This is a genomic window from Pseudomonas sp. xss_4, assembly GCF_043104125.1.
Lineage (GTDB): Bacteria > Pseudomonadota > Gammaproteobacteria > Pseudomonadales > Pseudomonadaceae > Aquipseudomonas > Aquipseudomonas parafulva_B.
The window spans coordinates 1-56,511 of sequence record NZ_JBICKJ010000096.1 but is presented as its reverse complement, the minus strand read 5'-3'; the positions used below and the strand labels follow the sequence as shown (position 1 = coordinate 56,511).

General features: G+C 63.2%; 48 protein-coding genes and 1 pseudogene (1 of these 49 only partly in view). 15 read left to right on the top strand and 34 right to left on the bottom strand.

Features of this window, described 5'->3' with window-relative positions:
- On the top strand, positions 1-112 hold the final stretch of the coding sequence (locus ACF8GB_RS21840) for a YceK/YidQ family lipoprotein (RefSeq protein WP_392527632.1). The gene continues 176 nt to the left of window position 1, outside the view; 112 of the gene's 288 nt are visible here — the last part of the coding sequence; its start codon lies off the left edge, out of view; it ends in the stop codon at positions 110-112.
- Positions 113-147: 35 nt separating this feature from the next.
- Here ACF8GB_RS21840 and ACF8GB_RS21835 read toward each other — a convergent pair whose 3' ends face one another.
- The 7 genes from ACF8GB_RS21835 to ACF8GB_RS21805 all read right to left on the bottom strand — a co-directional run bounded on the left by ACF8GB_RS21835 (position 148) and on the right by ACF8GB_RS21805 (position 8,047).
- Positions 148-792, bottom strand: a complete 645-nt coding sequence (locus ACF8GB_RS21835; RefSeq protein WP_058605301.1) for an oxidoreductase — start codon at positions 790-792, stop codon at positions 148-150.
- A gap of 27 nt (positions 793-819) precedes the next feature.
- A complete protein-coding gene (locus tag ACF8GB_RS21830) occupies positions 820-2,553 on the bottom strand; it encodes a C13 family peptidase (RefSeq protein ID WP_078479177.1) in 1,734 nt (577 codons plus the stop codon).
- A 165-nt stretch (positions 2,554-2,718) separates the two neighbouring features.
- A complete protein-coding gene (locus ACF8GB_RS21825; RefSeq protein ID WP_228385201.1) occupies positions 2,719-3,786 on the bottom strand; it encodes a 2,3-butanediol dehydrogenase in 1,068 nt (355 codons plus the stop codon).
- Between the two features lie 49 nt (positions 3,787-3,835).
- Entirely contained in the window at positions 3,836-4,942 is a 1,107-nt protein-coding gene (locus ACF8GB_RS21820) for an acetoin dehydrogenase dihydrolipoyllysine-residue acetyltransferase subunit (protein WP_182140550.1), read from the bottom strand.
- Positions 4,939-5,961: an alpha-ketoacid dehydrogenase subunit beta gene (locus ACF8GB_RS21815; RefSeq protein WP_058639423.1), complete on the bottom strand. Its 1,023-nt coding sequence runs from the start codon at positions 5,959-5,961 to the stop codon at positions 4,939-4,941. Before ACF8GB_RS21815 ends, ACF8GB_RS21820 begins: the two co-directional genes overlap by 4 nt.
- Before the next feature lie 33 nt (positions 5,962-5,994).
- Positions 5,995-6,972 carry a thiamine pyrophosphate-dependent dehydrogenase E1 component subunit alpha gene (locus tag ACF8GB_RS21810; protein WP_145256290.1) on the bottom strand — a complete coding sequence of 326 codons (978 nt, stop codon included), beginning with the start codon at positions 6,970-6,972 and terminating at the stop codon, positions 5,995-5,997.
- A 22-nt stretch (positions 6,973-6,994) separates the two neighbouring features.
- A complete protein-coding gene (locus ACF8GB_RS21805) occupies positions 6,995-8,047 on the bottom strand; it encodes an NAD(+)/NADH kinase (RefSeq protein ID WP_058639422.1) in 1,053 nt (350 codons plus the stop codon).
- 282 nt (positions 8,048-8,329) lie between these two features.
- Here ACF8GB_RS21805 and ACF8GB_RS21800 point away from each other — a divergent pair, with 282 nt between their 5' ends.
- Entirely contained in the window at positions 8,330-10,183 is a 1,854-nt protein-coding gene (locus ACF8GB_RS21800) for a sigma-54-dependent Fis family transcriptional regulator (protein WP_058639421.1), read from the top strand.
- Between the two features lie 304 nt (positions 10,184-10,487).
- On the opposite strand, the gene accC is transcribed toward ACF8GB_RS21800, so the two are convergent.
- The 6 genes from accC to ACF8GB_RS21770 form a co-directional block, all read right to left on the bottom strand.
- Positions 10,488-11,843 (bottom strand): acetyl-CoA carboxylase biotin carboxylase subunit, encoded by a 1,356-nt coding sequence (gene accC / locus ACF8GB_RS21795; RefSeq protein ID WP_058639420.1) that lies wholly within the window; start codon positions 11,841-11,843, stop codon positions 10,488-10,490.
- 17 nt (positions 11,844-11,860) lie between these two features.
- A complete protein-coding gene (accB, locus tag ACF8GB_RS21790) occupies positions 11,861-12,319 on the bottom strand; it encodes an acetyl-CoA carboxylase biotin carboxyl carrier protein (RefSeq protein ID WP_023535179.1) in 459 nt (152 codons plus the stop codon).
- 96 nt (positions 12,320-12,415) lie between these two features.
- Positions 12,416-12,871: a type II 3-dehydroquinate dehydratase gene (gene aroQ, locus ACF8GB_RS21785; RefSeq protein ID WP_003255330.1), complete on the bottom strand. Its 456-nt coding sequence runs from the start codon at positions 12,869-12,871 to the stop codon at positions 12,416-12,418.
- Positions 12,872-13,050: 179 nt separating this feature from the next.
- Positions 13,051-14,814 carry a protein-disulfide reductase DsbD gene (locus tag ACF8GB_RS21780; protein WP_392527631.1) on the bottom strand — a complete coding sequence of 588 codons (1,764 nt, stop codon included), beginning with the start codon at positions 14,812-14,814 and terminating at the stop codon, positions 13,051-13,053.
- 129 nt (positions 14,815-14,943) lie between these two features.
- Positions 14,944-16,791, bottom strand: coding sequence for a methyl-accepting chemotaxis protein (locus tag ACF8GB_RS21775; protein ID WP_392527644.1), 1,848 nt, complete (start codon positions 16,789-16,791; stop codon positions 14,944-14,946).
- A gap of 237 nt (positions 16,792-17,028) precedes the next feature.
- The gene (locus tag ACF8GB_RS21770) at positions 17,029-18,387 is read right to left on the bottom strand and encodes a diguanylate cyclase (RefSeq protein WP_078479170.1); all 1,359 of its coding nucleotides are present in this window, start codon (positions 18,385-18,387) and stop codon (positions 17,029-17,031) included.
- 248 nt (positions 18,388-18,635) lie between these two features.
- On the opposite strand from ACF8GB_RS21770, the gene ACF8GB_RS21765 reads away from it, so the two are divergent.
- From ACF8GB_RS21765 to speA, 4 genes are all read left to right on the top strand, one after another.
- A complete protein-coding gene (locus ACF8GB_RS21765) occupies positions 18,636-19,703 on the top strand; it encodes a DUF2333 family protein (protein WP_058639416.1) in 1,068 nt (355 codons plus the stop codon).
- Position 19,704: 1 nt separating this feature from the next.
- Positions 19,705-20,241, top strand: coding sequence for an NUDIX hydrolase (locus tag ACF8GB_RS21760; protein ID WP_182140554.1), 537 nt, complete (start codon positions 19,705-19,707; stop codon positions 20,239-20,241).
- A gap of 203 nt (positions 20,242-20,444) precedes the next feature.
- Positions 20,445-20,816, top strand: coding sequence for a translation initiation factor Sui1 (locus ACF8GB_RS21755; protein WP_392527630.1), 372 nt, complete (start codon positions 20,445-20,447; stop codon positions 20,814-20,816).
- Positions 20,817-20,966: 150 nt separating this feature from the next.
- Entirely contained in the window at positions 20,967-22,880 is a 1,914-nt protein-coding gene (gene speA, locus ACF8GB_RS21750) for an arginine decarboxylase (protein ID WP_058605287.1), read from the top strand.
- 99 nt (positions 22,881-22,979) lie between these two features.
- Here the strand turns inward: speA and ACF8GB_RS21745 are convergent, their stop codons facing one another.
- A complete protein-coding gene (locus tag ACF8GB_RS21745; RefSeq protein WP_058639413.1) occupies positions 22,980-24,317 on the bottom strand; it encodes an MATE family efflux transporter in 1,338 nt (445 codons plus the stop codon).
- Positions 24,318-24,521: 204 nt separating this feature from the next.
- On the opposite strand from ACF8GB_RS21745, the gene ACF8GB_RS21740 reads away from it, so the two are divergent.
- Entirely contained in the window at positions 24,522-29,423 is a 4,902-nt protein-coding gene (locus ACF8GB_RS21740; RefSeq protein ID WP_392527629.1) for an alpha-2-macroglobulin, read from the top strand.
- A gap of 53 nt (positions 29,424-29,476) precedes the next feature.
- Here the strand turns inward: ACF8GB_RS21740 and ACF8GB_RS21735 are convergent, their stop codons facing one another.
- Positions 29,477-29,770, bottom strand: a complete 294-nt coding sequence (locus tag ACF8GB_RS21735; RefSeq protein WP_023535173.1) for a hypothetical protein — start codon at positions 29,768-29,770, stop codon at positions 29,477-29,479.
- 77 nt (positions 29,771-29,847) lie between these two features.
- Here ACF8GB_RS21735 and pbpC point away from each other — a divergent pair, with 77 nt between their 5' ends.
- Positions 29,848-32,205 (top strand): peptidoglycan glycosyltransferase PbpC, encoded by a 2,358-nt coding sequence (gene pbpC, locus ACF8GB_RS21730; protein ID WP_392527628.1) that lies wholly within the window; start codon positions 29,848-29,850, stop codon positions 32,203-32,205.
- Between the two features lie 36 nt (positions 32,206-32,241).
- Here the strand turns inward: pbpC and ACF8GB_RS21725 are convergent, their stop codons facing one another.
- The 8 genes from ACF8GB_RS21725 to ACF8GB_RS21690 form a co-directional block, all read right to left on the bottom strand.
- The gene (locus tag ACF8GB_RS21725; protein WP_081321333.1) at positions 32,242-32,997 is read right to left on the bottom strand and encodes a response regulator transcription factor; all 756 of its coding nucleotides are present in this window, start codon (positions 32,995-32,997) and stop codon (positions 32,242-32,244) included.
- A gap of 140 nt (positions 32,998-33,137) precedes the next feature.
- Complete coding sequence (locus tag ACF8GB_RS21720; RefSeq protein WP_058605282.1) at positions 33,138-33,608, bottom strand: A24 family peptidase; 471 nt, start codon at positions 33,606-33,608, stop codon at positions 33,138-33,140.
- Positions 33,609-33,764: 156 nt separating this feature from the next.
- Positions 33,765-34,334: a DUF4136 domain-containing protein gene (locus ACF8GB_RS21715; RefSeq protein ID WP_058605281.1), complete on the bottom strand. Its 570-nt coding sequence runs from the start codon at positions 34,332-34,334 to the stop codon at positions 33,765-33,767.
- Positions 34,335-34,353: 19 nt separating this feature from the next.
- A complete protein-coding gene (locus ACF8GB_RS21710) occupies positions 34,354-34,983 on the bottom strand; it encodes a DUF4136 domain-containing protein (protein WP_196121724.1) in 630 nt (209 codons plus the stop codon).
- 19 nt (positions 34,984-35,002) lie between these two features.
- Positions 35,003-35,752, bottom strand: a complete 750-nt coding sequence (locus tag ACF8GB_RS21705) for a methyltransferase domain-containing protein (RefSeq protein WP_058638401.1) — start codon at positions 35,750-35,752, stop codon at positions 35,003-35,005.
- Entirely contained in the window at positions 35,749-36,054 is a 306-nt protein-coding gene (locus tag ACF8GB_RS21700; RefSeq protein ID WP_023535180.1) for a MazG-like family protein, read from the bottom strand. The genes ACF8GB_RS21705 and ACF8GB_RS21700 overlap by 4 nt, the downstream gene beginning before the upstream one ends.
- A gap of 81 nt (positions 36,055-36,135) precedes the next feature.
- Positions 36,136-36,993, bottom strand: coding sequence for a MaoC/PaaZ C-terminal domain-containing protein (locus ACF8GB_RS21695; RefSeq protein ID WP_058638400.1), 858 nt, complete (start codon positions 36,991-36,993; stop codon positions 36,136-36,138).
- 2 nt (positions 36,994-36,995) lie between these two features.
- Entirely contained in the window at positions 36,996-38,348 is a 1,353-nt protein-coding gene (locus ACF8GB_RS21690) for a 3-oxoacyl-ACP reductase (protein WP_326383792.1), read from the bottom strand.
- A 116-nt stretch (positions 38,349-38,464) separates the two neighbouring features.
- Here ACF8GB_RS21690 and ACF8GB_RS21685 point away from each other — a divergent pair, with 116 nt between their 5' ends.
- Together ACF8GB_RS21685 and ACF8GB_RS21680 are read left to right on the top strand one after the other, a co-directional pair.
- A complete protein-coding gene (locus ACF8GB_RS21685) occupies positions 38,465-39,742 on the top strand; it encodes an acetyl-CoA C-acetyltransferase (RefSeq protein ID WP_058638402.1) in 1,278 nt (425 codons plus the stop codon).
- Positions 39,743-39,849: 107 nt separating this feature from the next.
- Positions 39,850-40,629 (top strand): helix-turn-helix transcriptional regulator, encoded by a 780-nt coding sequence (locus ACF8GB_RS21680; RefSeq protein ID WP_058638398.1) that lies wholly within the window; start codon positions 39,850-39,852, stop codon positions 40,627-40,629.
- Between the two features lie 69 nt (positions 40,630-40,698).
- On the opposite strand, the gene ACF8GB_RS21675 is transcribed toward ACF8GB_RS21680, so the two are convergent.
- From ACF8GB_RS21675 to ACF8GB_RS21655, 5 genes and pseudogenes are all read right to left on the bottom strand, one after another.
- A complete protein-coding gene (locus ACF8GB_RS21675; RefSeq protein ID WP_392527643.1) occupies positions 40,699-41,427 on the bottom strand; it encodes a methyl-accepting chemotaxis protein in 729 nt (242 codons plus the stop codon).
- Positions 41,428-41,556: 129 nt separating this feature from the next.
- A pseudogene (locus tag ACF8GB_RS21670) lies at positions 41,557-42,444 on the bottom strand (sensor histidine kinase); the annotation flags it as partial.
- Between the two features lie 375 nt (positions 42,445-42,819).
- Positions 42,820-43,230, bottom strand: coding sequence for a Cu(I)-responsive transcriptional regulator (cueR, locus tag ACF8GB_RS21665; RefSeq protein WP_196121721.1), 411 nt, complete (start codon positions 43,228-43,230; stop codon positions 42,820-42,822).
- Positions 43,227-45,623, bottom strand: coding sequence for a heavy metal translocating P-type ATPase (locus ACF8GB_RS21660; protein ID WP_392527627.1), 2,397 nt, complete (start codon positions 45,621-45,623; stop codon positions 43,227-43,229). The genes cueR and ACF8GB_RS21660 overlap by 4 nt, the downstream gene beginning before the upstream one ends.
- Positions 45,624-45,674: 51 nt before the next feature.
- Positions 45,675-46,061, bottom strand: a complete 387-nt coding sequence (locus tag ACF8GB_RS21655) for a hypothetical protein (protein ID WP_058638394.1) — start codon at positions 46,059-46,061, stop codon at positions 45,675-45,677.
- A gap of 137 nt (positions 46,062-46,198) precedes the next feature.
- Here ACF8GB_RS21655 and ACF8GB_RS21650 point away from each other — a divergent pair, with 137 nt between their 5' ends.
- The 3 genes from ACF8GB_RS21650 to ACF8GB_RS21640 all read left to right on the top strand — a co-directional run bounded on the left by ACF8GB_RS21650 (position 46,199) and on the right by ACF8GB_RS21640 (position 48,735).
- A complete protein-coding gene (locus ACF8GB_RS21650) occupies positions 46,199-46,396 on the top strand; it encodes a heavy-metal-associated domain-containing protein (RefSeq protein WP_058638393.1) in 198 nt (65 codons plus the stop codon).
- Positions 46,397-46,495: 99 nt separating this feature from the next.
- Positions 46,496-47,677: a multidrug effflux MFS transporter gene (locus tag ACF8GB_RS21645; protein ID WP_392527626.1), complete on the top strand. Its 1,182-nt coding sequence runs from the start codon at positions 46,496-46,498 to the stop codon at positions 47,675-47,677.
- Between the two features lie 344 nt (positions 47,678-48,021).
- Positions 48,022-48,735: a helix-turn-helix transcriptional regulator gene (locus ACF8GB_RS21640; RefSeq protein WP_058605269.1), complete on the top strand. Its 714-nt coding sequence runs from the start codon at positions 48,022-48,024 to the stop codon at positions 48,733-48,735.
- Between the two features lie 5 nt (positions 48,736-48,740).
- On the opposite strand, the gene ACF8GB_RS21635 is transcribed toward ACF8GB_RS21640, so the two are convergent.
- The 5 genes from ACF8GB_RS21635 to ACF8GB_RS21615 form a co-directional block, all read right to left on the bottom strand.
- A complete protein-coding gene (locus tag ACF8GB_RS21635; RefSeq protein ID WP_058638390.1) occupies positions 48,741-49,688 on the bottom strand; it encodes an adenosine deaminase in 948 nt (315 codons plus the stop codon).
- An 85-nt stretch (positions 49,689-49,773) separates the two neighbouring features.
- A complete protein-coding gene (locus ACF8GB_RS21630) occupies positions 49,774-50,460 on the bottom strand; it encodes an SDR family oxidoreductase (RefSeq protein WP_392475758.1) in 687 nt (228 codons plus the stop codon).
- 384 nt (positions 50,461-50,844) lie between these two features.
- On the bottom strand, positions 50,845-51,429 hold the full coding sequence (locus ACF8GB_RS21625; protein WP_145256332.1) for a YigZ family protein: 585 nt from the start codon (positions 51,427-51,429) through the stop codon (positions 50,845-50,847).
- 9 nt (positions 51,430-51,438) lie between these two features.
- On the bottom strand, positions 51,439-52,101 hold the full coding sequence (locus ACF8GB_RS21620) for a TetR/AcrR family transcriptional regulator (protein WP_023535181.1): 663 nt from the start codon (positions 52,099-52,101) through the stop codon (positions 51,439-51,441).
- A 90-nt stretch (positions 52,102-52,191) separates the two neighbouring features.
- The gene (locus ACF8GB_RS21615) at positions 52,192-53,112 is read right to left on the bottom strand and encodes a LysR family transcriptional regulator (protein ID WP_178091277.1); all 921 of its coding nucleotides are present in this window, start codon (positions 53,110-53,112) and stop codon (positions 52,192-52,194) included.
- A gap of 115 nt (positions 53,113-53,227) precedes the next feature.
- Here ACF8GB_RS21615 and ACF8GB_RS21610 point away from each other — a divergent pair, with 115 nt between their 5' ends.
- Together ACF8GB_RS21610 and ACF8GB_RS21605 are read left to right on the top strand one after the other, a co-directional pair.
- Complete coding sequence (locus ACF8GB_RS21610; protein ID WP_058638387.1) at positions 53,228-54,574, top strand: aspartate aminotransferase family protein; 1,347 nt, start codon at positions 53,228-53,230, stop codon at positions 54,572-54,574.
- A 69-nt stretch (positions 54,575-54,643) separates the two neighbouring features.
- On the top strand, positions 54,644-56,137 hold the full coding sequence (locus tag ACF8GB_RS21605; protein WP_392527625.1) for a CoA-acylating methylmalonate-semialdehyde dehydrogenase: 1,494 nt from the start codon (positions 54,644-54,646) through the stop codon (positions 56,135-56,137).
- 66 nt (positions 56,138-56,203) lie between these two features.
- On the opposite strand, the gene ACF8GB_RS21600 is transcribed toward ACF8GB_RS21605, so the two are convergent.
- On the bottom strand, positions 56,204-56,511 hold a 308-nt coding region (locus tag ACF8GB_RS21600), incomplete at its 5' end, for a hypothetical protein (protein WP_392527624.1).

Below are 56,511 nucleotides of genomic sequence, written 5' to 3'. Positions count from 1 at the left end.
CCGGTTCGCCTCCCTCGATCTGCCGGTCAGTTTTCTTCTCGATACCTTGTTACTGCCGTTGACCCTGCCAGCTGCCGCCGGCATTTACTATCACGGCAGCGGCGGCTTTTGAGTGCTGCATGCAGCCGCTAGCAACCCGGCAGCGGCTCAGTTTTTCCCCAGCTTGCGCAACTCGTCCGACTCCACGATCCGGATGCCGTCCTCTTCCTCCAGCGCCAGGCGCCACAGCGCTCGTGCCAATGTGCAGGCCTCAATACCCCGGTACTTGCCAGGCATCAGCTTGGAAAAGGGAGCGGCCAGGGTTTCGGTGAGCCTTGGCTCGGTGCGTTCTCCCAGCAACAGCGACGGGCGGACGATGGTCAGTTGAGGCCAGTCCTGGGCTTTGAGGGCTTCTTCCATCTCGCCTTTGACGCGGTTGTAGAAGATCGAGGATGTCGGGTCGGCGCCCACGGCACTGATCACCAGCAAGTGCCTGGCCCCCATCTCACGGGCTCGCTTGCTGAAGGCCACTACCATGTCCAGGTCCACGGCTTTGAATGCGGACTCCGAGCCTGCCTGCTTCAATGTCGTGCCCAGGCAGCAATACGCGATGTCTACGCGGCCCTCCAGCTGGGGCAAAAATACAGCCGGATCGCCTACGGGGTTATCCAGATGGGGATGTTCTGCCAAAGGGCGGCGTGTAGGCGCCAGCACGCGGGTGATGGTGGGCTCATTGAGCAGGCGGTCGAGCAGGTGCTCGCCAGTCAGGCCGGTCGCTCCGGCAAGCAGGACATGCTGAGGCGTCAAGTACATGATGTCTCTCCCTTGTTACACACAAGCTTAGTGGCTGCGCGGCGTTTTTGCCTGTGCCCCTACCGCTGCCTGTGTCGTATTGCGCAAGGCTTCTTCGGCCTGGTTCCGGCGTAGGCGCTGCCAGTGCTCCAGCACGTTTGGCGGTGCCCACAGCTGCGGCTCGGACGCTTCGAAGCCTTCGTTTCGTTCACGTTCGGCAACATGGGTACGCGCCAGTTCAAACGCCTGTTTCAGGTCGTCCGTCTGATTCAGGGCCTGGGCGAAAAGGGCGTCGCCAAAGTAGGTGAAGTCGGCTTCTTCCGAGCAACCGAAGGACACCCGGTCGGCTCGGGCGGCTGTCATGAGCAGCGTGCGCGAATCTTTCAGGGCATCGATGTAGCCACCGGAATAACACGCGGAAATGACGATGACCTTGTCTCGATTTTTCAAGGGGGCCAATGCATCGGCCAACTCGTCGGCGGAAATATCGGCCAACTGCAGGCGTGGTTGATCGAGGACCAGTTGGTGGTCCTGGCTACCGTGGCTGGTGAGGTAGATGAACAGCAGGTCTTCCGGGCCGCTGCGCTCGGCCAGGGTGCTGGCGGCTCGGGTGATGCTCTGCCGCGTGGCCATGGGGCGCGTCGCCATGAAGTCACGATGGTTGACCAGCGTGACCTGGCCTTTGGCACCGAAGCGTACCTTCAGCAGGTTGCTCACGTAATCGGCTTCGCGCAGAAAAACGCTCTGCTGCCCGTCGCCCCCCACCACCAGGCTGTACAGCTCGATTGCCGGCTGGGACCGGGGCACGGTGGCCAAGGCTTCCTTGAGCAAGCGCCCTTGATTGAGCAGTGCCATATCGAGCGGGTCCGGCAGCAAGGTGCCACGCTCATCGCGAACCCGAACGCCATTGGCCCAGGTACCGCTTTGTACCTTGCCGTCAGCCAGTGTCAGGCGCCCTTGCCCGTGGTAGGCATCATCGAGCATATGGCCCACGTACTGACTGCCATCAGCCAGTTGCAGGCTGCCCTGGCCCGACATGCGCCAGTCGAGGAAAGTCCCCTTGTAATGGCTGCCGTCGCTGCCCAGCATTTCGCCTTCGCCGTTGAGCGAACCGTCCTTGAACTGGCCGATCCACACATCGCCTTCGGCGTTTTCGTAGCGCCCGCGGCCTTCGAGGCGGTTGTCCTTGAACTCGCCGATGTACTGCTCGCCTTCGACACTGTCGTAGGTGCCAGTGCCTTGCAGTTGGCCGTCCACGAACCTGCCGCTGAACTGATTACCGCTAGCATCGCTGCGCACGCCGGCGCCGTTGGGCTTGCCCTTGGCGAACAGGCCCCGGTAGCGACTGCCGTCGGCCAACTCCAGTTCGCCTGCCCCTTCGTAGAGGTCGTCCTTGAACTGCCCGCGGTAGGTTTGCCCAGTCTGCTTGAGGGTGCCTTCGCCATCGCGCCGGCCATGGCGGAAGGTGCCCGCATAGTGGCTACCTGGTGTGGTCAGGTCCCCAAGCCCTTCGAACAGGCCGGCGACGAACTGGCCGCGGTAGACTTCGCCGTTCTGCCCGTGCCATTCCCCCTGGCCGTGCCATTGGCCATCCTTGAAACCGCCGGCATACCAGCTGCCATTGGGGTAGTCGATACGGCCCTGGCCCTGCAGCAAGCCGTCGACGACCTGGCCTCGGTAGCGACCGCCGTCTGGCAGACGGGCATCGGGTGGGCTCAGGGATTCGCCATCACCACAGGCAGCGAGCAACAGGAGCAGGGTCAGGGGAAGCAGTGGACGCATGGCGAGGACCGGGCAGTGAGTGCGCCGATTATGACTCAGATCGAGCGCCTGAAACAGCGAGTGGCGGGTGGGGCGAGGGGGCTTTGCGCCCCGTTTGCAAGCGATGGGGCCTCGGGTAGGGGCGGCCTGATCAGGCCGCCCCAGGGGAACTTCGATACCGTGCGCCTAGCGACCCAATCCCGGCGACACGATGATCTTCACGTTTTCCTCCTTGTTGTTCACCAGTTCCTCGAACCCCAGTTCGACGATCTGCTCCAGCCCGATGCGGCCGGTCACCAGCGGGCGTATATCCAACCGACCGTCGGCGATGAAGGCGATCACGTCGGCGAACTCGCCGTTATAGGCCAGCGCACCGATCACCTGCTTCTCGGTGGACACCAGTTCGAAGAAGTTGAATTCGCTCGGCTCCTCGAAAATTCCCACCATCACGCACTTGCCGGCCTTGCGAAGGGTGTCGATGGCCAGCTTGGCCGTGTGCTTGTTGCCGATGCACTCGAAGCTCACGTCAGCCCCCAGCCCGGCGGTGAGCGCACGAATCTCGGCCAACGCATCGCACTGGTTGGGGTCCAGGACCACGCTGGCGCCCACTTCCAATGCCTTGGCTTTGCGCGCCGAAGACATCTCCAGGGCGATCACCCGCGCCGCGCCTGCCGCCTTGGCGCACATGATGGTGCACAGTCCGATGGTACCGGCGCCCACCACCACCACGGTCTGGCCCAGCAGGCTGCCTGCTTTTTTGACCGCGTGCATGCCGACCGCCAGCGGTTCGATCAGGGCCCCTGCCTCGGCCGGGAAACCGGGCGGCAGCCGGTAGAGCAGATTGGCCGGCACATTGACCCGCTCGGCGAAGGCGCCATTGTTCATCAAGCCTGTGAACGCCAGGCGCTCACAGATGTTGTACATCCCGTGGGTACAGTAATAACAGGTGCCACAGTGCTGGCAGGCATCTGCCGCCACCGGATCGCCCACGGCATAGCCCTCGACGCCTGCGCCGAGCTTGGCGATCCGGCCGCAGAACTCGTGGCCGAGGATGCATTGGCCCTGAATACCGGTCAGCGGGTGTGGCGCGTCGACCGGGATGAAGACCGGTCCGGCCACGTATTCGTGCAGGTCCGAGCCGCAGATGCCGCACCAGTCCACCTGGATCTGCACCCACCCAGGTGCAGGGTCGGCCGGCAGGGGCACCTGCTCGACCCGGATGTCGTTGCGCCCGTGCCAGACCGCCGCGCGCATGTGTGGATTGCTCAAGTCGTTCATAGGAATCTCCAGAAGCCGGGAAGGGTCAATGGCTGCGCATGAAAGCGAGCAGGTGCTGGTTGACCGTGTCGGCGGCCTCCATCTGCACCATGTGGCCAGCTTCCGGCACGACGACCACCTGGGCCTCCAGACCCTGGGCATGACTGGCCGGAATGATCGCGTCCTTCTCGCCCCAGATCACCAGGGCCGGGTGCTGGCCCAGGACGCTGCGCAGGTCGTGGCGTTGCCGGTCGCCGTCGGCCAGGGCCGAGGCCAGCACCTGCAGCGCCTGGTCTACGCCCTCCAGGCGCTTGAACTTGAGCATGTCTTCGAGCAGTTGCCGCGTGACCAAGGCCGGATCGGCGAACAGTTGCACCATCTGCGGCTTGAGGGCGTTGCGGCTACTGGCCGCGACGAACCCTTGCAGGTACTGCCCATTGATGGCCTCGCCCAGACCCGCGCTGGCGATCAGGCCAAGGCTGGCCACCCGGTGCGGTGCCAGGCGCGCAAGGCCCAGGCAAACCGCGCCGCCCATGGAGTGACCGACCAGGTGAGCACGTGGAATGTCCAGGTGATCGAGCAGGGCCAGCACCGTTTCGCTCAGTTCCTCCAGGTCACCGCGCTGCAAGGCTTTGGCCGACTCGCCATGGCCCGGCAGGTCGAGGGCGATTACCCGTCGCTCGGCGGCCAGGGCAGGGTGGTTGAACAGCCAGTTGTTGAGGTCGCCGCCAAAGCCATGTACCAGCACCAAGGGCGTCCCGCCTTCGCCCAATTCGAACCAGCGCAACAAGCGCCCCTTCACCTCGGCTTTCTGCGGCGCCGGGCCTTGGGCCTGGTCGGTGCTACCGTCGGCCACGAACTCGGCCTGAAAGCGCTGTACCACAGCGTCGATGTCGGCGTCGTCGGCTTCGCCTTCTACCACCACGGCCAACAGCGCGCCCACCGGCAGGGTCTCGTCCGGCCTGGCCACCAGGCGGCGCAGCACGCCACTGAACGGCGCCTCGACGCTGCTGCTGATCTTGTCCGTCTCCACGTCCAGCACTTCGTCGCCCTTGGTGATGACGTCGCCTTCCTGCTTGAGCCAGGTGTCCACCCGGCCTTCGGTCATCGACAAGCCCCATTTGGGCATGGTCAGGGTATGGATCTGGCTCATGCGGCGCTCCTTGCAGCATCGATAACGGTGCGCACGGCTGTTTCGATTTTGGCAGCGTCGGGGATATACAGGTCTTCCAGAGCGTCGGAAAACGGAACGGGCGTATGCGGCGCCGTCACCATTTCGATGGGCCCTTTCAGCGCACCGAATGCCTTCTGCGCAACCAGGGCGCTGATGTCCGTGGCCATCGAGCACCGGGGGTTGGCTTCGTCGATCACCACCAGGCGCCCGGTCTTTTCGACACTTTCAAGGATGCTGTCTTCGTCCAGCGGGCTGGTGGTGCGCAGGTCCAGGACTTCGCAGTCGATGCCCTGGCGGGCCAGGTTGTTGGCGGCTTCCATGGCCACATGCACCATGCGGCCATACGTCACCAGGGTGACATCGCTGCCATCGCGCAGGTAATTGGCTTCGCCGAACGGCACCGTGTACACCTCCTCCGGTACTTCGCCCTGCATGCCGTACAGCAGCTTGTGCTCGCAGAAGATCACCGGGTCGTTGTCGCGGATGGCCTGGATCAGCAGGCCCTTGGCGTCGTAAGGCGAGGACGGGCACACCACCTTCAGGCCCGGGATGTGCGTCCACAGCGAGGTGAGCATCTGCGAATGCTGGGCCGCGGCACGCAGCCCGGCGCCGTACATGGTGCGCATGACCAGCGGGGTCACGGCCTTGCCGCCGAACATGTAACGAAACTTGGCCGCCTGATTGAGGATCTGGTCCAGGCAGCAGCCGGCGAAGTCGACGAACATCAGTTCGCAGACTGGGCGCAGGCCCTGGGTGGCCGCACCGACGGCGGCGCCTACGTAGCCGATCTCCGAGAGCGGCGCATCCAGTACGCGGCCTGGAAACTGGTGATACAGGCCCTTGGTCACGCCCAGCACGCCACCCCAGGCATCGTCTTCGCCAGGCGCGCCTGCACCGCCGGCCACATCCTCACCAATGATGAACACGGTATCGTCACGGCGCATTTCCTGGGCCAGGGCTTCGTTGATGGCCTGCTGGTAACTGATCTTTCTTGCCATGGTGGTTCTCCTGTTGTTCTTGTTTTGAGCGGCTCAGGGATAGGCGACGTAGACGTCGGTGAGCAGGTCGGCAGGTTGTGGCTTGGGGTCGGACTTGGCGCGTTGCACGGCATCCTCGATCAGGTCCTCGACGCGGGCATCGATGCTGTCCAGTTGGCCTGCTTCGAGCAGGCCCGCGCGCACGGTCTTGTCGCGGAACTGCAGCAGGCAGTCGCGGGTTTCGCGCAGGTTCTTCACTTCATCGGGGGCGCGGTAGGTTTGCGCATCGCCCTCGAAGTGGCCGTAGTAGCGGCTGAGCTTGACCTCGATCAGCGACGGCCCCTGGCCGGCACGTGCGCGCTCGATGGCGGCACCGGCGGCCTCGTGAACCGCGAAGAAATCGAAGCCGTCGATGGTGACCCCTGGCATGCCGAAGCCGGCGGCGCGGTCGGCTATGTGATCGCAGGCCACTGACCAGTTGGACGCGGTGGCTTCGGCATAACCGTTGTTCTCGGCGACGAAGATGCACGGCAGGTTCATGATCGCAGCCATGTTCATGGCTTCGAACACTGCGCCTTCATTGGAGGCGCCATCGCCGAAGAAGACCACGGACACATCGTCGCGACCCTTGAGCTTGGCTGCCAGCGCAGCGCCTGCCACCAAAGGTGCGCCAGCGCCGACGATACCGTTGGCGCCGAGCATGCCCTTGCCCAGGTCGGCAATGTGCATCGAGCCGCCCTTGCCGCCGCAGACTCCGGTCTTCTTGCCGTAGATCTCGGCCATCATGCCGTACACATCCACGCCCTTGGCGATGCAGTGGCCATGGCCGCGATGGTTGGAGGCAATGCAATCGCTGTCGCGCAGGTGGGCCATCACCCCCGCAGCGCTGGCCTCTTCACCGGCGTAAAGGTGAACGAAGCCGGGTATTTCGCCTGTGGCGAACTCGACGTGCAGGCGTTCTTCGAAGGCACGAATGGTGCGCATCACTTCATAGGCATGCAGCAGTTGTGCGGAACTCGGTTGATTGGACATCTTGTTGTTCTCCGGGGTTGTCTCAACGGGTCGCGGGGTGCAGCGGGTGGCCCAGGGGTACAGCCAGCAGACGATGCTGGGCGGCATGCGTGAGCACTGCCTGCACGTCCACACTCAACGGGCCCAGGTGATCGAGGGTGATGGTGGGGGTGTCATGGGCGCAGAATTCGATTTCCCGCTCGCCGTCCAGGGCCAAGGTGCCCTGGACGAGGGCAGGGCGGTACGGTTCGTCGGGCGCCATGTGGCCGGAGGCGGTGATGCCGCAGCCTTGCAGCACGCCAGGGGCCACAGGGGCCAGCAGCGCCTGCCCGGCGTTCTCGTCCAAGCGCACCCAGGCGCCGTGGGGCGCTTGCCGCGAGACCGGATTCCACAGGCCGCACAGTGCCGACAAGCCGATGGCGTGGGGCTCGGCGAAGCAGGCGAAGATTTCGCTCAGGTCTTCGCTGCGGCTCAGCGCCCGCGCGCCGATGAAACGCTGGGGCGACACCGCTACCTCCACCAGCGCCCATTCGCTCAGTTGCTGCTGGGGCACCCTGACCAGCAAGCGTTTGTTGCGGCGCAGGCCGATGGAGGTTGGCACCTTGCCGCCGACGATCAGGCCGCCTGCAAGCCCCGCGCTGGTCGCTTCGCGCAGCTCCGGGAAGGCGTTGTTGGTGCCGGTGGACAAGGTCAGCAGGGGTACGTCGCCAGCTTCTGCCGCCACGGCCTTGTGGGTACCGTCGCCCCCCAGCACAGCGATCAGCGACACCCCCCGCGCGACCATGTTGCGCGTGGCAAGCCGGGTGTCGCTGACGGTCTGGGTCAGCGGCAGGTCGAGTATCTCGAGGGCAGGCCAGTGCTGATCGCGCGCCATCGGCCCGGCGCAGGCCTTGACCACGGCAGCGGCGATGCCGGTCATGTCGCTGGGCATCAGCACGTGGCCGACACCCGTGGCGCCGAATGCGGCGAGCAGGCGGGCGATGGCGGCGGCCTTGTCGGTGCTGGAGTACAAGCCGGCAGTGGCGGTCAGGCGACGCAGGTCTCGGCCTGAAGCAGGGTTGGCAATGATGCCGACCAGTGGGGCGGGTAGCGGCATGGCGCACCTCGTGTTCTTGTTTGCAAGGACCAGAGCAAGCGCGGTGCCAGCTTTGCACGAAACCCCGCAAAGGTCCGTCGCAGAGGCCTTGCATGGTCTTTACCGCTGCCAGGCGGGCTACCGTGCTGAGACGCCAGGTGCCGGCCTGGGCGTTGTGCGGCGAGACGTTGAGACGCTGCGTCTCAACCACACCTTTGATCACACCGTGCTTGTCCAGGCCTGCGCGCAGGCGCTTAATGGCTGCACAACCACAAGAACAGCAACGAGAACCGGAGGGCCTGAATGCTTGCCGCGAACTCCCGCGCTCACGTCGACTGCGTCAGCAGGGTACTGAAGAACGCCGACCGTCTGCCCCAGGCGCCAGTACCGCCGTTGATCCTCGATTCCTGGCGTCGCTCCATGGAGCTGTACCGTCTCGATCCCGCCTCCGAGCAAGGGCCGCGTATTCTTTCCCAGGCGCTGCTCAATGAATGCCGAGAGCGCTCGGAGCTGTTCCTGCGCATTGCCGGGGACGCCGTGGCGCGCCTGCACGAACAGGTGCGTGAGGCCGACTACTGCGTGCTACTGACCGATGCACAGGGCCGCACCATCGATTACCGGGTCGAATCGACCATTCGCACTGACTGCCGCAAGGCCGGTCTGTACCTGGGCACCTGCTGGTCGGAGGGGGAGGAGGGTACCTGCGGGGTAGCGGCAGTACTGACCACCAAGGCACCGGTCACCGTGCACAAGCGCGATCACTTTCGCGCTGCCTTCATCGGCCTGACCTGTAGCGCGGCGCCTGTTTTCGACCCCTTTGGCGAGTTGCTGGGGGTGCTGGACGTCTCTGCCCTGCGCTCGCCCGACGACCGCCGCAGCCAGCACCTGATCCGGCAACTGGTCGAGCAGACCGCACGCGAAATCGAAAACGCCTTTTTCATGCACAGCGCCCAGGGCCACTGGGTGATGCGTGCCCACGGCACACCAGGTTATGTGGAAAGCCAGCCTGACTACCTGCTGGCCTGGGACGCCGACGGCCGCCTGCAGGCGATGAACAGCCTGACACGGCAACGCCTGATGCAACGCCTGGGGCGCTTGCCTGCGCACATTGGTGAGCTGTTCGACCAGGCGCAATTGCGACGTGTCAGCAACGCGTCGGCGCAACGTCTGCCAGGGTTGGGCGAGCTGTATGGCCGGGTCAGCGCCCCACAGCGCAAGCCGCCGGTCGAGCCTTTGCTGCAAGGCCTGGACCGACGCATCGAACAACATTTGCGCCTGGCCACGCGGGTCAAGGATTGTAACCTTGCCGTGCTGGTGCAGGGCGAGACGGGTACAGGCAAGGAAGTCTTCGCCCGCCAGCTGCACCAGCAAAGCAAGCGCGGCAACGGCCCGTTCGTCACGCTCAACTGCGCCGCCATCCCCGAGAACCTGATCGAGAGCGAGCTGTTTGGTTATGTTGCGGGAGCCTTCACCGGGGCGTCGAGCAAGGGTATGCAAGGGCTTGTACACCAGGCCGATGGCGGCACGCTGTTTCTGGACGAGATTGGCGACATGCCACTGAGCCTGCAGACCCGCCTGTTGCGGGTACTGGCCGAGGGTGAGGTAGCACCTTTGGGGGCTGCGCGGCGCCAGCGCGTGGACATTCAGGTGATCTGCGCTACGCACCGCGACCTGGCGGCGAGGGTGGAGCAGGGGCAGTTTCGTGAGGACTTGTATTTTCGCCTGGCCAACGCCCGCTTCGCGTTGCCGGCGCTGCGCGAGCGCGAAGACCGGCTGGGGCTCATTCACCAGTTGCTGGCCGAAGAGGCCGATGCGTGTGGGGTGAGCGTGGCGCTGGCCGACGATGCCTTGCAGGCATTGCTGGAGTATCGCTGGCCGGGGAACCTGCGCCAGTTGCGGCAGGTGTTGCGTTATGCCTGCGCCGTGAACGAGGGAGGGCAGTTGCGCCTGCTTGACCTGCCGGAGGAGGTTCGTGGGCAGGAGGTTGGCCGGGTAACGAGCGAGGCGTCCTGCCCGGCGCGGCAACGGTTGCTGGATGCGTTGATTCGCCATCGCTGGAAGCCCGCCGAGGCTGCCCAGGCGTTGGGTATTTCGCGTGCGACGCTGTATCGCCGGGTGCACGAGCACCGCATCGAGATGCCTCGTATGAAGGGGTAGAGTCGCAGCTGCGCTTGTTGTAGCTTCTGCCCGCGCGACAGTTCAGGCACCGCTGATCGCGACTTCAGGGGGGGCCTTTCTACACAGAACCTGCGTTCGGACTCCTGCGGTCTTCAGATCGAACATACAAGCCAGATCATTAATTCACGCCAGTCAGAGAGGGTCACGGGGATGCGCAGATTGCTCTGCTAGGTCGGACTTGGCCACAAGCACCCTGAGGGCCGCATCAGCCATTGATCGAGCCCAAACAGGCAATAAAAAACCCCGGAGCCAGTCCGGGGTTCTTGTACTTCACACTACGCGATCAGTCCTGGTTGGCCAGTTTGTGCTCGAGGTAGTGAATGTTGATGCCGCCTTTGCAGAAGCCTTCATCACGCACCAGATCACGGTGCAGCGGGATGTTGGTCTTGATGCCATCGACGACGATCTCGTCCAGGGCATTGCGCATGCGGGCCATGGCTTCGTCACGGTCCTTGCCCCAGGTGATCAGCTTGCCGATCAGCGAGTCATAGTTCGGCGGAACCGAATAACCGCTGTACAGGTGCGAATCGACACGCACGCCGTTGCCGCCCGGTGCGTGGAAGTGCTTCACCTTGCCAGGGCTCGGGATGAACTTCTTCGGGTCTTCGGCGTTGATACGGCATTCCAGCGAATGGCCGTGGACCACCACGTCCTCCTGACGGAACGACAGCTTGTTGCCAGCGGCGATGCTCAGCATCTCCTTGACGATGTCGATGCCTGTAACCATCTCCGACACCGGGTGCTCAACCTGCACACGGGTGTTCATCTCGATGAAGTAGAAGCGGCCATCTTCGTACAGGAACTCGAACGTCCCCGCACCGCGGTAGCCGATCTCGATGCACGCGTCTACGCAGCGCTTGAATACTTCCTGGCGTGCTTTCTCGTCGATGCCTGGGGCCGGGGCCTCTTCCAGCACCTTTTGGTGGCGGCGTTGCAGGGAGCAATCGCGGTCACCGAGGTGGATTGCATTGCCCTGGCCGTCGGACAAGACCTGTACTTCCACGTGACGTGGGTTGGTCAGGAACTTCTCCAGGTACACCATCGGGTTGCCGAAGGCTGCACCGGCTTCGGTACGGGTGAGCTTGGCCGAGGCGATCAAATCCTCTTCCTTGTGCACCACACGCATGCCGCGACCACCACCGCCACCGGCGGCCTTGATGATCACCGGGTAGCCGACGTCGCGGGCGATGGCCAACGCGACTTCTTCGTCTTCCGGCAGCGGGCCGTCGGAGCCCGGCACGGTCGGTACGCCCGACTTGATCATCGCGTCCTTGGCCGAGACCTTGTCGCCCATCAGGCGAATGGTGTCGGCCTTGGGGCCGATGAAGGCAAAGCCGGACTTCTCGACCTGCTCGGCAAAATCGGCGTTTTCCGCCAGGAAGCCGTAACCGGGGTGAATCGCGGTCGCGCCGGTGACTTCGGCAGCGGCGATGATCGCCGGGATGTGCAGGTACGAATCCTTGGACGATGCAGGGCCGATGCAGACCGACTCGTCTGCCAGGCCCAGGTGCATCAGTTCACGGTCGGCGGTGGAGTGCACCGCGACGGTCTTGATACCCAGTTCTTTGCAGGCACGCAGGATCCGCAGGGCAATTTCCCCGCGGTTGGCGATCAGGACTTTTTCGAGCTTCCCAGACATCGTTGGCTCTCCGCGATTCAAACGATGGTGAACAGCGGCTGGTCGAACTCAACCGGCTGGCCGTCTTCTACCAGAATGGCGTCGATGACACCGCCGACATCGGCTTCGATGTGGTTCATCATCTTCATGGCTTCGACGATGCACAGGGTGTCGCCTTTCTTCACGCTCTGGCCCACTTCAGCGAAGTTCGGCGAGGTCGGCGAAGGCTTGCGGTAGAAGGTGCCTACCATTGGCGAGCGGATGACGGTGCCCTTGAGGGCCGGTGCCGCGGCGGCAGCTTCGACAGCAGGTGCGGCAGCGGCGACCGGGGCAGCGGCAGGCGCAGCCATCGGGGCAGGTGCGTAGAACTGCTGGGCAGCTGGGGTCTTGCTGTGACGGCTGATGCGAACCGACTCTTCGCCTTCCTTGATCTCCAGCTCGTCGATGCCAGACTCTTCCAGCAGCTCGATCAGTTTCTTGACTTTACGGATATCCATTAATCATCAACTCCCAAAGGTTCGGTCAGGGGGCGAAATTGTTAAAGCGTGTCGATACGCTTCTCTTGACCCTGGCCACCGAGGCCAGGGCTTTCATCATTTGGGCTGTGCGTTGGCAGCCAGCTGTTCCAGCGCGGACTCCAGGGCCAGGCGATAACCGCTGGCGCCCAGACCGCAGATCACCCCTACGGCTACATCGGAAAAGTAGGAGTGATGACGGAACGGTTCGCGTTTGTGCACGTTGGACAGGTGCACTTCGATGAATGGGATGCTCACCGCAAGCAATGCGTCACGTAATGCAACGCTTGTGTGGGTGAATGCAGCCGGATTGATCAGGATGAAATCCACACCCTCGTTGCGTGCCGCATGAATACGATCGATCAACTCGTATTCGGCGTTGCTCTGCAAGTACTGCAAATGGTGGCCCGCGGCGCGAGCACGTTGCTCCAGGTCCTGGTTGATCTGGGCCAGGGTCACGGCGCCGTAATGGCCGGGCTCGCGCGTACCGAGCAGGTTCAGATTGGGGCCGTGAAGCACCAGTAGCGTTGCCATCTGCGAGTTCCTTGGATTTGTAGGGCAATTCGACACAGCGCGGCGAGTGTGCCTAAAGCGACGGCAAGTGTCCAGTTCCCGGCAATAGCCAGCACGATGAGCGAGATTCGCGCGAAGTATGTGACCAGATAGCAGGATCCGGTCACTGATCGCCGACATGTTCCCATGCCAGCGGGCCGTTACAGGCCTGCCTGGCCGCGAACGCGGGACAAAATGGACGCAAAGTTCTCGGCATTTATCTCGCCAATCACCCGATCAGCGGTCAGTTCGCTGCCGTTGGCGGCAAAGAACATCAATGCCGGCGGGCCGAACAATCGATAGCGGTCCAGCAGGGCACGCTGGGCCGCATCGCTGCGCGTCACATCCACGCGCAGCAGTTTGAAACCCGCCAGCTGGGGCAGCACCTGAGGTGCATTCAACACCTCGTGCTCGATGACTTTGCAACTGATGCACCAGTCTGCGTACCAGTCCAGCAGCACTGGCTGGCCTGCGGCCTTGGCATCGGCCAGTGCAGCATCGAGCGCCTGGGCGGTGGTCAGTGTTCGCCACGCCTGGGCAGGGGACGCAGCCTGACCAGCCGTGCTCCCTCCTGTAGGGGGCAACGGTCGCAGCGGATCACCCTGGCCGCTGAGGGCGCCATACCAGCAGGCCAGGGCGTAGACCAGCAGTGCCAGGCCAAGCAGTTGGGCCAGACGTTGGCGAGGCGTCTTCACGACGAACTCCAGGGCCCCCAGGAACACGGCCACCCCGGCAGCGAGCAAGCCGATCAGCCCCAGGGTGACAGGCCCTGGCAAGACCCTGCTGAGCAAACCGATGGCCAGCCCCAGCAACAGGACGCCGATGGCGTTCTTCACGCTGTTGAGCCATGGGCCGCTTTTCGGCAACCAGGCGGCGCCACCGGTGGCGACCAGCAGCAGCGGGGCACCCATGCCCAGGCCTAGCGCGAACAGTTTGAGCGCACCGCCCAAGGCGTCTCCACTGGCGCTGATATACAACAACGCACCCGCCAGCGGCGCCGAAACGCAGGGTGAAACCAACAGGCTGGACAACACGCCCAGGGCCGCTGCGCCCAGCAGCGAGCCGCCTTGGGTGCGATTGGCGACGCCGTCCAGGCGATTGCTCAGGGCCTGGGGCAGCTTGAGTTCGAACAAGCCGAACATGGCCAGGGCGAAAGCCACGAAGAACAGCGCGAAAGGCACCAGCACCCAGGCCGACTGCAGGCGCGCCTGCAGGTTGAGGCCTGCGCCGAACAGGCCCATCAAGGCCCCAAGGGCGGCAAAGCTGGCGGCCATGGACAGCACATAGGCCAGTGACAACGACAGCCCACGCAGCCCACCTGCCTGACCGCGCAAAACCACCCCCGAGATAATGGGCAGCATGGGCAGCACGCACGGCGTGAACGTCAGGCCCACGCCGGCGATGAAGAACAGCAAGAGCGCTTTCCACTCCCAGGCGTGTGCGGCCTGGCTGCTCGGCGCACCTTCACCTTCAATGCTCAGGTGTTCGGTTTCAGGTGGGTAGCACAAGCCTTTGTCAGCGCAGCCCTGGTAACCCACCTGCAAGGTGAAGGCCCTGGGGTCATTGCGTGGCAATTCAATGTCGACGATGCCGTGATACACCTCCACATCGCCGAAGAACTCGTCATGTTTGGCCTCGCCCTTCGGGATGACCGGCGTGCCCAGTGCGATGTCGGCCGGCTCGGTGCGAAACACGAAGCGGTGGCGGTACAGGTAGTAGCCGTCGGTGGCCACCAGGCGCAGCTTGATGGCATGGGCGTCGGCCTGGATCAGGCTCAGCTTGAAGGCTTCGTGTACCGGGAGGAAATCGGCGTTGCCGGCCAGTGAGGAGGCCCCGAGGGTAGCGCTGGGGCGATTGTCCAGCAGCCCCGTGGCGAACACCGGGCTGGCCAGCAGTAGGCACAACAGGAAAAACAGGCGGCGCATGGTGAACTCGCAAGATCGAACGTGCCGCGCATCATAACGGAGTTGGCGCTCAAGGAACCATGTGTGGGCCCGCCCGCCTTGCCGGTGATGGTCTAAGGCTATTTCGTGGAGCCAGGGCGGGCGGCCGGTTCAGACCCTGAAGGCACCCACCGCCTGGTTCAGCGCGCTGCCCAGGCTGAGCAGGTGATCGCCTTGCTCACGCCCCTCACCGATGCGTTGCAGGTTATCGCCACCCAGCTGATGAATCCGCTCGCTGTGGTCACGGATATCGCTGACCGCATCACTTTGTTGCGCCGTCACTTCGGCAATGCGCAGGGCAGTGTCGGCGATAGTACGGATCGCACACACGATTTCGTCCAATGCGCCATCGGCAGTCTGGGCCTGGTTGGCAGTGGCCTCGGCATGCTCCAGTTGTACCCGCGTACCGTCCACGGCGCCCTTGGCTGCCTGCTGCAACCTGTCGATCAAGGTCTGGATTTCCCCAGTGGCGCCGGTGGTGCGCTGGGCCAGGGTGCGGACTTCGTCGGCCACCACGGCGAACCCGCGACCCATCTCGCCAGCGCGGGCGGCTTCGATGGCGGCATTGAGTGCCAGCAGGTTAGTCTGTTCCGCAATGGACCGGATCACCGTCAGCACGCCACCGATCGTGGCCGATTCCTCTGCCAGTTGCTCGATCATGCGGGCGTTGCCTTGTACCTCGTCGACCAGCGTGCGTAGACCCGACAGGCTCTGCCCGATCACAGCCTGGCCCTGTTCCACTGCCCGGCCTGCGTCACGACTGGCCAGGGCCGCAGCGCTGGCGTCGCCAGCCACCTGCTGGATGGTCGCTTCCAGTTCCCCAAGCGCGTCGCGAATCTGCCCGGTATCCCCGGCCTGTCGTTGTGCGCCATCGTGCAAGGCAGCACTCATGTCGGCCAGCGCATGACTGCTGCCGGCCACTTGCGCGGCATTGTGCCGCAATGCGCCTACCAGTTCGACCAGGTACTGGCGCAGGCGATTGAGCGAAGCCTGGATGTCATGCAACTCGCGGTTGGTCCTGCCCATTTCGACAGGCTGGGTAAAATCGCCCTCGGCCCAGCGCGACAGCGCAGGCACCAAGCCGGTGAGGGTGCGTGCAAGGCGACGTTGCAGGGTGTCGATGAGCAGGGCGATCAGCAGGATCATCACGATCATCGCCCCTTGCAGGATGCGCACTTCCCCCGCGATGGTGCCATGCAGGCTGCGCACTTGTGGCTCCAGGGCCGCGATGGCCTGGCGCACTGCCTCCAGCTGTTGCGTGGCGCGGGTCGCCAGGGCGGCGCGCTGGGCGATCTGGGCACGGGTACGTTGCAGCTCGGCCGGGTAGCGCCCAACCAGGCTTTGCAGCTCGCGCTTGAGGCCCACGGCGACGTCTTCTTGCTGGGCGCGGGTATCGTTCTGCAAACCCATCAGCGCGGCAAAGTCATCCGCGTCCGATTCGGCAATACGGGTCACGCCCAGCAGCGGCAAGCCTTCGATGACCTGCGCCTGGGCCTGGATCGATTGCAGCTCGCGCTCCAGCTCAGTCGCCAGTTCGGGCCGGCCGCTGCCCACCAGCTTCTCCCGCGCCAGGCCCAGCCTGCTCAGGTGCAGGGTTGCCTCAACAAGCGGCAGCAGATAGCGCCCAGCGTCGGGGTTGGTGCTGTCGCGCGCATAGGTGGTCAGTTGCTCCAGGTTGGCCCCCAGCTCGCGTTCGGCTTGCAGCAACAGCGCCTGGGGGTCACCGGCCAGCTTTCCGGCTGCCAGCAACTCGCCCGCGCTGAAGGCCTGGAGGTGGTCCAGGCTGGGGCGCAGTTGGCTGGCCAGCGCCTCGGGCCAGTCGGCCAGCGAAGCTTGCAGTTGCTCCGTGGCCTGCAGTGCCGCCGCATGGCGCACGGCATCGCCGCTACCAAGATAAGCTTGAATGTTCTGGGCAGCCTCAGTCTGAAAATGGCGCGACAGGGTCAGGTAGCGTTCCATCATCTGGTAGGGACGCTCCAGCGCCCGCTGCGACCACCACAGCGTGACGCCCAGAGCAATGCACACCGTCACCAGCAACAATGTATTCAAATTGGTTAGCCATTTCAGGCGCATAGCCGCGTGCTTCCTGCGGGGGAGGGAAGAGTCAGGGGCCTGAAGTTATTGCGTTCGTGTGACGCGATGATGACGGCGGCACGCAATTGAATGGCAAAGTGCCTTTATTCTTTGCCCACCCCTTCAGGGCTCCACACGCACCACGCAATTACGTCCTGCATGCTTGGCCCGGTATAGCGCCTCGTCGGCCGCGCTGGCCATGGTCAGGGCATCGAGCCCGTCATCGAGTTGCACGACGCCTGCACTGAACGTACAGCGCAGGTCATGGGGTTGGGCCGGGTAGAGGATTTCGGCAAAACGCCCGCGGATGTCATCGAGCACCTTGTACGCCGCCTCCAGGGCGGTATTGGGCATGACGATGGCGAACTCTTCGCCGCCGTAGCGGCCAATGAAGTCGGTCTTGCGCAGGCGCTGCTTGAGAAACAGCGCCAGGCTCTTGATCACCCGGTCGCCCATGGGGTGGCCATGGCGGTCGTTGATTTTCTTGAACCGGTCGATGTCGAGCATGGCAAAACTCAGCGGCTGCTGTTCGCGGCGGGCACGGAAGCTGCAATCCTCGAGCAACTGCAGGATATGCGTGTGGTTGTACAACCCGGTCAGGCTGTCGCGGACCATGCGCGCCTTCAGATGCCGAGCGCGGGCAGCGCGGTTGCGCACGGTGGTGATCAGGTGGCGCGAGCGAAACGGCTTGGTCAGAAAATCATCGCCGCCTTCGCTCATGGCCTCGAGCTGCTTGTCCAGGTCATCCTCGGCCGACAGATAGATGATCGGTACGCTGACGTAGCGGTCGTTGTGGCGAATCACCTTGGCCAGTTCAGGGCCGGTGCACGCCGGCATGTACAGGTCGAGGATGATCAGGTCAGGCTGGAAATCAGCCAGCTCGGCCATGGTGGCGATCGGGTCGGTCAGGCTGCGAGTGATCATCCCGGCGCCTGCCAGCACCCGTTCCGTGAACAGGGCCTGGGTGCGTGAGTCATCGATGATCAGTACGCGCAGGGGATCGTACGGCGCGGCATCGGTCAGGCGCTCGACCTTCTCCAGCAGGCTGGAAGCCTCCAGTGTGCCGGTGAGGAAATCGCGCCCGCCGGCCCGCACGGCGGCCAAGCGCGTGGGAGTGTCGGTTTCGTGGTGGCTGAAGAACAGCAGCGGCAGGGGTTTGGCCTGCCGCGCCTGGACTTCGGCCGCCAACGCCAGGCCCTGGCCGACCCCATTGAAGTCGACGTCCATGATGACCGCCGAAGGCGGGCATTCGCCTACCGATGCGCGAAAGGCATCGGCAGTGGGCAAGGCCTGTACGCCCAGGCCGAAGAACTCCAGTTGCTGGGCCAGGCGTTCGGCGCGGTCGTGGTCCTGCAAGAGGATATAGACCGGCCTGCGCTGGGGCGCCAGCAGCAACTGGTCGCGTGGGTCGTCCTTGCGCAGGCCGCTACGCACAAGATGCTCAGGGGGGCACTGCGGGCTCGGCTCAACTGCTTGGCTCATGTCCTGGCTACTTGTCGTTAGGGGTATGCAGGGGCAGTGATGGCTCTATGCTAGCAGTTCTTGAGCTGCGTAGGCGTGCCCCCTTTCAACAAAGTGGGCTGAATGACTATTCAGTTACCGACCAAGGGGTCGCTTATGCGTAAGGCGGTGTCTGCTTTATAGTGCTGTCAGGCGGGCTTGCCGTGGCACCCTGGCGTAGGCCTGTGGTCAAAGCCCCTGAACCGTCGTGACTGATCAAGGATATAGCCATGCTGGACTGGAAAAACCGCGAGGCCAAAGCCGAGCCCCGCGAGCGTGTCGACGGCCGCGGCGCTGCCGCCCGTAGCTATTTTGGTGGCCTGTTGGGCCGCTCACTGTTAGCCCTGGTTGGGCTTTACCTGCTGGTGTGTATCGGCCTTTCCTGGTACTGGAGCCAGGAGCCCGAATTGTTCCCGGTTCAGCAGAACGCGCAGAGCGCAGCCGAGCGTAATGGCCAGCAGATGGTAGTGGGCTACACCACTGTCGAAACGCTCAAGACCGTGGCGAGCACCTTGCTGAACAAGCCAGGTGGCTACATTGCCAACGACCGTCTCCCGCCTGGCTTGTGGATGGACAACATGCCCAACTGGGAGTACGGCGTACTGGTCCAGGTGCGTGACCTTTCCCGCGCGCTGCGCAAGGACTTCGCCCGCTCCCAGTCGCAATCGACCGAAGATGCCGACCTGGCCAAGGCCGAGCCGCGCTTCAACTTCGATTACAAGAGCTGGATCCTGCCGTCCAGCGAATCGGAATTCGAAGAAGGCATCAAGTCGCTGACGCGCTACCAGGCTCGCCTGGCTTCGGGTGACAAGGGCGCGATCTTCTATACCCGCGCAGACAACCTGAACAACTGGCTGGGCGACGTCGCTACCCGCCTGGGCTCGCTGTCGCAACGTCTCTCGGCCAGCGTAGGCCGCGTAAAGCTCAACACCACGCTCAAGACTGAGTCCGTGGTGGCTGGCCAGGCGCCGCAGGTTGACGAGGAGGTCGTGGAAACCCCATGGCTGAAGATCGACGACGTGTTCTACGAAGCCCGTGGCCAGGCCTGGGCACTGTCGCACCTGCTGCGTGCGATCGAAGTCGATTTCGCCGACGTGCTGGCCAAGAAGAACGCGACCGTGAGTGTGCGTCAGATCATCCGGGAACTGGAGGCCTCGCAAGAGCCCCTGTGGAGCCCGATGGTGCTCAACGGCAGTGGTTTCGGCATGTGGGCCAACCACTCGCTGGTCATGGCCAACTACATCTCCCGCGCCAACGCGGCGGTCATCGACCTGCGCCAGCTGCTGTCGCAGGGCTGAGATGACCTTCAGCCCTGATGAAGCCGCCCACCGGGCGGCTTCGGACCGGGAACGGGTCACCTGGGTAGACGAGCACGACCAAGTGCTCGGCGCATTGCCCAGGGCACAGTTGCGCGAGCGCGGGCTGATCGGGCGCTGCACGTTCATTCTGCTGTTCAATGGTGCCGGTGAACTGTGCGTGCACCGGCGTACCCTGAGCAAGGCGCTGTACCCCGGGTATTGGGACGTTGCCGCCGGCGGCATGGTGGCCGCCGGTGAAACCTACGCCGAATCGGCCGCGCGCGAGCTGGCCGAGGAACTGGGCATAGCTGACGTAAACTTGCGTTTTCACGAGCGATTCTTCTTCGATCAGCCTGACAATCGCCTGTGGTGCGCCTTGTACTCGGCAGTCTCCGATGCGCCGCTGCGGCTGCAGCCTGAGGAAGTGATCGAGGCACGGTTCATCGATGTGGACCAAGCGCTAGAGGACAGTCGGCTCAGGCCTTATTGCCCCGACTCGATGGCCGCGTTGATGCGCTATAGGAACCGCCTTGTCTAACCCATGCACGTAGGGTCGCAAAACATTCGCAAAATGGCGCAATCCGGTACTTAGCAACTGCACCGTTTATCGTTACACTGCGCGGCCTTTTCGGGCTGCCGCACGTGTTGCGGCAGTAGCGCCGCCCCTGCCAGAGTGGGGCTTCGCGGTCGGCCTCATGTGCAGGTACGACCAGTTTTTGTCCTCAGCACCGAGGCACAAAAGTGGCCAAGAAAGCTTCTTCCCTCTCCGCCCTCGGCGGTCTTGTTTATTCGACCGATGCCGGTCGTCATTGCCCTGACTGTGGCCAGCCTGTGGATGCCTGTACCTGCAAGCAGCGGGTCATCCCCGAAGGTGATGGCATCGCCCGCGTGCGCCGCGAGAGCAAAGGCCGTGGCGGCAAGACCGTGACCACCGTCACGGGTGTGCCGTTGCCGCCCGATCAGCTCAAGGAGCTGGCTGCCACCCTCAAGCGCCGCTGTGGTACCGGTGGCGCGCTCAAGGACGGCGTCATCGAGATCCAGGGCGATCATGTGCAATTGCTGATCGACGAGCTTATCAAGCAGGGCTTCAAGGCGAAAAAGTCGGGCGGCTGAGTCGCTCGGCAGGTTTTCGTCCTGCGCTTTCTAAACTCGTCGCAGTGACCAGGGTCTACCCCAGAGCACGGACGAACCGTCATTTTTGGCTTCTACACTGCCTTCCCGGTTTGCCCAGCAGTGTCTTGACTCAATTTATAGGGGACTTGAATGTCCGTACGACGCACACGCAAAGACGATGGTAGCCAATGGACCGTGGCCGACAGCCGCAGTGTTTATGGCATCCGCCATTGGGGCGCAGGGTATTTCGCCATCAATGAAGCCGGGCGCGTCGAAGTACGCCCCAACGGCCCTGACAGCTCGCCGATCGACCTGTACGAGCAGGTTGATCAGCTGCGCCAGAGCGGCCTGTCGCTGCCTTTGCTGGTACGCTTTCCCGACATTCTGCAGGACCGCGTGCGCCAGTTGACCGGCGCCTTCGACGCCAACATTGCGCGCCTGGAATACCAGAACCAGTACACCGCGCTCTACCCGATCAAGGTCAACCAGCAGGAGGCGGTGGTCGAAAACATCATCGCCACTCAGAACGTGTCCATTGGGCTGGAAGCCGGCTCCAAACCTGAATTGCTGGCAGTGCTGGCCTTGGCGCCCAAGGGCGGCACCATCGTCTGCAACGGGTACAAGGACCGTGAGTTCATCCGCCTGGCGCTGATGGGGCAGAAGCTGGGCCACAACGTCTTCATCGTCATCGAGAAAGAGTCCGAAGTAGCCTTGGTGATCGAGGAAGCGGCCGACCTGAAGGTCAAGCCGCAAGTAGGCCTGCGCGTGCGCCTGTCGTCGCTGGCATCGAGCAAATGGGCTGACACCGGGGGCGAGAAGTCCAAGTTCGGGCTTTCTGCCGCGCAGCTGATTTCTGTGGTGCAGCGTTTTCGCGACGCCGGCCTCGACCAAGGTATCCGCCTGCTGCACTTCCACATGGGCTCGCAGATCGCCAACCTGGCGGACTACCAGCACGGTTTCAAGGAAGCCATCCGCTATTACGGCGAATTGCGCGCCCTGGGCTTGCCGGTGGACCACATCGATGTGGGCGGCGGCCTGGGGGTGGACTACGACGGCACCCACTCGCGCAACGCCAGCTCGATCAACTACGACATGGATGACTATGCCGGCGTGGTAGTGGGCATGCTCAAGGAATTCTGCGACGCGCAGGGCCTGCCGCACCCGCACATCTTCTCGGAGAGCGGCCGTTCGCTGACGGCTCACCATGCCATGCTGGTCATCCAGGTCACTGATGTAGAGCGCCACAACGACCAGGTGCCGACCATCGAGAACAAGGACGCGCTGCCGGAAACCGTGCAGTGGCTGGCCGATCTGCTGGGGCCCACCGACATCGAGATGGTGACCGAAACCTACTGGCGCGCCACCCACTACATGGGCGATGTGGCCGCCCAGTACGCTGACGGCAAGATCAGCCTGGCCGAGAAAGCCCTGGCCGAGCAGTGCTACTACGCGGTGTGCCGTCGCCTGTACAACTCGCTCAAGGCTCGCCAGCGCTCGCACCGCCAGGTACTCGATGAGCTGAACGACAAGCTGGCGGACAAGTACATCTGCAACTTCTCGGTGTTCCAGAGCCTGCCCGACACCTGGGCCATCGGCCAGGTGCTGCCGATCATCCCGCTGCACCGCCTGGACGAAGAGCCCCTGCGGCGCGCCGTGTTGCAAGACCTGACCTGCGACTCCGACGGCAAGATCAACCAGTATGTCGATGAGCAGAGCATCGAGACCAGCATGCCGGTGCATGCCCTGAACGAGGGCGAGGACTACCTGCTGGGCGTGTTCCTGGTCGGGGCCTACCAGGAGATCCTGGGCGACATGCACAACCTGTTCGGTGACACCGACTCGGTGAACATCTACCAGAATGCCGATGGCAGCGTGTACCACGCCGGTATCGAGACCCACGACACCATCGAGGACATGCTGCGCTACGTGCACCTGTCTCCCGAGGAGCTGATGACTCACTACCGCGACAAGGTGGCCAGTGCCAAGATCACCGCGCGCGAGCGTACCCAGTACCTTGATGCGCTGCGCCTGGGCTTGACCCGTTCGTCCTACCTCTCGTCCTGAGAAGCCTCAGCCCCTGAGGGGGCTCATCGCCGTCACGCCTTCGCAGCGTGGCGGCGGTGAGCACCGCCTTGGGTTGCTCGCTGGCCCATGCCAGTCATCTCACGCCACCCAGGCGTCCTTGCCCTGCAGGCGCCACCCCACCCAGGCCAAGGTCATGGCGCGCACGCCCATGAAGCCGAGAAACGCCAACCACAGGCCATGGTTGCCTAGCCCGCTCAGGGCAAAGGCCAACGGCAATGCAATGGCGAGCGATGTCAGCATGGCATTGCGCATTTCCCGGGCGCGTGTGGCCCCGATGAACAGCCCATCGAGCAAATAGCTCCACACGGCGATCAACGGCAGGCACGCCAGATAGGGCAAGTACGGATAAGCCGCCGCCCTGACGCTGTCGATATCGGTTTGCAGATCGATGAACAGGTGTCCCCCCACCCAGAACAGAACGGCAAAGACCGAACTTGCAATCAGCGACCATCCACCGGCTACCACCAGCGCACGGCGCAGGGTGCCGCGGTCCCGAGCACCAATGGCGTGACCGCACAGCGCCTCGACCGCGTGGGCCAGGCCATCGAGGGCATAGGCCGTCAGCAGCAGGCCGTTGAGCAGCAGTGCATTGGCCGCTACCGTCGCCTCGCCCAGGCGTGCGCCCTGTACGGCGATCAGCAGGAAAACCAGCTGCAAGGCAAGGCTGCGCAAAAAGATGTCGCGGTTCACTGCCAACAGCGGGCGCCAGGCCTGCCAGCGTCTGAGTGCTGCCCAGGCGATGTGCCCCGGATAGGCGCGCAGGGCCGGGCGGGTAAGCGCCAGGCCCAGCAGGGCCGCGCACCATTCGGCAATCACCGACGCGCGTGCCGAGCCCAGGACGCCCCAGTCCAGGCCGAGCACGAACCACAGGTTCAGCACGATGTTGAGCAGGTTGGTGGTCAGCAGGATCGCCAAGGGCGCCCGGGCATTCTGGGTCCCCAGAAACCACCCGACCAAGGCGTAACTGGCCAGTGCCGCCGGCAGGCCCAGCAACCGGGTGTGGAAGAAGGTTTGTGTGGCTTGCCCCAGGGCCGCGCTGGGCTGCATGGCATGCAGGGCCAACTGGCTGAAGGGCAGGGCCAGCAGGCCGATGAGCAATGCGAAGCCTACTGCCAGCAACAGGCCCTGAACCAACACCTGGCGCAGGGCGGCGCCATCGCCTCGGCCCGCGGCCTGGGCGGCGAAGCCTGTCGAGCCCATGCGCAAGAAGCCCATCAAGCCGACCATGAAGGTAAACAGCGTAGCGCCCACGGCCACTGCGCCCAGCTGATGGGCATGGGGCAGGTGGCCAATGACGGTGCTGTCGACCAGCGCCACCAGTGGCACCGAGACATTGGACAGGATCATGGGCGCGGCCAGCCCCCACACCTTGCGGTGGGTGGGGCGGTGGTGCCAGTCGGCGAAGAATCGGGGCATGTTCATTCCAGCGAAAACGAGGACTGCAAGCGCTTGATCGGGGCGCCCGCCGGGCGGCAATGCAAGCCAAGGGCGACAGTGTAACGGCCACGCAACCATTGCGTGCGACCAAGGTCTCATCTGGCGCACAACGCTGGGTGTAGCACCTGGCCTTGCGCTATAGTTGCTGCCTTCATCTACACCCTGCCTTCGAGTGTCTACTCCATGTTCAACAAAGGATTGTTGCTGGCCTGCGCGCTGGCCTTGCTCAGCGGCTGTGACTCCTCAACGCCTGACGCCCCAGCGCCTGCCCAGAAGCCAACCGCCAGCGCCAGCGCCGCCGCCAAGACGCCACAGCGCGAAGATCCTGCGGTGCTTGCCAAACGCTACGAGGGCCGTGAGCTGACGGTACTGGATGTGTCGGAAGTACAGCTCGATGGCGCGGCCACACTGTCGGTCAGTTTCTCGGCGCCGCTGGATGCCGACCAGGATTTCACCAACAAGGTCCACCTGGTGGACACGGTCAAGGGCAAGCTGGACGGCGCCTGGGAGCTGTCCGACAGCCAGATGGAGCTGCGCCTGCGTCACCTGGAACCGCAGCGCAAGCTGGTGCTGACGGTGGACAAGGGGCTGCTGGCCGTCAACGGCAAGGCGTTGCAGGAAGAGTCGATCACTCGCCTTGAAACCCGCGACATGCAACCCACCGTTGGCTTCGCCAGCAGGGGCTCGCTACTGCCGACGCGGCTGGCAGAGGGCCTGCCGGTCATCGCATTGAATGTGAACAAGGTGGATGTGGAATTCTTCCGCGTCAAACCCGGCATGATTTCCTCGTTCATGGCCAACTGGGGGCGCAGCAGCAGCCTGGAGTACTACCAGTCCAAGGACACGCTGAGCATGGCCGAACTGGTCTACAGCGGCCGCTTCGACCTCAACCCTGCACGCAACACGCGCGAAACCGTGCTGTTGCCCATTGCCGGCATCAAGCCGCTGCAGGAGCCCGGTGTGTACCTGGCCGTAATGCGCGCCTCGGGAACCTACAATTACTCCCAGCCAGCCACCCTGTTCACCTTGAGCGACATTGGCGTATCGGCCCATCGCTACCGTGATCGCATCGATGTATTCGCCCAGGCCCTGGAAGGGGGCAAGGCGATGGATGGCGTGAACATCGAGCTCCACGACAAGAAAGGCAAGCTGCTGGCCCAGGCCAGCACTGATGGAAAAGGTCATGCTGAACTGCCGATCACGTCCAAGGCCGATACCCTCATCGCCACCCAAGGCGTGCACACGACCTTGCTGCAGCTCAATACTGCGGCCTTGGACTTGGCAGAGTTCGACATCACCGGCCCCCAGGCCAATCCGCTGCAACTCTTTATCTTCGGCCCGCGCGACCTGTATCGCCCAGGCGAAACGGTGCTGCTGAACGGCCTGCTGCGCGACCAGGACGGCAAGCCCGTCAAGGCTCAGCCGGTGAACGTTGAAGTACGCAGGCCGGATGAACAAGTCAGCCGCAAGTTCGTCTGGGAAGCAGACGATAAGGGTCTGTTCCAGTACCAGCTGCAACTGGCCACCGAGGCGCCGACCGGCCGCTGGCAACTGCTGCTCGACCTGGGCGGTGGACGCAAGCAGGTCTACGAGTTCCTGGTCGAGGACTTTCTGCCTGAGCGGCTGGCCCTCGACCTCAAGGGTAGCAGCAAGCCCCTGGCCCCTGAGCAGGACGCGCGCATCGAGGTGACTGGCCGCTACCTGTACGGTGCGCCGGCCGCTGGCAATCGCCTGAGTGGCCAGGCCTATGTGCGCCCGCTGCGTGAAGCGGTACCTGCACTGCCGGGCTACCAGTTCGGGTCGGTTACCGAAGGCGAACTGGAGCAGGACCTGGAGCTCGATGAAGTCACCCTCGACCAGGCGGGCAAGGCGGTCTTGGATATTTCCAGCCGCTGGGCAGAGGCGCGTTCGCCGTTGCAACTGACCGTGCAGGCAAGTTTGCAGGAGTCCGGCGGCAGGCCCATTACGCGCCGCCTCGAGCAACCTGTTTGGCCGGCCGAACGCCTGCCAGGCCTGCGTGGCCTGTTCGACGGCGATGAAGCTGACAGTGAAGGCCCGGTGGAATTCGAGTTTCTGGTCGCTAACCGCGAGGGCAAGAAACTGGCCGCCGACGACCTCAAGGTCAGGCTGATCCGCGAGCGACGCGATTACTACTGGAACTACTCGCAAGATGACGGCTGGAGCTACGCCTACAACGAAAAATTCCTGACCCAAGTGGAAGAGACGGTAAGCGTCAAGGCCGACGCCACGGCCAAGCTGAGCTTCCCGGTCGAGTGGGGCCCCTATCGCGTGGAAGTCGAAGACCCGCAGACCGGCCTGGTGTCCAGTCAGCGCTTCTGGGCAGGCTACCGCGCCCAGGACAATGCCGAAGGCGGAGCTGTACGCCCCGACCAGGTCAAGCTGGCCTTGGACAAACCCTCCTACGCCGACGGTGCAACGGCCAAGGTCACGGTTACGCCGCCGGCCGCAGGCAGTGGTTACTTGATGATCGAGTCCAGCGACGGCCCGTTGTGGTGGCAGGAAATCCAGGTACCTGCAGAAGGCAAGACCTTCGATATCCCGCTGGACAAAGCCTGGGCACGCCACGACCTTTACCTCAGCACCTTGGTGGTGCGCCCAGGTGAACGCAAGGCCAATGCCACGCCCAAGCGTGCGGTAGGCGTGTTGCACCTGCCGCTCGACCGTGCCGATCGCAAGCTGGCAGTCAGTTTGCAGGCACCGGAAAAAATGCGTCCCAAGCAGCCGCTGACGGTCAAGATCAAGGCGGCAAACGCCGACGGCAGCGTGCCTGCGCAGGTACGGGTGCTGGTGTCGGCGGTGGACGTCGGCATTCTCAATATCACCGACTTCAAGACCCCGGATCCATTCGCAAGCCTGTTTGGCCGCAAGGCCTACGGTGCCGACCAGCTCGACATTTACGGGCAACTGATCGAAGCCGGGCAAGGGCGTCTGGCCAGCCTGGCATTCGGTGGTGATGCGGCCATGGCCAAGGGTGGCAAACGCCCCAATACCACCGTCACCATCGTGGCCCAGCAGAGCCTGCCGGTGACCCTGAACGACAAGGGAGAAGGGCAGGCCACGGTCGATATCCCTGATTTCAACGGCGAGCTGCGGCTCATGGCTCAGGCCTGGACCGAGGATCACTTCGGCATGGCAGAGGGCAAGACCGTGGTGGCCGCACCGCTGATTGCCGAACTCTCGGCCCCACGGTTCCTGGCAGGCGGCGATCAGACGCGCCTGGCGCTGGACCTGGCCAACTTGTCGGGAGCTGCCCAGCAGCTGACCGTGCAGGTGACCACCGAAGGACAAGTGAGCCTGACCGGCAATGCCACGCAGTCTGTGGCGCTGGCCGAAGGCCAGCGGACGACCCTGATGATTCCGGTGCAAGCCCAAGGTGGCCTGGGGCAGGGCAAGGTGCATGTGCAGGTGACCGGCCTGCAGTTGGCCGGCGAGGCGCCGACCACGTTCGAGCGCGAATGGACGCTGGGCGTGCGTCCGGCCTATCCCGCCATGCTCAAGCACTTCCGCGTGGCCTTGAAGGATCAGCCCTGGACGCTGCCCGAGGCGGACCTCGCGGCCTTCGAGCCTGCCGGCCTCGAGGGCACGCTGGCCCTGTCGAGCCGACCCCCGCTCAACCTCGCCGAACAGATCCGGGCGCTGAAGGCTTACCCCTATGGGTGCCTTGAGCAGACCACCAGCGGGCTGTACCCGTCGCTGTATGCGGACGCCGATACCCTCAAGCGGCTTGGCATCGAGGGTGAACCGGCCGAGGTGCGCAAGCGCAAGATCGAAATGGGCATCGAGCACCTGTTGGGCATGCAGCGCTACAACGGCAGCTTTGGCTTGTGGAGTGCCGACAGCGAAGAGGAATACTGGCTGACGGCCTATGTCACCGACTTCCTCCTGCGCGCGCGCGACCAAGGCTATGGCGTACCCGCCGAGGCGCTGAAGAAAGCCAACGAGCGGTTGTTGCGCTACCTGCAGGAGCGCAACCTGATCGACGTGGACTACAGCGACGATGCCGATCACACCCGTTTTGCCGTGCAGGCTTACGCCGCGCTGGTGCTGTCGCGCAGTCAGCAGGCGCCCTTGGGCGCGCTGCGCGGGTTGTTCGAGCGCCGCGCCGATGCGCGTTCCGGTTTGCCGTTGGTGCAACTGGCCGTGGCCCTGGACAAGATGGGTGACAAGCCTCGTGCCGACCAGGCCCTGCAGGCAGGGCTTGCCGTCAGCCGCGGCAAGAACTGGATGGCAGATTACGGCAGCCCCCTGCGTGACCAGGCGTTGATCCTGGCACTGCTGCAGGAGAACAAGCTTGCCAGTGGCCAGGTGGACCAGCGGCTCTTCGCCCTGTCCGATGAAGTGGCTGCCAATCGCTGGCTGTCCACCCAGGAGCGCAACGCCTTGTTCTTGGCCGGGCGTGGCCTGCTGGGCACGCCGGAAGTCAAGTGGCAGGCCCGCCTGGACAGCGCCGGTGAGCTGCGTGACTTCAATAACACCGAAGCCGGCATGAAGTTGGAAGGGCCACTGCTGGCATCGCCGCTGACGGTGCAGAACCAGGGCAGCCAGACCGTCTACCAGCAGCTGACCCTGTCGGGTTACCCGCGTCAGGCGCCGCCTGCCAGTAGCAATGGCATGCAAATCCGCCGCGAGTACCTGGGCATGAAGGGCCAGCCGCTGGACCTGGCGAACCTGCGTAGCGGCGACCTGGTACTCGTGCACCTCGCCCTCAAGGCCGATGAGCGCGTTCCCGATGCCTTGGTGGTCGATCTATTGCCTGCGGGCCTGGAGCTCGAAAACCAGAACCTTGCGCAAAGTGCAGCCAGCCTGGATAACGCCAGCGGCGCCGTGAAGCAATGGCGCGAATCGATGCAAAATGCCAACGTGGTTCACCAGGAGTATCGCGACGACCGTTACGTCGCAGCGCTCAAGCTGGACAGCTACGCGACGACGCATCTGCTGTACCTGGCGCGAGCGGTGACCCCTGGCACCTACCGGGTACCACCGCCGCAGGTCGAGTCGATGTACCGCCCGAATCTGCAGGCCGTGGGGGAAGGGCAGGGTGAGATGACGGTCAAGCCTCGCTAGGGGCAGGCCTTGTGCGACGAGCAGAGGCTTTCACCTGTTCGTCGCACTGCCACTCAATGGATCACCCAGCTCATTACCCACAGGCCCAATACCAGCCAGATGATGCCTAGGATGATCGAGGCACGCATGAAGGCGCGGATCGCCGAGAACAGCAGCATCAGGCCAACGATCAGGGCCAGGATGCTGACCAGCGAGGTGTCCATGCCCAAGGTGCGCGACAGGCCATCGACGAAATTGCCGCCGGCATTGGCCAACAGGTTGAACAACCCGCTCAGCGCGTCGACGACGATGCGGATCAGCGATCCCAGTGCTTGCCCCAGCCATTCGAAAAAACCTTCTACATGCATAGTTGCTTCCTGATCAACATGGCGGCGTTCTTGCCGTTTCCAGTGCTTTGGCCCTTTTCAGGGCAGGTCGGTTCCCGATGCCAAGCTTAGCCCGCTGGTGGCGATCGCGACCATGCAAAGCAGTGCGTGCCCTGGTGATTGGCGTGGTGGCCTTAATGGGCCTGCTGTGGCTGGCCGACCGCATCTGGCCTTTGCCCATGCCGTCCGACGACCTGGCCCGGGTCGTGCTGGCAGAAGATGGCACACCGTTGTGGCGATTCGCCGATGCCGACGGGGTGTGGCGCTATCCGGTGAGCCCCGAGCAGGTCTCGCCGTTGTACCTGCAAGCGTTGCTGACGTACGAGGACCGCTGGTTCTACCGGCACCTGGGCGTGAACCCGATGGCCCTGGTCAGGGCGGCGTGGCTGAACGCGAGGGGAGGACGTGTGGTGTCAGGCGGCAGCACGTTGTCGATGCAGGTGGCACGCCTGCTCGATCCCCATGATCGCACCGTGGCGGGCAAGCTGCGGCAGCTGTGGCGCACACTGCAGCTGGAGTGGCACCTGTCCAAGCGGGAGATTCTACAAATCTACCTGGACCGCGCGCCGTTCGGCGGCACCTTGCAAGGTGTTGCCGCTGCCAGCTGGGCTTATCTGGGCAAGTCGCCCTTGCATCTGACGCCGTCGGAGGCAGCCCTGCTGGCGGTACTGCCGCAAGCCCCCAGCCGCCTACGCCCCGACCGCCACCCCGAGCGCGCCGAACGCGCACGCAACAAGGTGCTGCAACGGTTGGCGCAGTATCAGGTGTGGCCCGAGCAGCGCCTGCGCGAAGCGGCCGAAGAGCCGCTGGTGCTGGCGCCGCGTCAGGAGCCGGCACTGGCGCCGTTGCTGGCCCGCCGTCTGAACACCCCGGGTAGCCCGCCGTTGATCCGTACCACCGTGGATGCAGGGTTGCAGCGCCGGCTGGAAGACTTGCTGCTGGGATGGCGCGCGCGTCTGCCGGAGCGTACGTCTGCCGCCATCCTGGTGGTCGATGCGCAAACCATGGCTGTACGCGCTTATCTGGGCTCGGTCGACCTCACGGACGCCCGGCGTTTCGGGCACGTGGACATGGTGCGGGCGTTGCGCTCGCCTGGCTCCACGCTCAAGCCGTTTCTGTACGGCCTGGCGATGGACGATGGGCTCATTCATTCCGAGTCGCTGTTGCAGGACGTACCCCGGCGTTACGGTGACTACCGTCCGGGCAATTTTTCCAGCGGCTTCAGTGGGCCGGTGTCAGCGAGTTCGGCACTGGCCCTGTCGCTCAACTTGCCCGCCGTGCAACTGCTCGAAGCCTACGGCCCGAAACGCTTCGCCGCGCAACTGCGCATGGGCGGCTTGCCGCTCACGCTACCTCCGTTGGCCGAGCCCAATCTTTCGCTGATCCTGGGCGGTGCCGGTAGCCGTCTGGAAGACCTGGTAGGTGGCTACGCGGCCTTGGCCCGGGAGGGTAGAAGCGCCCAGGTGCGGTTGCAGCCCCAGGCACCCCTGGTGGAGCACCGGCTCATGTCTCCGGGCGCAGCGTGGATCATCCGGCGCATTCTCAGCGGCCAGGCTCGGCCCGACCGCGACCCGCATGCCGAACTGGTACGCCGTCCCCAGCTGGCCTGGAAAACCGGCACCAGCTACGGCTTTCGAGACGCTTGGTCGATTGGCGTCGGCCCTCGCTACCTGATCGGGGTATGGATTGGTCGGCCCGACGGCACCCCTGTGGCCGGGCAGTTCGGCTTGGCCTCGGCCGCCCCGTTGATGCTGCAAGTGCACGACCTGCTCAGCAACCGGGACAGCCAGCGCGGGTTAGAGGCCCCGGTGCAGCGAACGCCTGCCAATGTCGGGGTGGCGGCGATCTGCTGGCCTCTGGGGCAGGCGATGAGCCGCCAGGACGGCAATTGCAGGCGCCAGCGTTTTGCCTGGACCCTGGACGGCACCGTTCCTCCCACGTTGCAGGCGGCCGATCAGCCGCTGGGCCTGGGTTTGCGCGAACACATCTGGGTCAACGACCGCGGCTTGCGCGTGGACAGCAATTGCCCTGGCGCCCAGGCGCGCGAGGTGGCCCTGTGGCCCGCCCCCTTGGAACCCTGGTTGCCTCGGGCTGAACGGCGGGCTGCCCGTCTACCGGCCATGGACCCCACATGCCCACCGCAAGGCCCGGTCAGTGCCCCGCCGCTGGCCATCGTCGGTATTCGTTCTGGCGACCATCTGCGTCGCCCCGCCACCAGTGGGGAACCGCTGCAAGTGGCGGTGTCGGCGCTGGGCGGTAGTGGGCGGCGTTGGTGGTTCCTCAATGGACAACCGCTGGGCGAAACCCAAGGGCAGGACAGCCTGATGGTGCGCCTGCCGCAGGCAGGGCAGGCCGAGTTGAGTGCGTTGGACGAAAGTGGTGAAACGGCGCGGGTGGTGTTTCAGGTCAATGAGTAGTATGGCGGTGTGCCGGTGCCGTGGCACCGGCACCTGTCAGTGCGCCGTGAACCGTTGATTCACCGGGGATGAACCTGGTGTCAGTGCCAAGGCCAGTTGCGTGCGGTTGTGCATATGGGTCAGGCGCAACACCTGGGACACGTACAGTTTCACCGTGTTTTCGGTGATACCCAGTTCACAGGCGATCTGGTAATTGGTCTTGCCCTTGCCCACCAGCCGCGCCACTTCCAATTGACGTGGCGACAGCTTTTCAAATACCGAGGGCAGCTCGGCCTCGGCTTCCTCCATGTCGCCGGCGCGCCGGTGAGGCCCTTGTCCGCGGGCTTTTTCCAGGTCCTGATACAACTCGTCGACGGACTCTGCCAGATCCTGCAGGCGCTGATTGAGCCCGCTGAGGTCGTGGAAGTCGCGCTGACGTTCCTGCAGCACCTGCTCCTGGCGGCGTACCCCTTCGAGCAGCTCGTCGAGATCCATGGGTTTCTGGTAGTAGTCGGCAAAGCCTTCGCGCAGCGCCCGAATAACGTCCTGCTTTTCGGCACGGCCGGTCAGCATGATGGCTTCGAACATGCGGTGGCTACCGTCGATCTGCTTCAGGGCACGCATCAGCTCGATGCCATCGCGTCCGGGCATGTGAAGGTCGCAGATGATCAGACCGATGGCGGGGTCGGCCTCATAGCGTTTTACCGCCTCATCTGTGGAGAGTGCCGATACGCAACTGTATCCCTTGGCTTCCAGGAACTCGCATAGCTGTTCGACGATGACTGGCTGATCATCGACTACCAGCACTTTCATTTCACTTACAGGTTTGGACACGATCAACTCCCTGTGAATATACGGCCCTGCTCCCGGGCTAGACGCTCTGGCAGATTAAAAGTAGCCGTACCTCTCGTAGTTGTACAAGGTGTGTACAAGGTTAGGGACCGCTGGATTCTTCATTGGATCCATACAGCTGTCAGAAGGTAGCCTGCCAGCACGTAGGGGACGAATGCCTGCTTGTCGCCCATGGCTTCGGTCAAGGCCTGGAGGCGTTTTTTCACCTTGGGGTTGAGCAGCGTCCACAAGCGCCTTCGGGTGGTCAGCCAGATCAACAGCGCGACCCCGGCCCCGATGAAGGTCCCGAGCACATGATCGGTGCCGGTGGCCAATGCCAGCGCGCCCATCAGTTTGACGTCATCGGCGCCGAAGTGGCCGAGCATGTAGCCGGGCAAGGTGAGCAGCATGACGATGGCCAGGCCCCAGCCTGCCGAACTGGGATCGGCGCCAAGCCAGGTGTGGCCGGTTGCGAACAGCCACAGCAGGGCCCCTACAGCTACGCCCAGCGTCAACAGGTCCGGGAGCTGGCGCTGGCGCACATCCTGTTCGGTACACAAGGCAAGCCACAGAAGAAGAACAATGCTTTGCATCGACAGGTCGCCTTTCCTAGTAGATGAACACTTACCCGTGCAGTCAGGTTTCCTTAGTCAAGATAGACCGGAACCTGCGTGACGGCCGTGTGCCGCAAGGAAAAGGCGTTGGGAGAATGGGTTTTGTCGCAGTCGTCGTCTGTTGCGGGGCCTCTGCTAGCGTTTGCTGCCAGGTGGATAGTTGCCCAGCACCTGAGCCACCGTTTTCTGAATAGCCTCGTTGCGTTCCTGCGGGCTTGGCGGGTAGTTGTTCATGATCTGCTCGGCACTGCCGCGCCAGACCAGCTTGCCATCGCGCCCATCAAGCAAGTCGACCTGGATAGTCGCGACCTTGTAGTCGACGCTGCGGGTTTCGTTGTACATCGGCCCGCCCCAGTACCCTCCCCAATAGCCACCCCAACCGCCGCCGTAGTTGGTGGTGACCTGTTGCTGGCGCTGTTCCACGATCAGGTAGGTGCGCACGTTGAGATCAGCACGCGCGCCAGGGGGCGCTGGGCGTAGGCCCCGCTGATCGAGCTGGTCGCTGACCGCCTGGCGGATGCGCTGCTCGGTCAGGTCGCTCTTGATGCGTGGATCGTCAGGACGATATTGCAGGCCGGGCTCCTGCCAGGCCCAATTGCGGTAGGCGGCAAAATCACGACTCGCGTCGTAGTCCTGCTGCACGTTATGGCTTGAGCAGGCAGCCAACAAGGCCGCAAACGACACGAGTAACAGGCGGCGCAACATGATGAATCTCCGTTAGGCGTTAACTGGGAGGATAGCCGCTGAGAGCCTTGCGCACGGCGTCGCGCACGGCATTTTCACGGTCCCGCGGTGAAGCCTGGTCGTTGCCGCTTTCGGCACTTGCGCTCCAGACGGCCTGGCCGCTGCGGCTGTCGTACAGGTCGATGCGCACTACCATGACCTCAACCTGATAGGTGCGTACGACCGGAACACTGGCGTAACCCCCATAACCGTTGCGGTAACCGCCATAGCCCACGTTGCCGTAGGGCCCATAGTAAGGGTCGTAGCTGTCGTAGTCGCGCACTTGGCGCAGGCGTTTTTCCAGGCGGATATCGGCGCCGACGAGCAGGTCACCTACACCGCTGCGGGCGGGGCGCAAGCCCTGCTGATCGAGCGCTGCGGCCACGGCATCGGCCAGCTGTGCAGGGTCGGCATTGGCCGAACCGCTGGGCAGACGCCCGTCACGCCAGCTCCAGCTGCGGTAGCGGCCGTAGTCCCTTGCAGGTGCGGGATAAGCGCTTGCGTCGAAGGTGGTCGCTGCCTGAGGCGGGGCCGGTGGCAGTGGGCGGCTGCTGGCGACGTAGGGATTGGTCCCTTGGCACCCGGTCAGAACCAAAGCCAGCAGGGCCAGTGGCAACAGACGGTACGGCATGCTTGCTCCTCACGGCAGGTCAACGTGGGCGACAGACCCAATGCAGGTAACGGCCCAGGCCGGCGAAACTCGGATGGCGGCGGTGAGCGAGCTCCATTTCCAGCACGTCCAGCAGCTCGGCGCGGTCCTGGAATTCCTTGGGCATGTAGTCATGGAAAACACGTATGCCGCTTTCACTTTCGACCTGCCACAAAGGTTCAAGTTGCGCCCTGAGCGCCCGCGGATCAAGTGGTTTCTGCGGGGTAAGGCTCTGCTTTTCACCTTCAAGGCGATTACTGCGAAGCTTGCGGAAATGCCCCTTGAGCAGGTTGCGGTAGACCAAGGCATCGCGGTTATAGAACGCCAGCGACAGCCAACCCCCGGGGGCTGTGAGTTGATGCAGAACGGGCAGGATACTTTCCGGCTCAGCCAGCCATTCGAGTACCGCGTGGCACACGACCACGTCGTAGGGCTCGGTCAGCTCACCCAGCAGCGCTTGCCAGGGCGCCTGGATGAACGTTGCCGCCTGGCCGGCCTCGGCAAAGCGGGCCCGTGCCCCTTCGAGCATGGGCTCGGCGGGTTCGGCCAGCGTAAGCTGGTGGCCGCGTTGGGCCAACCATAGCGCCATGTGACCCAGGCCGGCACCGATATCGAGGATGCGCAATGGGCGATCCGGCAGGGCTTCGGCCAGGTCGGCCTGCAAGACTGCCAGCCGGATCGCCCCCTTTGCGCCACCGTAGATTTTCTCTGCAAATCGGGTGGCCAGTTCATCGAAATGACGGTCGTTCATCGTGCGAAGCGCCTTTCGCTGTCAGCCAGCTTGGCGCGGACCACCTGGTCCATGTCCAGCCCCAGTTCACTGCACAACAGCAACAGGTAGAGCACGACGTCGCCCACTTCCTGCCCGGCGTGGGCCAGCTGTTCGGGTGGCAGGCGACGTGACTCGTCCTCGCTGAGCCACTGGAAGATTTCAACCAGCTCGGCCATTTCGACGCTGGCGGCCATGGCCAGGTTCTTTGGGCTGTGGAAACGTTGCCAGTCATTGGTATCGCGGATTTGATGCAGGCGTTGAGTCAGTTCTTGCAGGTTCATCGGGTTCTCCTCATGGCGCATAGCTTCCGCGCAGGGCCATTGCAAAGCAAGCTTCCCTGCACGGGGCGCAGCATGCGCCAGTCAGCCCTGCAAGCGGGCCCAGCGGCCGAGCATGTGTACCACGTCCGTCTGGCCGTCCAGGCGCAGCTCACCCACAGGGCCGACCTGGCTGGCGCTGAGCACCACCTCCGAGGGCAAACGCACGGGTTTTTTAAAATCCACCTCGAACCGATAGCCACTGTGAGGCAAGTGCCCGTGCAGCGCGGCCATGGCCATGGCCTTGCTCCACATGCCGTGGGCGATGGCGGTGGGGAAACCGAACAGCTGGGCGCTGGGTGCGCTGAGGTGAATGGGGTTGTAGTCGCCGCAGACCTTGGCATAACGGCGGCCGATATCACTGTCGGCATACCAGCGCGTGACTTCAGGCAAGTGGCTGGCCTGACCCTCGTCCGCCTCTGCCAGGTTGCCGTCGAGTTTCAATCCGCGCACGAGCATGCGGCTGGTTTCCCGCCAGAGCACGCCAATACCGTCCGCCGCCTGGGTGATCAGGTCGAACGTTCCGCCTTTGGGGTGGGGCTGCAGGTTGTCGGCATGAACCGCCATGCGCAGCGACTCGATGCCCCCAAGCGGGCGGATGACATCGATGCGGTTGTGCAGGTGGACCAGGCCCAGCAACGGAAAGGGGAACTGCTCGGCGGTCATCAACTGCAGCTGCAGGTTGAACGCCATGATGTGCGGGTACGTAGCAGGCAGCCGGCCATCGTCGACGAAACGGCACAATTGCCGGTAGGCATGCAGTTGCTCAGGCTGAACCGCCAGGGTGCAGCGCAGCCCGTGCGTGGGCAGTTGATCACCGCTGATGCGGCGTTTGCCCGCTGCGCGCAGGTACAGGCTGGCGCGGCTGGCGGGTTGATGCAGGTCGTGCCAGTGTCGTTGCATGCTCAAGCCCCCATCAATGCCTGGCCGCACACCCGCAGCACCTGGCCGTTAACGGCGCCAGAGCCAGGTTGGCTAAGCCAGGCGATGGCTTCGGCCACGTCCTGGGGCTTGCCGCCCTGGCCGAGCGAACTCAGGCGTCGCCCCGCTTCGCGCAAGCCCATGGGCATGGCGCCCGTCATATGGGTTTCAATGAAGCCAGGCGCCACTGCGTTGATGCTGATGCCTTGTTCGGCAAGCGTCGGTGCCCAGGCCTGGGCCAAGCCAATCAGCCCAGCCTTGCTGGCAGCGTAGTTGGATTGCCCCCGGTTGCCGGCGATACCACTGACCGAGGCCAACAGGGTGATGCGGGCGTCCTCGTGCAATACGCCGTTATCGAGCAGGGCCTGGGTCAGCAGCTGAGGAGCCTTGAGGTTCACCGCCAGTACGGCGTCCCAATATTCGGGGGTCATGTTCGCCAGGGTCTTGTCACGGGTGATGCCTGCGTTGTGCACCAGGATGTCGAGGCCATCGGGCAATGCCGCCAGCAACTGCTCGGCAGCGTCACCGGCGCAGATGTCCAGGACCAGCGCCTTGCCACCCAGGCGCGCAGCGAGCGCCTGCAATTGCTCGCTGGCTGGGGGCACATCGAGCAGCAGCACATCGGCACCGTCGCGGGCCAGGGTTTCTGCAATGGCGGCGCCGATGCCGCGGGCAGCCCCAGTGATCAGCGCGCGCTTGCCGCTGAGCGGCCGTGTCCAGTCCTCGACCTGAGCCTGGCAGGGCTGTAGGCGCAGCACCTGGCCCGACACGAATGCGCTCTTGGGCGACAGGAAGAAGCGCAACGCGCCTTCGAGTTGAGATTCGGCGCCGTCACCCACGTACAGCAACTGGGCAGTAGCGCCGTTGCGCAGTTCCTTGGCCAGCGAACGGCTAAACCCTTCGAGGGCACGTTGGGCGACACTGGCCATCGGGTCGGCGACGGCCTCAGGCGGGCGACCCAAGACCACGATATGGGCGCAAGGCGCCAGGTTGCGCAGTAGCGGCTGGAAGAATTCGCGCAACTGCGTGAGCGCATCGCTGTCGGACAAGTGACTGGCATCGAACACCAACGCCTTGATCTTGGGGCCCAACCCAGCGACCCAGGGTTCGCACTGGAGGCCTTGGCCGTTGAAGCCGTAAACCGCGTCGGTCAACCGCGCTGCGAGTGTTTCGACCTGGCGTGCCAAGGGGCCGCCGCCAAGGACCAACGGCCCGTCCACTGGCCGCATGCGGCCCGCTTCCCAGCGCTCCAGGGTGGCTGGACGAGGCAGGCCAAGGCTGTCGACAAGTTTGCGGCCGAGGCTGGAGTTGGCAAAACCAAGGTAGCGATCGCTCATGGTGGGTCCTCCGAAAGCAAGTCTGACAGTGTGGACCAGGATTGTGGCCAGGTCGTTCGAATGCGGCAAAAACACCTAGGCTCTACGGATCAAATTGTTTCAGGAGGAACATGCGCATGCGCTCACTTCGCCGGGTCGCTATTCTGGGCGGCAACCGAATTCCATTCGCCCGTTCCAATGGTGCGTACGCCACAGCCAGCAACCAGGACATGCTGACTGCCGCACTCGAGGGGCTCATCGAGCGTTACCGCCTGCACGGCCTGCGCCTTGGCGAGGTGGTGGCAGGCGCGGTACTCAAGCATGCCCGGGACATGAACCTGACGCGCGAGTGCGTGCTGGGTTCGCGCCTGTCGGCCTCGACCCCCGCCTATGACATTCAGCAGGCCTGTGGCACCGGGTTGGAAGCGGCATTGCTGGTGGCCAACAAGATTGCCCTCGGGCAGATCGACTGCGGCATTGCGGGCGGCGTCGACACTACGTCCGACGCACCCATCGCCGTGAGCGAAGGCCTGCGCCGGATGATGTTGCAAGCCAACCGGGGCAAGGCGCTGGGTGACCGCCTCAAGCCTTTCCTGGGCTTGCGGCCTCACCACCTCAAGCCTTCGCTGCCGCGCAACGGCGAGCCACGCACCGGGTTGTCGATGGGCGAGCATTGCGAACGCATGGCCAAAACCTGGCGCATTGGCCGGGCCGAGCAGGACGAATTGGCGCTGCGTAGCCATCAATGCCTGGCACGTGCCTACCAAGAAGGTTGGCAAGACGATTTGATGACCCCTTTTCGGTCGCTGACCCGGGACAACAACCTGCGTCCCGACTTGACGCTGGAGCAATTGGCCAAGCTCAAACCGGCCTTCGACCGCAGCGATGAGGGCACCTTGACGGCAGGCAATTCCACGCCGCTGACCGATGGGGCCTCGCTGGTGTTGCTGGGGACCCAGGAGTGGGCAGACCAACATGGCCTGCCGGTGCTCGCCTATCTGGTCGATGGCGAAACAGCCGCGGTGGATTTCGTCGATGGCCGCGAGGGCCTGCTGATGGCGCCAGTGTATGCGGTGCCGCGCTTGCTGGCCCGCAACAACCTGACGCTGCAGGATTTTGATTACTACGAGATCCATGAGGCATTCGCAGCCCAGGTGCTGTGCACCCTCAAGGCCTGGGAGGATGCCCAGTACTGCCGGGAGCGCCTTGGGCTGGATGCGCCGCTGGGGGCGATCGACCGTTCCCGGCTGAACGTTAAGGGCAGCTCACTTGGGGCAGGGCATCCATTTGCCGCCACCGGTGGGCGCATCCTGGCCAACTTGGCCAAGCTGCTGTCCACGGCGCCCCAAGGACGCGGCCTGATCTCCATCTGCGCCGCAGGTGGGCAGGGCGTTACGGTCATCGTCGAGCGGTGAGCGTCGGTGTTCATCCGGCTGGGTGACCGAAGGTGCACATGGAGCCGGATAACGCCGAGGGCATTTAGGCTGGTAGGCTTGGCCGATCATCATGATAAGAAATCGCCATGCCTGCCATCGGACATCCTCGTCCCATTCCAACGCTCGATTGCCTGCCTCGACCGCTCTATGCACGCGCCGAGCGACTGGTGGCCGGCTCGTGGACGACGTCGCATCAACATGACTGGGTGCAGTTTTCCTATGCCATCAGTGGCGTACTGGGGGTGTATACCCAGGAAGGCAGCTACTTCGCCCCGCCGCAATGGGGCGTGTGGATACCGGCGCAGGCCGAGCATGCCGTGTCCAGTTCGATGCAGGCCGAAATGCGCAGCCTCTATATACGGCGCGATGCCTGCCCGTGGGCCGCGGAGCGTTGTCGTGTACTGGAAGTGACCCCCTTGGCCCGTGAGCTGATCAAGCAGTTCTGCCTGTACCCTGCGCATTACCCCGAAGGCGATAGCGCGCAGGCGCGCCTGGTCGCCGTGCTGCTTGACCAATTGCAGGCGTTGCCGGAAGTGGCGTTTTCGTTGCCGCTGCCACAACACCCAGGCTTGCTTGCCCTGTGCAATGGCCTGATTGCTACACCGGATCAGCCGCAGACCTTGCAGCAATGGGCGTGCGAACTGGGGTGTTCGGAAAAGACCCTGATGCGGTTGTTCCAGCGCGAGACTGGGTTGAGTTTTCGCAACTGGCGCCAGCGCATGCGCTTGCTGTCGTCCTTGACCGCGCTCGAGGCGGGGCACACGGTCACTGACGCGGCGCTGGGCTGCGGGTACGACTCGACCTCCGCCTACATCGCCGCCTTCAAGCAGCTGTTCGGTGCCACGCCGGGCGAGTTGAAGCTGTAGCGGCTTACCGGGTGCGGCGCTGCGCGAGCCCGTGAACGTGCAGGCCCGATGCTCGCGAAGCTCTTGCCGTCAGGTACGGAACCTGCGCACCAGTGAGTCCAGCTCGTTGGACAGGCCGGCGAGGCTTTCGGAGTCCTGGCGGGCGGCCTGGGCCAGTTCCGCCACCAGCTGGGCATCGCCGTGGATCTGGCTGATGTGCCGGTTGATGTTCTCGGCTACCTGGTGCTGCTCTTCGGCTGCCGTGGCGATCTGCGTGTTCATGTCACGGATCACGTCCACCGACTCGCGTATTTGCCCAAAGCTGTCGCGGGCCATGCCGATACGGCTCACCGATTGCTGCGAAACTTCGAGGCTGGCGTGCATTTGCGCCGCCACCTCGGCCGTGCGCCCGGCCAGGTTGCCCAGCAGACCGTCGATTTCGGCCGTGGAGTCGGCGGTTCGCTTGGCCAGGGCACGTACTTCGTCGGCCACCACCGCGAACCCGCGCCCTTGCTCACCGGCACGGGCAGCTTCGATGGCGGCGTTGAGCGCCAGCAGGTTGGTCTGCTCGGCAATGGAGCGAATGGTGCCCAGGATCGACTGGATGGCGTTGCTGTCGCGCTCAAGCTGCTGGATCGACTGCGCCGACTGCTCGATCTCGTGGCTCAGGCGGTCGACGCTGCTGACGGCGGCATCGATCTGCTGCTGGCCTTCGCGCGCCTGCTGCTGGCCGCTGTCGGCCGACTGCGCCGCCTGGCTGCAGGAGCGCGCGACCTCGTTGGCAGTGGCGACCATTTCATGGAAGGCGGTGGACACCATGTCAACGGCCTCACGCTGGCGCCCGGCGGCCTCGGCCATGTCGCTGGACACGCGTGTCGAGCTGGTGGAGGTGTTGAGGATGTTGCCGGCTGCGGCGCTGATGTGCTGGATCAGGCTGCGAATGGCCCCCAGGAACTGGTTGAACCAGCTCGCCAGCTGGGCAGTTTCGTCACGGCCGCGGATTTCCAGGTTGCGGGTCAGGTCCCCTTCGCCCTGGGCGATGTCCTCAAGCCCATTGGTGACGCTGTTGATCGGGCGCACGATCAGTTTGGCGAACGTGGCACCCACGACGGCGAACACGGCAGCCAGTACCAGCGCGACGATCCCGATCAGCCAGGTCAGGCGGGTGGTGGTCTGCATCACCTCGCGTTGCTCGATCAGCCCGATCAACGTCCAGCCCAACTGTTCGTCCGGGTAGATATTGGCCATGTAGCGAACACCGTCCAGCTCGACCTCAGCCAGGCCCTTGCCGTGCTTGGCAAGCTCGGCGTAGCCGTCGCCGAAGCTCGCCAGTTGTTTGAAGTTGTGCGCAGTGTCCCGCGGGTCTACCAGGACATTGCCGTTGTTTTCGACCAGCAGCAGGTACCCGCTCTCGCCCAGCTTGATCTGCTTGACGATTTCGGTGAGGCCTTTGATGGAAACGTCGACGTTGACCACGCCGCCAGGGTTACCCAGCTGGTTGGCCACGGCACGTACGGTGCTGACCAGCACGGCATCGTCGGCGGCCCAGTAGTAGGCACCGGTGCGCAGGGTCTTGCCGGGGTTGGCCATGGCCAGCTGGTACCAAGGGCGCGTACGCGGGTCGTAGTTGACGAACTTCTGCCCTGCCGGCCAGCCGACGTAGCCCCCGTCGGCGACCCCGTAGGAGAGGTAGGCATAGGCAGGATGGGCATTGGCCAGGCTGGTCATGAACGCCAGAATCTTGCTCGATTGCTCGCCCAGTTCGTAGGACGGCGTGGCGCTCATGTATTTGGTCAGTTCGTTGCCAGTGGCCGCCACCAAGGGTTGCGAGGCCATGTACTCCACGTTCTGGCTGATGCCTTGGAAGAAGATGTTCATCGCGTTGCTGACCTGACGGATTTCTCGGCTGCTGCTGTCGAGGAAGCCGTCCCTGGCCTCGCCGCGTAGGTTCAGTACCACCAAGGTGGCCACCAGCACGATGGGCAGGGCGGCGATGATCGCAAAGGCCCAGGTCAGTTTCTGTTTGATGCTCATCGGCGCTCCCGAATTATTGTTGTCGACACATGAGGCAGGTACCTAATGCATCGGCAGCAACCGAATTTTATGTAGGAAAACGCCCGTAAATATTGGGCGAAGTCGCTATTGATGCCTATTCGGTCGCGTTTGGACGGGTATGCCCTATGAGCTTGGTTGCGGGGCTGCCGGGAATGCTCAGCGGCAGCAGCGCCCCGGCGCTTCGTTGGCCAGTTCCTTGAGAATCGGACAGTCCGGGCGGTCATCGCCGTGGCAACTGGAAACCAGCTCGATCAGGGTATCGCGCAGGCCAACCAGTTCCTCGATGCGCCTGTTCAACGCATCGATATGCTGGCTGGCCAGTGCCTTGACATCGGCGCTGGCTCGCTGCCGGTCCTGCCACAAGGTGAGCAACTTGCCGACTTCCTCAAGGGAAAACCCCAGGTCGCGCGAGCGTTTGATGAAGGCCAAAGCATGCAGGTCCGCAGGCTGATAGATCCGATAACCGCTGTCGCTGCGCAAGGCAGGCTTGAGCAGGCCGATGGATTCGTAATAGCGGATCATCTTGGTGCTGAGCCCGGTACGGGCTGCCGCTTGGCCGATGTTCATGGTGCCTCCTGATCCAGGGCGGGCTTCCAGGCCTTGAGCAACAGCGCATTGCTGACCACGCTGACGCTGGAGAGCGCCATGGCCGCGCCGGCCATGACCGGGTTGAGGTAACCGAAGGCAGCCAGCGGGATGCCGACGAGGTTGTAGATGAACGCCCAGAACAGGTTCTGGCGAATCTTCGCGTAGGTTCTACGGCTGATTTCAAGGGCTGCTGGCACCAGCCGCGGATCACCGCGCATCAGGGTGATGCCAGCGGCCTGCATGGCCACATCCGTGCCACCGCCCATGGCGATGCCGATGTCTGCAGCCGCCAACGCCGGTGCGTCGTTGACGCCATCGCCGACCATGGCAACGGCACCGCCTTGCTTGAGGGCCTCCACGGTGGCGGCCTTGTCCGCTGGCAGCACCTCGGCGTAGACATCGGTAATGTCGAGGGCGGCCGCCACGGCCATGGCGCTGCCCCGGTTGTCGCCAGTGAGCAAGTAGCTGCTGATGTGCTGATTGCGCAGGGTCTGGACCGCCTGATCGGCCCCGGGCTTGAGGCTGTCGCCGAACGCGATCAGGCCAAGCACGCTGGGTGAGGCCCCGCTCTGGACGAGCCAGGACAAGGTGCGCCCCTGTGCTTCCCAGGCGTCAGCCGATGCGGCCAGTTCACCGGGCGCCAGGCCAAGGTCTTGCAGCAGGCGGCGATTGCCCAGTGCCAAGTCACGCCCATCGACACGTCCGGCAATGCCGCGGCCGGTCAGGGACTGGCTCTCGGTCACCTCGGGCACACGCAGGCCACGGTCGGCGCAGGCGTCCAGCACGGCTTTGGCCAGCGGGTGTTCACTGCCGCGCTGAAGCGCGCCGGCCAATCGGTAAAGGTTGTCCGTGTCGCCGTCCAGCGCTTGGCTATGCACCACTTTCGGGCTGCCGGAGGTGAGCGTACCTGTTTTATCGAATACGACGCGGTTGACGGCCTGCGCGCGTTCGAGTGCTTCTGCATCCTTGATGAGGATGCCATGGCGTGCGGCAACGCCTGTGCCCGCCATGATCGCGGCCGGCGTTGCCAGCCCTAGCGCGCATGGGCAGGCGATGACCAGAACGGCCACTGCATTGATCACGGCGGTTTCAAACGGCGCACCGGCCAGCCACCATCCCAACAAGGTCATCGCGGCGAGTATCAGTACCGCCGGCACGAAGACCTGGCTGACTCGGTCGACCAGTTTCTGAATGGGAGCCTTGGCAGCCTGGGCGTCTTCGACCAGGCGGATGATGCGAGCCAGGACGGTCTCTGTGCCAAGCGCTTGCGTGCGGACCAGCAACCGACCCTCGCCGTTGATCGCACCCCCGGTGACGCTGTCTCCGGGTTGCTTGGTGACTGGCAGGCTTTCGCCGCTGATCAGGGCTTCATCGGCATGGCTGTGGCCGTCTTCGACGATACCGTCGACCGGAAAACGCTCACCAGGCTTGACCATGACCAGGTCACCCACGCGCAGGTGGGCGATGGCGACCTCCTGCTCCACGCCATCGATGACCCTCAGCGCACGTTCGGGACGCAGCGCTTCCAGGGCGCGTATGGCACTGGCGGTCTGGCGCTTGACACGGCTTTCCAGGTACTTGCCCAGCATGACCAGGGCGATGACCACTGCACTGGCTTCGAAGTAGAGGTGGGGTGTGCTACCCGATGGCGCGTTGGCCCATTGATAAAGACTCAAGCCGTAACCGGCACTGGTACCGAGGGCAACCAGCAGGTCCATGTTGCCGCTGCGCGCACGCACGGCTTTCCAGGCCGCCACATAGAAGCGGGCGCCCAGGATGAACTGCACCGGCGTTGCCAGCAGAAACTGCGCCCAGGCCGGCAGCATCCAGTGCAGGCCCAACGGTTGTACCAGCATGGGCAACACCAGGGGAAAAGCCAGCAGCAGCGCCGCGGCGACTGCAAGGCGTTCCCGGCGCAAGCGGCGTTGGGTCGTCGCCTGTTCACTTTCGGATGCGTGCGGCAGGCTGGCGTGGTAACCGGCTTGCCCTATCGCATCGATCAGCGCCGCATCCTGAACGCCATCGAGGACATTCAGGTGGGCACGTTCGTTGGCCAGATTGACGCTGACCTTGAGAACCCCCTGCACCTTGGCCAGCGCACGCTCGACCCGGCCGACGCAGCTGGCGCAGGTCATGCCGGCGATCTGCAATTCCACCGTATGGCTGGGCACCGCGTAACCGGCTGCGTGTACAGCGTTGACCAGTGCATCCAGGCTATCGGCCGGCGCCTGCACACGGGCCTGCTCGTTGGCAAGGTTGACGGTGACGTGTTCTGCGCCGGTGACCTTGCGCAAGGCGCGTTCCACTCGGCCAGCGCAGCTGGCGCAGGTCATGCCGGAGACGGGCAGGTGATAAGTGACGGGCGTGGACATGATTTCCTCCTTGGGCACGCTGCCAGCATCAACCTTGCCATGCGGGGAAGGTCAATAGTCCAACGGCGTTCGCTTGAGCTCCATCCCATACTGGCCCATCGCGATGCGGTACTTGTTGATCTGCCCGGCTTGCAGGTTCAACCGGGTGCTACGTTGATCTTCAAGGCCCGGGGCGCAACCGGGTGTCTGCCCAGGCAGCAGGCGCAGACGCACATCGACAGGGCCCGCAGGCAGGTTGAACGACGTGGACTGTTCCTGGAACAGGCGCCCCGACAGTTGATCGTTCAGGTAGACACCGATCTCGCAACTGGTGGCCACTTCAAGCCGTTCGCGGGAAATGATCAGCACGCTGTAGGCCGAGTTGTCCTCGGCGATGGCCGGCGGCACCGCCGCGAGCGCACCCAGCAGCCCGATGAAGCCCATTGCTGTCCTGAACATGAACACTCTCCTGCTTGCCTGTTTCAAAGTCGCAGCTTGGCCGAGGTGGACGCGAATTGCCACCTCCAGACACGCACGCTTGACCTTGCCCCCATGGCAAGCTTGAAACTCGCTGAAAACCCAGAGGAGGTATTCCCATGCACGTATTCTCGGTAGAAGGCATGACCTGTGGCCATTGCGTGAAGGCGGTTACCCAAGCCGTCCAAGCCCTAGATGGCGCTGCCAAGGTCGATGTCGACTTGGCAAAGAAGCAGGTCCGCGTCGACAGCAGTGCTAACCCGGCGCAGATACGGGCGGCCATCCAGGAAGAGGGTTACCAGGCCGAGATTGCATAAGCGCTCGAGCCAGGTAACGCGATTGTTGGATTGTTTTGCGCAGGACGGGGTCCACAGCAGGTAGAATGTGCAACTTTGTTAGCTTGCTATGGATTCCCGATGAACCTGCGAATGGTCCTTATCCTGGGCGCACTCAGTGCGTTCGGGCCTTTGGCGATCGACTTCTATCTGCCTGCCTTTCCGGCGATAGCCCAGGCGTTCGCCACTGATGAAAAACACGTCCAGACTACCCTGGCCGCCTACTTTCTCGGGCTGTCCATCGGGCAGTTGCTCTATGGCCCGGTGGCTGACCGTTCCGGTCGGCGCAAGCCATTGCTGTTCGGCGTGGCGCTTTTTACCCTGGCATCGCTGGCCTGCGCCTATGCGCCCAACCTAGACACCCTGATCCTGGCGCGCTTTGTCCAGGCACTGGGCGGCTGCGCGGGTATGGTGCTGTCGCGGGCGATCGTCAGCGACAAGTGCGACCCGGTGGCTTCGGCCAAAGTGTTCTCCCAGCTGGTGCTTGTCATGGGTTTGGCGCCGATCCTTGCGCCTATGCTGGGCGGCGTGTTGGTCAACCATGTTGGGTGGCAGTTCATATTCCTGTCCCTGAGCCTGTTCAGTGCCGGCTGCCTGCTCGCCGTCAGCCTTGGGCTGCCTGAAAGCATGCCTGATCATATTCCCCGGCAGCCATTGTCAGGCGCTTTGCGTCAGTACCTGCGCCTGCTCGCCGACCGCGTGTTCCTGGGGCACGCCTTGACGGGCGGTATCGCCATTGCCGGCATGTTCGCCTACATCGCAGGCTCGCCGTTCGTGTTCATCAAGTTGTACGGGGTACCTGCCGAGCATTACGGCTGGTTCTTCGGTGCCAATGCTGCGGGGTTCATCCTGATGGCTCAGGTGAACGCCCGCCTGCTGGCCAAACGCGGGCCCGCTTGGCTGCTGAGCCGTGCGGTATGGGTGTACCTGATAGCAGGCCTGACATTGCTGAGCATGGCGGCGTTCAAGCCCGCAGCGCTCTGGCCGCTATTGGTACCGCTGTTCGTGTGCATCGCGAGCCTGGGGTTCATTCTGCCCAATGCCTCTGCTTGTGCCATGAGCGGGCAAGGCGCTCGGGCGGGCAGCGCTTCTGCCTTGATGGGCTGCGTGCAGTTCAGTGTTGCCGCAGGGGCCGCGGCGTTGGTGGGTGTACTGCACGATGGCAGCGCGGTGCCCATGGCGTTGGTGATGAGCCTGTGCGGGGCGCTGGTGGTAACGGTTGCGCTGTTGACGCGGCGCCTGCAATCGAGGCGCTCGGTGTGAGGCATGAAGAACCTTCGATAATATCTGCGCTATTTGGTGAAGACGGCTGTGGGCATCTTCCGAATTCGCAATAAGCGATATGCCTTGACTCATCCCATGCTGAGCCATTTTTTCTGTCAAACCGCCGAGATACAGGCTGCTTTGCGAACATGCCGCTGAAGAAGCCTCCTGCAAAGGGTAGCCCTACCCAGTGGCATTTTTGCGACAACGAGGCCTGGCAGTGGCGCCAGGGTGGCTCCAGGTGCGGCTTATACTGACGAGCCAGGCCAGCGCGAGCGAGGGCGTTCGTGGGCCAGGGTCGGCCATCGCATCTACACAGTGAATTTGCAGGGAGTCACAGGGACATGAACGCAGCCAGCAGCATCAGCCAGATCGCCAGCCTGATGGCCGACCCCAAGCGCAGTGCCATGTTATGGGCCTTGATCGATGGCACACCCCGCCTGGCCAATGAGTTGGCCATCATGACCGGGCTAAGCGCCTCATCGGCTTGTGCACACCTTTCGCTGCTTTCTTCAGCGGGTCTGCTTCGGCATGAGGCCCGGGGGCGCAAACGTTATTTCCGCCTGGCAACGCCTCAGGTGGGCGCCGCTGTGGAGGCCCTTGCCAGCGTGCAGCTCGAACAGGCAAGAAATCGTCATGCCCACACGCCGCGCCCTACATTGCCCATGTCCGTGCGACGCGCCAGACGGTGCGGCGATCACTTGGGCGGTGAGCTTGCGGCCGAACTCTACCACCGCCTGGTAGTGGCCGGATGGCTGGATGGTTGTGGGCGGCAGTTGGTGGTCAGCGATGAGGGGCGGGCGCAACTGGCTAGCCTTGGCGTATACATCGATGCGTTGGCACCACATCAGCCCAGAGCATGCACGATGTGCCGCTGCACCGAGTGGCATGACATGGAGCCGCACCTGGGGGGCGTTCTGGGCCAGGCGCTGTTCCGCCTGTTCCTGCAATCGGGATGGATACGCGAGGCCGAGGATACCCGGGCGCTGCACATATCACCGCTGGGTATCCAGCAGATCAATCGCATCGCCCGGGTCGAGACGCTGCAGGTGGGCTGAGTGCGTCAGACCAGGCGCGCATCCAGGCTGTTCTGGGCAAGCCGGCGAGCCTGGTCTTGGGTCATTCCCAGGTGAGTGTGCAGGGCATGGAAGTTTTCCGTCACGTAGCCCCCGAAATAGGCTGGGTCGTCTGAGTTGACGGTGACTTTTACGCCTTTTTCCAACATGTCGAGAATGTTGTGTTGGCTCATGTGGTCGAACACGCACAGCTTGGTGTTGGACAATGGGCACACGGTCAAGGGAATCTGCTCGTCGATGATGCGCTGCATCAGGCGCTCGTCTTCGATGGCGCGCACGCCGTGATCGATACGTTTGATCTGGAGCAGGTCCAGCGCTTGCCAGATGTACTCAGGCGGGCCTTCCTCGCCGGCATGCGCAACGGCCACAAAGCCTTCGCTGCGTGCCCTGTCGAACACACGTTGGAACTTGCTGGGTGGGTGGCCCATTTCGGAACTGTCCAGCCCAACGGCAATGAACGCATCGCGAAACGGCAGGGCCTGGTCCAACGTATTTTGGGCTTCGTCTTCGCTCAGGTGGCGAAGGAAGCTCAGGATCAGGCCGCTGCTGATGCCCAACTGGTCACGGCCATCCTTGAGTGCCTGGTTGATGCCATTGAGCACCACTTCAAAAGGAATGCCGCGGTCGGTGTGTGTCTGTGGATCGAAGAAGGGCTCGGTGTGAATCACATTCTGCGCTTTGCAACGCTGTAGGTAAGCCCATGTGAGGTCGTAGAAGTCCTGTTCGGTGCGCAGAACGTCGGCGCCCTGGTAGTACAGGTCGAGAAACTCCTGCAGGTTGTTGAAGGCGTACGCACCGCGCAACGTCTCGACATCAGCCCAGGGCAGAGCAATCTTGTTGCGCTCGGCCAGGGCGAACAGCAGCTCGGGTTCCAGGGAGCCTTCAAGGTGCAGGTGCAGTTCGGCCTTGGGCAGGGCGTTCAACCAGTCATACATATAAGGTGATCTCAATCAGGTACGGTTGCCGCCATTCTACAGGGCCAGGCCTGGCCGTGCGCCCCAATGGCGGCAACCTGCCCAATCACCAGACCAAGGGTTCGCCCTTGTAGTTGATGAAGCGAAGGCCCGCCGTTCCACTTTGGGCCTTGATCTGCTCAAGCATGCCACGGGTGCTGGTCAGCACGTCGATCTCCGCGTTTTCTCCGCCCATGTCGGTTTTTACCCATCCTGGATGCATGGCCAATACGCACAGGTCATGGCGCGGCTGGGCCACCACAAAACTGTTGATCATGGAGTTCAGGGCAGCCTTGCTGGCCTTGTACAAGCAGATCTCCCCGCCATCAGGCACTGCGACACTGCCCAGAATGGAACTCATGAAGGCGAGTACACCGGTCTGTTCGCGTACATGTTCAACCAGACGGCGTGCGACACGAATCGGTGCAACGACATTGGTCATGAACAGATCACCAATTTCTTGGTGCGTAACGTTTTCCACATCCTGTGGGAGAGGGCCCATGACACCTGCGTTGATGAATACCAGGTCGAATAACTGCCCGGTCAGGCGCTCAGCCAGGGTGTCGAGTTGGGCTGGGTCATTCATTTCCAGCTGTTCGATACGCACGCCCGGAACATCAGCAAGAGCGCCTGGTTTTTGCGGATTGCGTACTGTGGCAGTGACCTTCCACCCGTCTTCGTACAGGCGGTTGACCAGGCCCAATCCCAGGCCGCGGGAGGCCCCGATGATCAGAGCGGTTTTTGAATCGGCCATGAGCGTGCTCCATAGGGTTGTTAGAGCCTGTGAGCATAATTCATAGGACGCCTGGGTGTGCCCGGCCATTTGTGACGTTGCACTGCGTCGCCCTGCTGCTTGAAAAATGAGCAACCCTCGGCGCGGCCTTGTGCAACAGGTGCCCTGTCGTTTCACTCACGGGTTATCCACAGGCTGCTCCACAATTAATGTGTGCAAACCGCAGTCATCTGGCCGCATGACCGCCTGCGCATGGGGATAACTTAGGCTGGCTTAACTGAAACTGCCGATTTCGTAACCTTGGTCAAAATTTGATCAAATCTATGGAGGGGGCATGCTCATTGGGCTCTAGGCGTATGCCCCAAGCTTATCCACAGCCAGGCCCACAGTTGCTGTGGGCAACACTCAGCAACTTGCCAGCAGGATTCGGCCGCGGCTCAGGTCTGCCAATTGTTGTTGCAGAGGCAGCCTGTGGACATCTTCGAAGGCAATCTTCAGGTCTACACCGTTGGCGGTGAAGTGCTCTTCAAGCACCAGACCCTGGACGTCGGCGACCCGCAGTTTCACCAGCGCCAATTCGCTGAATGCACAACTGCAAGTGAACTCGCTGCGTTGTACCAGCAGGCGCTTGGGGGCCTGTTGCAGGCATTTGTTGGCGCCGCCGCCGTATGCCCTGGCCAATCCGCCGGTACCAAGCTGAATGCCACCGTACCAGCGGATGACCAGCACCACCACCTGATCGCAGTCCTGTGCCTCGATGGCTGACAGAATCGGGCGGCCGGCCGTGCCGCCAGGTTCGCCGTCGTCGCTGCTGCGGTATTGGGGCCCGATTTTCCATGCCCAGCAATTGTGGGTGGCGTCGGGGTCGCTGTGACGCTCGATGAAGCTCATGGCATCGCTGGCACTGGCGATGGGCCCGGCCAGGGTAATGAAGCGGCTTTTGCGAATGTCCTCGCGGAATTCGCAGAGGTCGAGCAGGGTAGAAGGCATAAATGTCGGTCAGGCAACTGGCGCGATGCCGCATCCTTTGAGAATGATGTGGATAAGGTTGGTGCTGGCATCTTCCATATCTTGCTTGGTCAACCGGCTGCGACCGGTCACCTGGCAGATCTGGGTGGCGAAATCGGCGTAGTGCTGGGTGCTGCCCCACAGCAGGAAGATCAGGTGGACCGGGTCGACAGGGTCCATCTTGCCTGCATCCATCCAAGCTTGGAACACTGCCGCCCGGCCCCGGAACCACTCGCGGTAGTCAGCGCTGAAGTACTCGGTCAGGCAGGAGCCGCCGCTGATCACTTCCATGGCGAAGATTCGCGACGCCTGCGGGTTGCGCCTGGAGAACTCCATCTTCGTGCGAATGTACCGGCTAAGCGCCTCGCCCGGGTCGTCCTCGACGCTCAAGGCGTTGAAGGTGCTGTCCCATAGCTCGATGATGTTGCTGAGTACGGCAATGTACAGGCCCAGCTTGTTGGTGAAGTAATAATGCAGGTTGGCTTTGGGCAGCCCCGCCTTGAGGGCGATGGTGTTCATGCTGGTGCCCTTGAAGCCATGACGGGCGAACTCGTCTTCGGCGGCCTTGATGATGGCCTGTTCATTTTTCTGTCGGATACGGCCTGCGGGTTTGCCGGAGGCGGATAGGCGGTGCGCAGGGACTTCTAATGTCATGAACGATTCCGTGCAGGGGGATGGCTGCGTCTGTAGGACAAGATTACCTTCCCACGGCAAAGTAACAAGCATTGGCGGCAGAGAGTGGCATCAACGTGTCGCAGCCAGACTTTCCAGAAAACTCTCAAGCACCAGGTTGGGCCGTCTGCCTTTTCGCGTCACCCAGCTCAAGCTCAGGTCATAGAAGCGTTGCTGGGGCTTGAGCGCTCGTAGTCGTCCTTGCTGGACCCAGAGCGCAGCGTAGTGATCAGGCAGGTAACCCATGTAGCGCCCTGTCAGGATCAGGAACGCCATGCCTTCGCGATCCGACGCGCTGGCCGTGCAGTTGAGCACCTGGTAGTGCGCCTGGATTTCGGCAGGCAAGCGGAAGGTCGGGGCAATGGCCTCCTGGCGATTGAGGCGTTCATCGTCGAGCAGATCGTCATCGGCGTAGAACAGCGGATGACCGACGGCGCAGTACAGCAGCGAGCGTTCGCTATACAGCGGTTGATATTCCAGCCCCGACAACGGGCTGGTCTGGGGGACGACGCCCACATGCAGACTGCCATCGAGAACACCGTGCTCCACCTGGCTGGGTGCGATCATGCGGATCTGGATACGCACGTCCGGACCCCGGTCCTTGAGTTCAGCCAGCGCATGGGTAATGCGCATATGAGGCAAGGTGACGAGGTTGTCGGTCAGGCCTATGTTCAACTCGCCGCGCAAATGCTGGTGCAGGCCGTTGACTTCGGTGCGGAAGGTTTCCAGCGCGCTGAGCAGTTGCAGCGCCGAGTGATAGACCTCCCGGCCTTCCTCGGTCAGCGAGAACCCTGCACGCCCGCGCTGGCACAAGCGCAAGCCCAGACGCTGTTCAAGATCGTTCATCTGCTGACTGATAGCCGATCGCCCGATACCCAGCACGTTTTCTGCGGCAGAAAACCCGCCACATTCCACCACGCTGCGGTAGATTTTCAACAGGCGAATATCGAAGTCGCTGACTTGTGCAAGCGGATCGGGGCGTCGGCTCATCAGTTTAGTCGTGGCCTGTGTAAAGGTTAGAAATGCAGGCTTTTTCAGACTTTATCGCCGTGCCAAGTTAGCTGCAACAACATCCATCGTTGCCTAATCGTCTTCCGAGGAACCGCCGATGAACATGCTCCAAACCGCGCCTGCCGGTATCGCCAGCCAGCTCAAGCTGGATGCGCACTGGATGCCCTATACCGCCAACCGCAATTTCCAGCGCGATCCTCGGCTGATCGTGGCGGCCGATGGCAATCATCTGGTGGACGACAAGGGGCGCAGGATCTTCGATGCCCTGTCCGGGTTGTGGACATGTGGCGCGGGCCATACCCGCAAGGAAATCACCGAGGCGGTGTCGCGCCAGATCGGCACCCTTGACTACTCGCCGGGGTTTCAGTTCGGGCACCCGCTGTCCTTCCAGCTGGCTGAAAAGATTGCCGAACTGACGCCGGGTGACCTGAACCATGTGTTCTACACCAACTCAGGCTCCGAATGTGCCGATACGGCCTTGAAGATGGTGCGCGCCTACTGGCGCCTGAAAGGCCAGGCCACCAAGACCAAGATCATTGGCCGCGCCCGTGGCTACCACGGGGTTAACATCGCCGGTACCAGCCTGGGCGGCGTCAACGGCAACCGCAAGATGTTCGGGCAGTTGCTGGACGTCGATCATCTGCCGCACACCGTATTGCCGGTCAACGCGTTCACCAAGGGCCTGCCGGAGGAAGGCGGCATTGCGCTGGCTGACGAGATGCTCAAGCTGATCGAGCTGCACGATGCATCCAATATTGCAGCGGTGATCGTCGAGCCGCTGGCAGGTTCGGCCGGCGTGCTGCCGCCGCCCAAGGGTTACCTCAAGCGTCTACGTGAAATCTGCACCCAGCACAATATCCTGCTGATCTTCGACGAAGTGATCACCGGCTTCGGCCGCATGGGCGCGATGACCGGCGCCGAGGCCTTTGGCGTTACGCCTGACCTGATGTGCATCGCCAAGCAGGTGACCAACGGGGCGATCCCCATGGGGGCGGTGGTTGCCAGCAGCGAGATCTACCACACGTTCATGAACCAGCCGACGCCGGACTATGCCGTGGAATTCCCCCATGGCTATACCTACTCTGCACACCCGGTCGCCTGTGCGGCAGGGCTTGCTGCGCTGGATCTGCTGCAGAAGGAAAACCTCGTACAGTCCGCTGCAGACCTGGCGCCGCATTTTGAGAACCTGCTGCACGGCGTCAAAGGCACCAAGAACATCGTCGATATCCGCAACTTTGGCCTGGCAGGCGCCATCCAGATCGCCGCCCGGGACGGAGACGCCATCGTGCGCCCTTATGAAGCGGCGATGAAACTGTGGAAAGCGGGCTTCTATGTGCGATTCGGCGGCGACACCTTGCAGTTCGGCCCAACCTTCAACACCAAACCTGAAGAGCTGGACCGTCTGTTCGATGCCGTGGGCGAGACGCTGAACCTGATCGACTGATTTCCTGCGTTCAAGGCAGGCGCCTGTCGCACACACGCCTGCCACGCCTTTTTCTATCTGGAGTGTTACATGAGCATTGTTCAGCACCTGATCAACGGTGACTTGGTTACCAAGGGCGAGCGCACCGCCGATGTGTTCAACCCCTCCACTGGCCAGGCCATTCGCAAGGTCGAACTGGCCAGTCGTGCGACCGTGCAGCAAGCCATCGATGCTGCCAAGGTCGCGTTCCCGGCCTGGCGCAATACCCCGCCGGCCAAGCGCGCCCAAGTCATGTTCCGTTTCAAGCAACTGCTCGAGCAGAACGAAGCGCGAATCGCACAAATGATTAGCGAGGAGCATGGCAAGACCCTGGAAGACGCTGCCGGGGAGTTGAAGCGTGGTATCGAGAACGTCGAGTTCGCCTGCGCTGCACCTGAATTGCTCAAGGGCGAGTACAGCCGAAACGTGGGCCCCAACATCGACGCCTGGTCCGACTTTCAACCGCTGGGGGTAGTAGCGGGGATCACGCCATTCAACTTCCCGGCGATGGTGCCACTGTGGATGTATCCACTGGCAATCGCGTGCGGCAACGCATTCATCCTCAAGCCGTCGGAGCGTGACCCCAGCTCGACGCTGTTCATCGCCCAGCTGTTGCTGGAAGCGGGCTTGCCCAAAGGCATCCTCAATGTGGTGCACGGTGACAAGGAAGCGGTGGATGCCCTGATCGAGGCGCCGGAGGTCAAGGCGTTGAGCTTCGTGGGTTCTACGCCAATTGCCGAGTACATCTACGCTGAGGGTACCAAGCGTGGCAAGCGCGTCCAGGCACTGGGCGGCGCGAAGAACCATGCAGTGCTGATGCCCGATGCCGACCTGGACAATGCCGTCAGTGCGCTGATGGGGGCTGCCTATGGTTCGTGCGGTGAGCGCTGCATGGCCATTTCGGTCGCGGTGTGCGTGGGTGACCAGGTGGCCGATGCGCTCATTGCCAAGCTTGAGCCGCAAATCAAGGCACTGAAGATCGGTGCGGGCACGTCGTGCGGCCTGGACATGGGGCCGCTGGTCACGGCGGCGGCTCGCGACAAGGTGGTTGGCTACATCAATGAAGGCGTAGCGGCGGGCGCCAGGCTCGTGGTGGACGGGCGCGGCTTGAGCGTGTCGGGTAATGAAGAGGGCTATTTCGTCGGCGGCACCTTGTTCGACAGGGTGACCCCGCAGATGCGCATCTACAAGGAAGAGATCTTCGGGCCGGTGTTGTGTGTAGTACGGGTCGACAGCCTTGAGCAGGCCATGCAACTGATCAATGATCACGAGTACGGCAACGGTACCTGCATTTTTACCCGTGACGGTGAAGCGGCGCGGTTGTTCTGCGATGAAATCGAGGTAGGCATGGTAGGGGTGAACGTTCCGCTGCCGGTCCCTGTGGCCTATCACAGCTTCGGCGGTTGGAAGCGTTCGCTGTTTGGTGATCTGCATGCCTACGGGCCAGACGGCGTGAGGTTCTACACACGGCGCAAGGCCATTACTCAACGCTGGCCGCAGCGGGCCAGCCATGAAGCATCGCAGTTCGCATTCCCTAGTTTGTAAGCGTGCTGTTGGGGAGCAAGGAGGCCATGTGGCCTCCTTCTTCTATATAAGGTAGTGCTTCATCCATCAGCGGCGCCTTCCCAGCCCACGGCCAGAATATTTCAAATACATGAAATTAAAGGTTGACGCGGTTTCGAATCCCCTTATAATGCGCCCCACTTCCAGCGACATCGGAACGCGAAACTCCTTGAGATTCAATGGGTTAGCTAGTTCGGGTGGTGCTGTAAGGGCTACGATCGAACAGATCGGCAGCGGTTGAGAAGAAGGTTGACAGCGTGTTGAAACGCTGTAGAATTCGCCTCCCGCTACGAGAGATCGAAGCGAGTCAAGTGTTTGAAGTTGAACGAGTTTCTCGAAACAAACTTCAAAATAAA

What these genes read in the sequence shown, in the direction of transcription:
- ACF8GB_RS21835 (WP_058605301.1), bottom strand. Translation starts at nt 792, where the DNA reads ATGTACTTGACGCCTCAGCATGTCCTGCTTGCCGGAGCGACCGGCCTG.
- ACF8GB_RS21830 (WP_078479177.1), bottom strand. Translation starts at nt 2,553, where the DNA reads ATGCGTCCACTGCTTCCCCTGACCCTGCTCCTGTTGCTCGCTGCCTGT.
- ACF8GB_RS21825 (WP_228385201.1), bottom strand. Translation starts at nt 3,786, where the DNA reads ATGCGCGCGGCGGTCTGGCACGGGCGCAACGACATCCGGGTCGAGCAG.
- ACF8GB_RS21820 (WP_182140550.1), bottom strand. Translation starts at nt 4,942, where the DNA reads ATGAGCCAGATCCATACCCTGACCATGCCCAAATGGGGCTTGTCGATG.
- ACF8GB_RS21815 (WP_058639423.1), bottom strand. Translation starts at nt 5,961, where the DNA reads ATGGCAAGAAAGATCAGTTACCAGCAGGCCATCAACGAAGCCCTGGCC.
- ACF8GB_RS21810 (WP_145256290.1), bottom strand. Translation starts at nt 6,972, where the DNA reads ATGTCCAATCAACCGAGTTCCGCACAACTGCTGCATGCCTATGAAGTG.
- ACF8GB_RS21805 (WP_058639422.1), bottom strand. Translation starts at nt 8,047, where the DNA reads ATGCCGCTACCCGCCCCACTGGTCGGCATCATTGCCAACCCTGCTTCA.
- ACF8GB_RS21800 (WP_058639421.1), top strand. Translation starts at nt 8,330, where the DNA reads ATGCTTGCCGCGAACTCCCGCGCTCACGTCGACTGCGTCAGCAGGGTA.
- accC (WP_058639420.1), bottom strand. Translation starts at nt 11,843, where the DNA reads ATGTCTGGGAAGCTCGAAAAAGTCCTGATCGCCAACCGCGGGGAAATT.
- accB (WP_023535179.1), bottom strand. Translation starts at nt 12,319, where the DNA reads ATGGATATCCGTAAAGTCAAGAAACTGATCGAGCTGCTGGAAGAGTCT.
- aroQ (WP_003255330.1), bottom strand. Translation starts at nt 12,871, where the DNA reads ATGGCAACGCTACTGGTGCTTCACGGCCCCAATCTGAACCTGCTCGGT.
- ACF8GB_RS21780 (WP_392527631.1), bottom strand. Translation starts at nt 14,814, where the DNA reads ATGCGCCGCCTGTTTTTCCTGTTGTGCCTACTGCTGGCCAGCCCGGTG.
- ACF8GB_RS21775 (WP_392527644.1), bottom strand. Translation starts at nt 16,791, where the DNA reads ATGGAACGCTACCTGACCCTGTCGCGCCATTTTCAGACTGAGGCTGCC.
- ACF8GB_RS21770 (WP_078479170.1), bottom strand. Translation starts at nt 18,387, where the DNA reads ATGAGCCAAGCAGTTGAGCCGAGCCCGCAGTGCCCCCCTGAGCATCTT.
- ACF8GB_RS21765 (WP_058639416.1), top strand. Translation starts at nt 18,636, where the DNA reads ATGCTGGACTGGAAAAACCGCGAGGCCAAAGCCGAGCCCCGCGAGCGT.
- ACF8GB_RS21760 (WP_182140554.1), top strand. Translation starts at nt 19,705, where the DNA reads ATGACCTTCAGCCCTGATGAAGCCGCCCACCGGGCGGCTTCGGACCGG.
- speA (WP_058605287.1), top strand. Translation starts at nt 20,967, where the DNA reads ATGTCCGTACGACGCACACGCAAAGACGATGGTAGCCAATGGACCGTG.
- ACF8GB_RS21745 (WP_058639413.1), bottom strand. Translation starts at nt 24,317, where the DNA reads ATGCCCCGATTCTTCGCCGACTGGCACCACCGCCCCACCCACCGCAAG.
- ACF8GB_RS21740 (WP_392527629.1), top strand. Translation starts at nt 24,522, where the DNA reads ATGTTCAACAAAGGATTGTTGCTGGCCTGCGCGCTGGCCTTGCTCAGC.
- ACF8GB_RS21735 (WP_023535173.1), bottom strand. Translation starts at nt 29,770, where the DNA reads ATGCATGTAGAAGGTTTTTTCGAATGGCTGGGGCAAGCACTGGGATCG.
- pbpC (WP_392527628.1), top strand. Translation starts at nt 29,848, where the DNA reads ATGCCAAGCTTAGCCCGCTGGTGGCGATCGCGACCATGCAAAGCAGTG.
- ACF8GB_RS21725 (WP_081321333.1), bottom strand. Translation starts at nt 32,997, where the DNA reads ATGAAAGTGCTGGTAGTCGATGATCAGCCAGTCATCGTCGAACAGCTA.
- ACF8GB_RS21720 (WP_058605282.1), bottom strand. Translation starts at nt 33,608, where the DNA reads ATGCAAAGCATTGTTCTTCTTCTGTGGCTTGCCTTGTGTACCGAACAG.
- ACF8GB_RS21715 (WP_058605281.1), bottom strand. Translation starts at nt 34,334, where the DNA reads ATGTTGCGCCGCCTGTTACTCGTGTCGTTTGCGGCCTTGTTGGCTGCC.
- ACF8GB_RS21710 (WP_196121724.1), bottom strand. Translation starts at nt 34,983, where the DNA reads ATGCCGTACCGTCTGTTGCCACTGGCCCTGCTGGCTTTGGTTCTGACC.
- ACF8GB_RS21705 (WP_058638401.1), bottom strand. Translation starts at nt 35,752, where the DNA reads ATGAACGACCGTCATTTCGATGAACTGGCCACCCGATTTGCAGAGAAA.
- ACF8GB_RS21700 (WP_023535180.1), bottom strand. Translation starts at nt 36,054, where the DNA reads ATGAACCTGCAAGAACTGACTCAACGCCTGCATCAAATCCGCGATACC.
- ACF8GB_RS21695 (WP_058638400.1), bottom strand. Translation starts at nt 36,993, where the DNA reads ATGCAACGACACTGGCACGACCTGCATCAACCCGCCAGCCGCGCCAGC.
- ACF8GB_RS21690 (WP_326383792.1), bottom strand. Translation starts at nt 38,348, where the DNA reads ATGAGCGATCGCTACCTTGGTTTTGCCAACTCCAGCCTCGGCCGCAAA.
- ACF8GB_RS21685 (WP_058638402.1), top strand. Translation starts at nt 38,465, where the DNA reads ATGCGCTCACTTCGCCGGGTCGCTATTCTGGGCGGCAACCGAATTCCA.
- ACF8GB_RS21680 (WP_058638398.1), top strand. Translation starts at nt 39,850, where the DNA reads ATGCCTGCCATCGGACATCCTCGTCCCATTCCAACGCTCGATTGCCTG.
- ACF8GB_RS21675 (WP_392527643.1), bottom strand. Translation starts at nt 41,427, where the DNA reads ATGGTGTCCACCGCCTTCCATGAAATGGTCGCCACTGCCAACGAGGTC.
- cueR (WP_196121721.1), bottom strand. Translation starts at nt 43,230, where the DNA reads ATGAACATCGGCCAAGCGGCAGCCCGTACCGGGCTCAGCACCAAGATG.
- ACF8GB_RS21660 (WP_392527627.1), bottom strand. Translation starts at nt 45,623, where the DNA reads ATGTCCACGCCCGTCACTTATCACCTGCCCGTCTCCGGCATGACCTGC.
- ACF8GB_RS21655 (WP_058638394.1), bottom strand. Translation starts at nt 46,061, where the DNA reads ATGTTCAGGACAGCAATGGGCTTCATCGGGCTGCTGGGTGCGCTCGCG.
- ACF8GB_RS21650 (WP_058638393.1), top strand. Translation starts at nt 46,199, where the DNA reads ATGCACGTATTCTCGGTAGAAGGCATGACCTGTGGCCATTGCGTGAAG.
- ACF8GB_RS21645 (WP_392527626.1), top strand. Translation starts at nt 46,496, where the DNA reads ATGAACCTGCGAATGGTCCTTATCCTGGGCGCACTCAGTGCGTTCGGG.
- ACF8GB_RS21640 (WP_058605269.1), top strand. Translation starts at nt 48,022, where the DNA reads ATGAACGCAGCCAGCAGCATCAGCCAGATCGCCAGCCTGATGGCCGAC.
- ACF8GB_RS21635 (WP_058638390.1), bottom strand. Translation starts at nt 49,688, where the DNA reads ATGTATGACTGGTTGAACGCCCTGCCCAAGGCCGAACTGCACCTGCAC.
- ACF8GB_RS21630 (WP_392475758.1), bottom strand. Translation starts at nt 50,460, where the DNA reads ATGGCCGATTCAAAAACCGCTCTGATCATCGGGGCCTCCCGCGGCCTG.
- ACF8GB_RS21625 (WP_145256332.1), bottom strand. Translation starts at nt 51,429, where the DNA reads ATGCCTTCTACCCTGCTCGACCTCTGCGAATTCCGCGAGGACATTCGC.
- ACF8GB_RS21620 (WP_023535181.1), bottom strand. Translation starts at nt 52,101, where the DNA reads ATGACATTAGAAGTCCCTGCGCACCGCCTATCCGCCTCCGGCAAACCC.
- ACF8GB_RS21610 (WP_058638387.1), top strand. Translation starts at nt 53,228, where the DNA reads ATGAACATGCTCCAAACCGCGCCTGCCGGTATCGCCAGCCAGCTCAAG.
- ACF8GB_RS21605 (WP_392527625.1), top strand. Translation starts at nt 54,644, where the DNA reads ATGAGCATTGTTCAGCACCTGATCAACGGTGACTTGGTTACCAAGGGC.